Source organism: Komagataeibacter ossonobensis (genome assembly GCF_057359305.1).
In genome coordinates this window covers 1-57,671 of record NZ_JBXAYQ010000020.1, presented here as the reverse complement: position 1 = coordinate 57,671, position 57,671 = coordinate 1, and the positions used below count along the sequence as shown (strand labels likewise).

Annotated in this window: 43 protein-coding genes and 2 pseudogenes; 30 read left to right on the top strand and 15 right to left on the bottom strand. The window is 58.1% G+C overall.

The features are described 5' to 3' along the window. The first annotated feature begins 344 nt into the window (after nt 1-344). Together AC1RQ9_RS11930 and AC1RQ9_RS11925 are read left to right on the top strand one after the other, a co-directional pair. Nucleotides 345-1,670: an MFS transporter gene (locus AC1RQ9_RS11930; RefSeq protein WP_485987106.1), complete on the top strand. Its 1,326-nt coding sequence runs from the start codon at nt 345-347 to the stop codon at nt 1,668-1,670. 309 nt (nt 1,671-1,979) lie between these two features. Continuing rightward, nucleotides 1,980-2,522 (top strand): annotated as a pseudogene (locus tag AC1RQ9_RS11925) (transposase); the annotation flags it as partial. A 175-nt stretch (nt 2,523-2,697) separates the two neighbouring features. On the opposite strand, the gene AC1RQ9_RS11920 reads toward AC1RQ9_RS11925, so the two are convergent. The 3 genes and pseudogenes from AC1RQ9_RS11920 to AC1RQ9_RS11910 all read right to left on the bottom strand — a co-directional run bounded on the left by AC1RQ9_RS11920 (nt 2,698) and on the right by AC1RQ9_RS11910 (nt 4,616). Further along, nucleotides 2,698-3,624, bottom strand: a complete 927-nt coding sequence (locus tag AC1RQ9_RS11920; RefSeq protein WP_485987105.1) for a DMT family transporter — start codon at nt 3,622-3,624, stop codon at nt 2,698-2,700. Between the two features lie 230 nt (nt 3,625-3,854). Next, nucleotides 3,855-4,367 (bottom strand): annotated as a pseudogene (locus tag AC1RQ9_RS11915) (alpha/beta fold hydrolase); the annotation flags it as partial. Between the two features lie 15 nt (nt 4,368-4,382). Further along, nucleotides 4,383-4,616 (bottom strand): hypothetical protein, encoded by a 234-nt coding sequence (locus AC1RQ9_RS11910; protein WP_485987104.1) that lies wholly within the window; start codon nt 4,614-4,616, stop codon nt 4,383-4,385. Between the two features lie 845 nt (nt 4,617-5,461). Between AC1RQ9_RS11910 and AC1RQ9_RS11905 the strand changes: the two genes are divergently transcribed. Beyond that, the gene (locus AC1RQ9_RS11905; RefSeq protein ID WP_485987103.1) at nt 5,462-7,435 is read left to right on the top strand and encodes a putative bifunctional diguanylate cyclase/phosphodiesterase; all 1,974 of its coding nucleotides are present in this window, start codon (nt 5,462-5,464) and stop codon (nt 7,433-7,435) included. A 75-nt stretch (nt 7,436-7,510) separates the two neighbouring features. Beyond that, the gene (locus tag AC1RQ9_RS11900; protein WP_227672794.1) at nt 7,511-9,760 is read left to right on the top strand and encodes an EAL domain-containing protein; all 2,250 of its coding nucleotides are present in this window, start codon (nt 7,511-7,513) and stop codon (nt 9,758-9,760) included. Nucleotides 9,761-9,900: 140 nt separating this feature from the next. On the opposite strand, the gene AC1RQ9_RS11895 is transcribed toward AC1RQ9_RS11900, so the two are convergent. Together AC1RQ9_RS11895 and AC1RQ9_RS11890 are read right to left on the bottom strand one after the other, a co-directional pair. Then, nucleotides 9,901-11,697, bottom strand: coding sequence for a Hint domain-containing protein (locus AC1RQ9_RS11895; RefSeq protein ID WP_485987102.1), 1,797 nt, complete (start codon nt 11,695-11,697; stop codon nt 9,901-9,903). A 267-nt stretch (nt 11,698-11,964) separates the two neighbouring features. Further along, nucleotides 11,965-12,930 (bottom strand): helix-turn-helix domain-containing protein, encoded by a 966-nt coding sequence (locus AC1RQ9_RS11890; protein ID WP_485987101.1) that lies wholly within the window; start codon nt 12,928-12,930, stop codon nt 11,965-11,967. Nucleotides 12,931-13,147: 217 nt separating this feature from the next. Here AC1RQ9_RS11890 and AC1RQ9_RS11885 point away from each other — a divergent pair, with 217 nt between their 5' ends. The 6 genes from AC1RQ9_RS11885 to AC1RQ9_RS11860 all read left to right on the top strand — a co-directional run bounded on the left by AC1RQ9_RS11885 (nt 13,148) and on the right by AC1RQ9_RS11860 (nt 20,968). After that, entirely contained in the window at nt 13,148-14,113 is a 966-nt protein-coding gene (locus tag AC1RQ9_RS11885) for a thiamine pyrophosphate-dependent dehydrogenase E1 component subunit alpha (RefSeq protein WP_193733823.1), read from the top strand. A gap of 173 nt (nt 14,114-14,286) precedes the next feature. Beyond that, on the top strand, nt 14,287-15,315 hold the full coding sequence (locus tag AC1RQ9_RS11880) for an alpha-ketoacid dehydrogenase subunit beta (protein ID WP_485987099.1): 1,029 nt from the start codon (nt 14,287-14,289) through the stop codon (nt 15,313-15,315). A gap of 1 nt (nt 15,316) precedes the next feature. Beyond that, complete coding sequence (locus AC1RQ9_RS11875; RefSeq protein WP_485987098.1) at nt 15,317-16,459, top strand: acetoin dehydrogenase dihydrolipoyllysine-residue acetyltransferase subunit; 1,143 nt, start codon at nt 15,317-15,319, stop codon at nt 16,457-16,459. A 401-nt stretch (nt 16,460-16,860) separates the two neighbouring features. Next, a complete protein-coding gene (xylB, locus tag AC1RQ9_RS11870) occupies nt 16,861-18,330 on the top strand; it encodes a xylulokinase (protein ID WP_485987097.1) in 1,470 nt (489 codons plus the stop codon). 109 nt (nt 18,331-18,439) lie between these two features. Beyond that, nucleotides 18,440-19,567, top strand: a complete 1,128-nt coding sequence (locus AC1RQ9_RS11865; RefSeq protein ID WP_485987096.1) for an L-dopachrome tautomerase-related protein — start codon at nt 18,440-18,442, stop codon at nt 19,565-19,567. A 33-nt stretch (nt 19,568-19,600) separates the two neighbouring features. Beyond that, entirely contained in the window at nt 19,601-20,968 is a 1,368-nt protein-coding gene (locus tag AC1RQ9_RS11860) for a sugar porter family MFS transporter (protein ID WP_485987095.1), read from the top strand. Between the two features lie 212 nt (nt 20,969-21,180). Here the strand turns inward: AC1RQ9_RS11860 and AC1RQ9_RS11855 are convergent, their stop codons facing one another. Then, on the bottom strand, nt 21,181-22,569 hold the full coding sequence (locus AC1RQ9_RS11855; protein WP_485987094.1) for an aminotransferase DegT: 1,389 nt from the start codon (nt 22,567-22,569) through the stop codon (nt 21,181-21,183). 43 nt (nt 22,570-22,612) lie between these two features. After that, nucleotides 22,613-23,686 (bottom strand): DegT/DnrJ/EryC1/StrS family aminotransferase, encoded by a 1,074-nt coding sequence (locus AC1RQ9_RS11850; protein WP_485987092.1) that lies wholly within the window; start codon nt 23,684-23,686, stop codon nt 22,613-22,615. Between the two features lie 582 nt (nt 23,687-24,268). Here AC1RQ9_RS11850 and AC1RQ9_RS11845 point away from each other — a divergent pair. Continuing rightward, nucleotides 24,269-24,994 carry a hypothetical protein gene (locus AC1RQ9_RS11845; protein ID WP_485987091.1) on the top strand — a complete coding sequence of 242 codons (726 nt, stop codon included), beginning with the start codon at nt 24,269-24,271 and terminating at the stop codon, nt 24,992-24,994. Nucleotides 24,995-25,002: 8 nt separating this feature from the next. On the opposite strand, the gene rfbD is transcribed toward AC1RQ9_RS11845, so the two are convergent. The 5 genes from rfbD to AC1RQ9_RS11820 all read right to left on the bottom strand — a co-directional run bounded on the left by rfbD (nt 25,003) and on the right by AC1RQ9_RS11820 (nt 30,154). Further along, nucleotides 25,003-25,887, bottom strand: coding sequence for a dTDP-4-dehydrorhamnose reductase (gene rfbD / locus AC1RQ9_RS11840; RefSeq protein WP_485987111.1), 885 nt, complete (start codon nt 25,885-25,887; stop codon nt 25,003-25,005). Nucleotides 25,888-26,006: 119 nt separating this feature from the next. Continuing rightward, complete coding sequence (gene rfbC, locus AC1RQ9_RS11835; protein ID WP_193733832.1) at nt 26,007-26,564, bottom strand: dTDP-4-dehydrorhamnose 3,5-epimerase; 558 nt, start codon at nt 26,562-26,564, stop codon at nt 26,007-26,009. 44 nt (nt 26,565-26,608) lie between these two features. Then, nucleotides 26,609-27,634 (bottom strand): glycoside hydrolase family 5 protein, encoded by a 1,026-nt coding sequence (locus AC1RQ9_RS11830; protein ID WP_485987090.1) that lies wholly within the window; start codon nt 27,632-27,634, stop codon nt 26,609-26,611. Beyond that, a complete protein-coding gene (locus AC1RQ9_RS11825) occupies nt 27,631-28,962 on the bottom strand; it encodes a polysaccharide polymerase (protein WP_485987088.1) in 1,332 nt (443 codons plus the stop codon). Before AC1RQ9_RS11825 ends, AC1RQ9_RS11830 begins: the two co-directional genes overlap by 4 nt. A gap of 13 nt (nt 28,963-28,975) precedes the next feature. Further along, nucleotides 28,976-30,154, bottom strand: a complete 1,179-nt coding sequence (locus tag AC1RQ9_RS11820; protein WP_485987087.1) for an acyltransferase family protein — start codon at nt 30,152-30,154, stop codon at nt 28,976-28,978. Between the two features lie 317 nt (nt 30,155-30,471). On the opposite strand from AC1RQ9_RS11820, the gene AC1RQ9_RS11815 reads away from it, so the two are divergent. From AC1RQ9_RS11815 to AC1RQ9_RS11800, 4 genes are read left to right on the top strand one after another with little or no spacing between them, the layout of a single operon-like run. Continuing rightward, nucleotides 30,472-31,581, top strand: a complete 1,110-nt coding sequence (locus AC1RQ9_RS11815) for a GumK N-terminal domain-containing glycosyltransferase (protein WP_485987086.1) — start codon at nt 30,472-30,474, stop codon at nt 31,579-31,581. 45 nt (nt 31,582-31,626) lie between these two features. After that, entirely contained in the window at nt 31,627-32,787 is a 1,161-nt protein-coding gene (locus AC1RQ9_RS11810; RefSeq protein ID WP_485987085.1) for a glycosyltransferase, read from the top strand. Further along, on the top strand, nt 32,784-33,983 hold the full coding sequence (locus AC1RQ9_RS11805; protein WP_485987084.1) for a glycosyltransferase: 1,200 nt from the start codon (nt 32,784-32,786) through the stop codon (nt 33,981-33,983). The genes AC1RQ9_RS11810 and AC1RQ9_RS11805 overlap by 4 nt, the downstream gene beginning before the upstream one ends. Then, entirely contained in the window at nt 33,980-34,945 is a 966-nt protein-coding gene (locus tag AC1RQ9_RS11800; protein ID WP_485987083.1) for a glycosyltransferase family 2 protein, read from the top strand. Before AC1RQ9_RS11805 ends, AC1RQ9_RS11800 begins: the two co-directional genes overlap by 4 nt. 161 nt (nt 34,946-35,106) lie before the next feature. Here AC1RQ9_RS11800 and AC1RQ9_RS11795 read toward each other — a convergent pair whose 3' ends face one another. Continuing rightward, complete coding sequence (locus AC1RQ9_RS11795; RefSeq protein WP_485987110.1) at nt 35,107-36,438, bottom strand: UDP-glucose dehydrogenase family protein; 1,332 nt, start codon at nt 36,436-36,438, stop codon at nt 35,107-35,109. A 316-nt stretch (nt 36,439-36,754) separates the two neighbouring features. Between AC1RQ9_RS11795 and AC1RQ9_RS11790 the strand changes: the two genes are divergently transcribed. The 12 genes from AC1RQ9_RS11790 (at nt 36,755) to AC1RQ9_RS11735 (ending at nt 52,289) form a co-directional block, all read left to right on the top strand. Then, complete coding sequence (locus AC1RQ9_RS11790; protein ID WP_485987082.1) at nt 36,755-38,233, top strand: mannose-1-phosphate guanylyltransferase/mannose-6-phosphate isomerase; 1,479 nt, start codon at nt 36,755-36,757, stop codon at nt 38,231-38,233. A 364-nt stretch (nt 38,234-38,597) separates the two neighbouring features. Beyond that, nucleotides 38,598-40,100, top strand: coding sequence for an exopolysaccharide biosynthesis polyprenyl glycosylphosphotransferase (locus AC1RQ9_RS11785; RefSeq protein ID WP_227672796.1), 1,503 nt, complete (start codon nt 38,598-38,600; stop codon nt 40,098-40,100). A 36-nt stretch (nt 40,101-40,136) separates the two neighbouring features. Continuing rightward, nucleotides 40,137-40,952: a WecB/TagA/CpsF family glycosyltransferase gene (locus tag AC1RQ9_RS11780; protein ID WP_193733845.1), complete on the top strand. Its 816-nt coding sequence runs from the start codon at nt 40,137-40,139 to the stop codon at nt 40,950-40,952. Between the two features lie 5 nt (nt 40,953-40,957). Continuing rightward, the gene (locus AC1RQ9_RS11775; protein WP_485987080.1) at nt 40,958-43,168 is read left to right on the top strand and encodes a GumC family protein; all 2,211 of its coding nucleotides are present in this window, start codon (nt 40,958-40,960) and stop codon (nt 43,166-43,168) included. A 17-nt stretch (nt 43,169-43,185) separates the two neighbouring features. Continuing rightward, nucleotides 43,186-44,337 (top strand): glycosyltransferase family 4 protein, encoded by a 1,152-nt coding sequence (locus tag AC1RQ9_RS11770; RefSeq protein WP_485987078.1) that lies wholly within the window; start codon nt 43,186-43,188, stop codon nt 44,335-44,337. Further along, nucleotides 44,337-45,815 (top strand): flippase, encoded by a 1,479-nt coding sequence (locus AC1RQ9_RS11765; RefSeq protein WP_485987077.1) that lies wholly within the window; start codon nt 44,337-44,339, stop codon nt 45,813-45,815. The genes AC1RQ9_RS11770 and AC1RQ9_RS11765 overlap by 1 nt, the downstream gene beginning before the upstream one ends. A gap of 74 nt (nt 45,816-45,889) precedes the next feature. After that, nucleotides 45,890-47,200 carry an outer membrane beta-barrel protein gene (locus tag AC1RQ9_RS11760; RefSeq protein ID WP_485987109.1) on the top strand — a complete coding sequence of 437 codons (1,311 nt, stop codon included), beginning with the start codon at nt 45,890-45,892 and terminating at the stop codon, nt 47,198-47,200. Between the two features lie 95 nt (nt 47,201-47,295). Then, on the top strand, nt 47,296-47,853 hold the full coding sequence (locus AC1RQ9_RS11755; RefSeq protein WP_193733848.1) for a polysaccharide biosynthesis/export family protein: 558 nt from the start codon (nt 47,296-47,298) through the stop codon (nt 47,851-47,853). A gap of 33 nt (nt 47,854-47,886) precedes the next feature. Further along, on the top strand, nt 47,887-49,038 hold the full coding sequence (locus AC1RQ9_RS11750; protein WP_485987076.1) for an acyltransferase family protein: 1,152 nt from the start codon (nt 47,887-47,889) through the stop codon (nt 49,036-49,038). 236 nt (nt 49,039-49,274) lie between these two features. Continuing rightward, nucleotides 49,275-50,351, top strand: coding sequence for a dTDP-glucose 4,6-dehydratase (gene rfbB / locus AC1RQ9_RS11745; RefSeq protein ID WP_485987074.1), 1,077 nt, complete (start codon nt 49,275-49,277; stop codon nt 50,349-50,351). Beyond that, on the top strand, nt 50,348-51,268 hold the full coding sequence (gene rfbA / locus AC1RQ9_RS11740; protein WP_193733851.1) for a glucose-1-phosphate thymidylyltransferase RfbA: 921 nt from the start codon (nt 50,348-50,350) through the stop codon (nt 51,266-51,268). The genes rfbB and rfbA overlap by 4 nt, the downstream gene beginning before the upstream one ends. 250 nt (nt 51,269-51,518) lie before the next feature. Beyond that, entirely contained in the window at nt 51,519-52,289 is a 771-nt protein-coding gene (locus AC1RQ9_RS11735) for an SDR family oxidoreductase (protein WP_485987072.1), read from the top strand. Nucleotides 52,290-52,360: 71 nt separating this feature from the next. On the opposite strand, the gene AC1RQ9_RS11730 is transcribed toward AC1RQ9_RS11735, so the two are convergent. Further along, on the bottom strand, nt 52,361-53,338 hold the full coding sequence (locus AC1RQ9_RS11730; RefSeq protein ID WP_485987071.1) for a hypothetical protein: 978 nt from the start codon (nt 53,336-53,338) through the stop codon (nt 52,361-52,363). A gap of 527 nt (nt 53,339-53,865) precedes the next feature. Between AC1RQ9_RS11730 and AC1RQ9_RS11725 the strand changes: the two genes are divergently transcribed. Then, a complete protein-coding gene (locus tag AC1RQ9_RS11725; RefSeq protein WP_485987069.1) occupies nt 53,866-54,438 on the top strand; it encodes a phosphatase PAP2 family protein in 573 nt (190 codons plus the stop codon). 226 nt (nt 54,439-54,664) lie between these two features. On the opposite strand, the gene AC1RQ9_RS11720 is transcribed toward AC1RQ9_RS11725, so the two are convergent. Next, a complete protein-coding gene (locus AC1RQ9_RS11720; RefSeq protein ID WP_485987068.1) occupies nt 54,665-54,889 on the bottom strand; it encodes a hypothetical protein in 225 nt (74 codons plus the stop codon). Nucleotides 54,890-55,224: 335 nt separating this feature from the next. Between AC1RQ9_RS11720 and AC1RQ9_RS11715 the strand changes: the two genes are divergently transcribed. Both AC1RQ9_RS11715 and AC1RQ9_RS11710 read left to right on the top strand, forming a co-directional pair. Next, nucleotides 55,225-56,319 (top strand): AraC family transcriptional regulator, encoded by a 1,095-nt coding sequence (locus AC1RQ9_RS11715; RefSeq protein WP_485987067.1) that lies wholly within the window; start codon nt 55,225-55,227, stop codon nt 56,317-56,319. Between the two features lie 379 nt (nt 56,320-56,698). Further along, nucleotides 56,699-57,640, top strand: a complete 942-nt coding sequence (locus AC1RQ9_RS11710) for a 2-hydroxyacid dehydrogenase (protein ID WP_485987066.1) — start codon at nt 56,699-56,701, stop codon at nt 57,638-57,640. Nucleotides 57,641-57,671: the final 31 nt, after the last annotated feature.

The following is a 57,671-nucleotide window of genomic DNA, read 5'->3' as shown; positions in this document are numbered from 1 at the left end:
GATCTGCTGTATGGGGCGTTCTCCTGTCGTGTGCTGATTTCCCATACGCGCCGATTACGGATACATGGATCCAGCAGATTGTGGATCAGATGGTCCTGTAAATGGTGTCGTATTTTCGCACGTAGGCCTTTTCCATTGTTGATACTGGCGGATAGGTAAGTCTGTCGACGGACGGGATCATCAGGTGGTCCCCCTTATCCGGGGCGCATCAAGCCATGCTGGCTTTTTCCGGAACGTAAACATCATGACTGGATAGGGAATGAACCGCATATGGCGTGGCTTGTCGTTCTGGCAGCGCATGCTAGCGTCTGTCTGAACCGGATATTTCAGGGACAAACGGAATAATGGAAAGCAGTCATACTTTGCTCCTGAAGGAAAAGATGGCCTATGGCTGTGGTGATGCTGCCTCCAACATGATGTGGGGCATGACGTCATCCTATCTGATGTATTACTACACGGATATCTATGACCTGCCGCTTGTGGCCGTATCGTGGATTCTGCTGGTAGCCCGTGTTGTTGATGCCTTCTGTGATCCAGCCATCGGCTACATTGTTGACCGCATGGGCGGCCTGACTGTGCCGCGCCTGATCCGAACGCTTGCCATACCCTTCGGAATAACGGGGTTCCTGTGCTTTCTGGCCCTGCCGCTTTCGCCCACCGGGAAAGTCCTGTGGGCGGGGCTGACCTATATCGTATTCGGTGCGATCTATTCCTGTATCAACACACCCTATGGTGCACTGGCGGTTATGATAAGCCGATCCGCTACAGAGCGTGTTGGACTGAATGCGTTCCGTATGATGGGCTGCCAGGCCGGATCTCTGCTCGTGGCATTGCTGACCATTCCCGCCATTACCTGGTTGGGTGGGGGCGAAAGTGCGGCGCAGCACCGGTATGGCATGGCGGTGTATGTGCTGGGACTGTCGGTTCTTGGTTGTTTTTTATGGCTCTGCGTGGCGCGTGGCTGCACCGTGCGGCATCCACCAGTTCCCGTCCGGCAGGGGCTGATAGTCACGTTGCGTCATCTTTCTGGAAACCGACAATGGGTAATTAGTAACCTTCTTGCATTCTTTTATTTCGTGGGACAGGCGGCACTGTTCGGATTTGCGCTGTATTACGCCCGCATCGTCCTTGGCGGAACGGAGCAACTGGGTGCCAATATCATTACCTTCATCACCGTCCTGCTGTTTGCGGGTGTGCCGGCGTGCCTTCCGCTTACCCGATATGTGGGGACTGTTCGCAGCGGTATTCTGTGCCTGATTGTACAAGGCATGGCCTATCTGGCGATGGCCGTGGCGGGTGCGTCCATGACCGGTTTTTTCCTTTCAGTCGGTCTTTTGGCTCTGGCGCAGGGAGTAATGTCCCCGCTGTATTACACTCTGCTGGCACACGCCGTGGATGATGGTGATCCACTGACGTCGACCGGATCAGCGGGATTGGCGTATTCGATCAATACATGGGTCACGAAACTGGCGATGGGCCTGACCGGCTTCGTTCTGGCGCAGTTCCTGTCACAGGGACATTATGTTGAGGCGGGAACTACGCAACCACCGGAACTGTCTGCATGGATTACGGCCGGATTTGTCTGGTTGCCGCTGGGGGCGGTCTGTATGCAGGCGCTATGCCTTCTGGCATGGCCGCGACAGGGGCCAGGTATTCTGGGGACAAGGTAATCAGCTACGCAAAGGCTGCGCCGGATTCCAGAACCTTCCTGCATAATTCACGGTCGCGCGGATGATTGGCTGCAAGGAGCTAAACGCCGGGGCCAATCTGTGTGCCATCACTGATCCTGACTGAAGGCACGTCCAAACAGCTTCGGCGCCGATCTGAGCGACAGGGGCGCGTAATACGTTGCTGTCATAGGCTTTACAGCCGCCCTTTTCTGCCCCGTGAGCAGAGCCTGTGCCTGTAAGGGTCCGTTTGGAAATTTGATGTGATAGGTTTTCAAGAAGGTTGGTGCGTGATTCAAACGCAGGCTGTAGATGCCAGCACAACAAGCCCGTATGGCCAACATTACGCGCAAGACGAAACGCTATCCCTTTGATCTGACCGATGAGGAATGCAAGCGCATAGCGCCCCGATGCCGCTTGCGAACCGGCGTGGACGGAAGCGGGCAACTGATTGTCGTGAGACCATCAATGCGCTGCGCTATCCTGTCTGCTCAGGATGCGGCTGGGAAACGCCGTCAGTTCATTTTGGTCCATGGCAGACCACCGTTTCACAGGCTGATGCGCCGTTTCCTGTTCCAGACCATCCATGGTGTCTGTCTGATGCTCGATCATGAAATCGCAGGCTGCGAGACCAGTCCTTACGGTGGTGGCATCGACAGTCGGGACATCAAGGCGCCCCATGCAAAGGAACGCGTTTATGATGTCGGCTGAGATTTCGGATAATACGGAAGGACAGATGATCCTGGATACCATCCGCAAACGCTGGCGTGGGGTAGCGCCTGTTCGCAGATGGGGCCTAAGGCCGCCTTTCTCGAATTCACGGTCGAGACCATCCGGTGCTTCGATACGGCAAAATGATTTGAAATCCTGCCGCGTCAATAAATCCACTGTGGCAGTTACTGATAAACCGCACGCATCAAAATATGTTCCCCGGACTGTCGCAGAGTGAGTAAATTGGACAGGTGAAAAAGCTGAGTGGCGATCAGGAAGTGATGATGCCACTCCTGCTTCGAATGCCGCACCACACAGGTCACGCCAGTGGATATGGGCCGCATGGTGGGGCAAGCCTCTGCTGCCTTATGGCAGCCAGTCTGGTAACCGCACGCGGATAACCCCATTTGAACAGGCCGGACGCGATGATCACAGCAATGCCCACAAAGGTCCAGTTGTCCAGCAATTCGTGGAATACATAAGAGCTGAACGCCACGGCCCACAGCATCTGGCTGTATTGCGGCAGGGCGATCGCGCTGGCGGTCGCACGCGTGGCGGCCATCATCATGAACAGTTGCCCAAGTGCTGCCAGGAAGCCATAGCCGAACAGGAACATCCAGATTGTGGCACCCTGCGGCCAGCTTGCATGGGCCACCATCAGCGCGCCGTTGCCCAGCAGGGGACCGCACAGGCTGGAACTGAATATGGACAGGCGGGGCGTATTTTTTCCTGCCAGCCTGTAGGCAATGACACCCACGGCATTTGCCATGGCCGCGATCAGCGCGCATAGATGCCCGAACTGTAACGCGCGCAGGCCGGGCCGTAGCACGATCAGCACCCCGACAAAGCCCACGATGACAGACAGCCAGTCCAGTGTGGAAACTTTTTCACGCAGCAGCACAACAGAAAGGATGGTCACGAAAAATGGCATCAGGAAAATAAGCGAAAAGGCCTCCGGCATGGGCAGCAGCATGAAGGCTTCGACACTTGCCGCTGTGGCGACAAAGGTGGCAGCCGCCCGTAGCCCCCACATGACCGGCTGCCGGATCACGAACAGATCACGATAGGATTCGTTTTTTCCGCGTATGAAGGGGATCAGCAGCAGGCCAAAGATACCACCGGAAAACGCCACTTCAAACGGGTCAATCAGCCCTGCCAGCAGCTTGGAATAGGCGTCACTGATCGAAAATGCGGCATATGCCGCAAACGCCAGCATCATGCCCGCCGAAAGACCGGTATTCTTCATCCTGACTGCTCACGAAAAAATTGTTCAGGCGCAGATATGGATCCAGGCGAGGAAAGACCAGCGCTTGTCGGTAAATCCAGTCATGCATTTTTTGCGTCGGATTTTATATGACGCGCCTATCTTTTTCATGTAGCAGATTTGCCCCTGAAATCAGGGTACGCCCATGCTACGCCGTCAGCCATAAGAACGTTTTGGGGCTGACCTTATCAACGCTCTGCTGACATGGGTCGTCAGGCATGGGCATCCAGCCATTGGCTGATCGCATCAATGACCTGATCTTCAATACCAAAGTAGCCATGTGGGGACAGGGAGCTACAATCCTTTTTCGATCGGGTGTTTCCCCCTGCAACCATCAGCACATGCACGTCCCTGGAGGCCGTTATGGAGGCTGCGATCCGTTGGGCGGCCTGTGGTGGTGCGACGTCGCATCGGTCAGCGCGATTGGCAACGACAAGAACAGGTATGCGTATCCTTTGCGGGGCGGCAGTGAAAATCGTCTCCCTGCTGCCGCCCATTACTGAAACGGATTCCGTCAGTATGACACCGGCGATACTGTTGGCTGCGGCGTGCGCCGCGGCATTCACGGCCGCGATGCTGCCCTGGCTTGTGCCCAGCAGGAAAACGGGTTCTGGTCCCTGCCGGTGCGCGAAGGTGACGATGTCTTCGACAACGCGCGCATAGGTCGGAGAATTGCGGTGGCCCCTGAGATTGGCATGGTCAATCGTGTCGGGAATAAGAACGGCGTATCCGTGGCTGTTCTACAGGCCGCGCGTGCGCACCACAAAATTGTCTCCGTGGTGGATGCGCCCGGTCTGTTCAAGGCCGATATCCCCTGTCCCGCCGGGCAACATGATGATGATTCCCCGGCGGTTGGCCGGAGTGGAAAAAAGTAACCTTAACTGTTCACCGTCATTCAGGGGCAGGTTGAAGATCCGTTCGTTCTCACCCCGGTCTGGGGGGATGGCTGGATGGGGACGGTCATGTGCGAACATTCCGGACGGCAGGCATATGAGCAAAGAGAGCGTTACGAGCAGGTTCCATGGGTATTTCCACATCGTATGGCCATGCTGCTCCGGTCGAGATGACGGATGGTCATTGTGGAAAGTCGCTGCAAGCTAATCAATATGGATGCCCCCGCTGGCCCTTGCACACCAATATGATGGCCTGGCGCAATGAACTACCCTGATTTTGCCGTAGCAGGACGCTGTGTCCATCACGTCGCTTGGTTGGTTTACATGAATGGTGGTGGGTATTGATCCGGTTTCTTCTGTCTGTTCCGCTATGCAGGGCATGCAGAAGATATTTTATTCATATAAACAGTTACAGATATTTTTTAAATATTATCGAGAGAGTAACAGATCTGAAATATTTAGTGATGGGAACTTTCCATCTCCGCATGATCGCCATGCACAGTTGTGCGGGTGATATGGGCGGATATGACCTGATGTGGTGAAAAATAAGGGAAAAATCATTTCTTTTCTTTCTTTTATAAATATAGACCGGAAAGAAAAATATAATCAGAAGGGTGTGATAAATAATTATACTAAACTGAATAAATAACATATCACATTTTATTTATTTGTATTCATATTGCCCTATCTGCGATCGAAAGAGGTAGATATCTGACATAAAAAGTAATCATTTTAGGATTTGTAAAAATTCGCATAATAAATAGATGTGAAAATATTTATCCATGCGCAGTTATATAAAATACCTATAAAAATAATAATGCATGAATTAAAAATAAATAATTAAAATAGTAATAAATACTACATCGTATGCTTCATCATGGAATAATGCCGTGCTTCAATTGCTTGAAACGATAGTGGACTCCAACATGCCCCTTCTGATTTCTGCCCTGATCGTCTGCATTGCAGGGTCATGGATCACGATGCGCATCATGGCGCGTATTGCTGCGACACCAGGGCGGCAAAACCATTCATGGTATCTGCAATGTGCGGCGGCTGGTGCGACCACCATATGGTGCACCCACTTTCTGGCTTTGCTGGCCTATATGCCCGGCGTGGCCGGGTTGCTGAACATTCCATTCACGCTGTTTTCGTTTGCGATTGCGGCCGGGGGTGTGCTGGCGGCAACCGTTATCGCGACCACCAGCAAAAGCCGGATGGGACCGGCCATGGGGGGCATCGTACTGGGGCTGGCTATTGCTGGTATGCATTATTCAGGCATGTATGCAGTGGATTTTGGCGAACATATGGCATGGAGCGCGCCAACAATCGGGCTGTCCCTGCTGCTGGGCATGGCTTTTGGCACGCTGTCGCTTCAGTGCCTGTTGCGTAGCGGGAACCGGCATCGTGAACTTCTGGCGACGGTCCTGTTTGTCGCGGCCATTGCCGGCCTGCATTTTGTCGGTGTATCCGCCATGCGCACGACCATGCTGTCTGCTGACCTGACGGCAGGTGGCAATACCCCGGTTGTCCTTGGGGTTGCGCTGGCCATTACGACCCTTCTGCTTGTCGCCACGGGCGGGAACAGCTTTTCGATTGATGATGCGACGCGGGCGGAATCTTATGAACGCATGCGCCAGATGGCCCTGCACGACGCCCTGACGTCGCTGCCCAACCGTGTCAGCTTCAACGATCATCTGGACCAGGTGATCGAGGATGCCAAAAAGGACGCGACGCAGTTCGCGCTGATTGGCATTGACCTTAATAAATTCAAGGAAATCAATGATGTAAGGGGGCATGCCGCAGGGGACGCCGTTCTGGTCACCATTGCCAACCGATTTACCGAGATGCTGGGGAAAGGCGAATTCGTGGCCCGGCTGGGTGGTGATGAATTCGCGGCAGTCCATCTGACCAGCGATCCTGACGAACTGAATGCTTTTGTTGCCCGGATCGAGGAAGCCATCAACCTGCCCATCCCGATTGATGATTACGAAGTCACAACCGGCGGCAGCGTGGGGCTGGCGCTGTTCCCGAAGGATGCGACCGACAAGGAAACACTTGTGACACGCGCGGACCTTGCGATGTATCGCGCCAAGGCGGATCCGGTGCGGACGGTCGCGTATTACGAACCCTCCATGGATGAAACGGTCCGTGAAGCGCGCGCGCTGGCGGCGGATCTCCGGACTGCAATGGAAAAGGGCGAACTGTCCCTGCATTATCAGGTACAGACGGCCATAGCGACGGGTGAGATCTTTGGCTACGAAGCCCTGCTGCGCTGGAACCACCCCGAACGTGGCGAGGTGCCCCCTGCGCAGTTCATTCCCGTGGCGGAAGAAAATGGCCTGATCATTCCCCTGGGGGAATGGGTGTTGCAGACCGCATGCGCACAGGCGGCCCACTGGGACCCTTCGTATAAGCTGGCGGTCAACCTGTCACCGGTGCAGTTCTTTCATCCTGACCTGTCACGGCTGGTTCAGGAAACACTGGAAAATACAGGTCTGCCCCCCGCGCGGCTGGAACTGGAATTAACGGAAACTTCAATTATTGATGACAAGCAACGTGCATTGGAAATCGTACGCAGGATCAAGGAACTGGGTGTTTCGATTGCACTGGATGATTTCGGGACGGGTTATTCATCCATCGATACGCTGCGGTCTTTCCCGTTCGACCGGATCAAGCTGGATGGCAGTTTCATGAAGGGGATCGAAACCAATTCGGATGCGGCCGCCATCGTCCGTTCCGTCCTGGCCCTTGGCCGCACCATGAATATTTCCGTGCTAGCGGAAGGGATCGAAACACCACGGCAGCTTGAAGTCCTGCGGGGCGAAGGCTGCGTGGCGGGGCAGGGTTTCCTGCTGGGACGTCCGGCGCGTGCCGAAGCACTGGGACTGCAACCTGCCTGATCCACGATCCCGTTCTGCCGTCTTCTATGCAGACCAACGCACCGTGCCTGCCCAATTGTGAACTGGCCTATCATCATGAATGAACTTCTTATTGCCCCACCGTCCCGCAAACCATCCCTGTCGGGGGTTGCGGCGCTGCGCCTGCTCCATGACGCGACCGAGGCCATTGTTGTCATCGATGAAAAAAATGATGTCATTTTTTTCAATACCGGCGCGGAAAAGCTGTGGAGTTATACGCAGGACGAGGTTCTTGGGCATAATGTCGGGATGCTGGTGCCGGATTTCGCCCGGCAGGGGCATGATGGCTACATCGCCCGTAACCGTGAGACGGATATCAACGCAATTGTCGGCACGTCGCGGGAAATCATATTCGAGAACAGGCATGGCGATTACATCACAGGTGAACTGACGCTGTCAGCAAGCCCGATCGGTCCGAAGGGTGAGAAATACTATCTGGCGTCCATCAAGGCCGTAACGGAAGAAAATCACCGCAAGAAGCTGCTGGATCTGCAGAATACGGTCTTTCAGTCCCTTTCGACCGAAATGCAGATTCAGGATGTGGCTGATCTTGTCTGTCGCGAGGTTGAAAATTTCGTTCCCAATACGGTCGCCATTCTGGTCCTGATTGATGAAGAACATCGCCTGCGCGTTCTGTCCGGCCCCGGCCTGCCCCGACGTTATGCTGCGGCGCTGGAAAACGTGACCCTGTCCGATGCGGACATCATGGCCCTGTCCAATGATCTGGACGAGGCCGCGACAGTTGTGTGGGACAGCTATAAATCCCTCGGGGTTTCGCTGGGCCTTCATCATTGCTGGGCGTCCGCCATCAAGGCAGGCAACGGGAAGATATCGGGAATATTTGCCCTGTTTTCACGCAACCTGAATAAAACCAGCGACTGGCCCCGGAAAGTCGTGGCAGGCTGCGTGCCGTTCTGCAGTGTGCTGATCGAACAGTACGATGCCCGGCACCATATCTCCCAACTGGCAAATTATGATCCCCTGACGGGTTTCCTCAACCGGACCGCCATTCACAAGGTCCTGAAAACCCAGGTTGGCAAGCCGGGCGATAACCATTTCGCGGTGCTGATGCTCAACCTGGACCGTTTCCGTGATATTAACGATGCGCTGGGGCATGCCAACGGGGACGATTTCCTGAAAGCCGTGGCCATACGGATCAAAAGCCTGTGCCGTAGCCATTATATCCTCAGCCGGGCAGGCGGGGATGAGTTCGTCATCATCCTGCCTGATACCAAGGCCGCCAGTGCAACGGCATTCGCCGAAACGTTGATCCATGGCATGGAAGCACCCATCGAAATCGGGGGGAATTTTCTTGCGGCTTCGGTCAGTGTAGGGATCAGCATGTTTCCCGAAAATGGCCCGGACAGTGAGTCCCTGATCGGCCATGCCGAAGCTGCGATGCGTCTTGCCAAGAAGGAAGCTCGGGGCACATTCCGCGTCGCGACACCGGAGGACCATACCGCGGCACAGGATCGTCTTGTCCTTGGGTCCGCCCTGCGTGAATCCCTGGCCAAGGGATTGCTGAACCTGCATTACCAGCCGCAGATTGAAGCGAAAACAGGGAGCCTGTATGGGGTGGAAGCCCTGTCGCGATGGCATCATCCGCATCTGGGTAATATTTTCCCCTCACGCTTCATTGCGGTGGCGGAAGATACCGGGCAGATCGAGGCGATCGGTGCGTGGTGCCTGGAAGAAGCCTGCCGCCAGATTGTTGCATGGGATCATGATGGCGTCGTGATCCCGGCTGTATCGGTCAATCTGTCCGCAGGGCATTTCCGCAAGCGGCAGTTGCCTGAAATGATTTCCAACCTGCTGACCCGGTTCGGTATCGCACCGACGCGACTGACGGTAGAAATAACCGAAAGCGTCATGATGGATGAAAACAAGGATACGATGGATGTGCTGCATGCCATCCGTAACCTGAATGTTGGCCTGTCCATGGATGATTTCGGAACAGGTTATTCATCCCTGTCGCGCCTGACCCGTCTGCCGCTGACTGAAATCAAGATTGATCGCAGCTTCATCATGAATCTGGAACATGATGCAAATGCGCAGGCCGTGACCACCGCCGTTATTGGCATCGGCAACCGTCTGGGCATGACCGTTGTTACGGAAGGGGTTGAAACCGAAGCGCAGTATGAACTTCTGGAAAGCCTGCATTGTGATGTCATGCAGGGCTACCTGTTTGCAAAACCCATGGCGCCCAGGGATCTTGAAACGTGGTTCAGGCAACCACGCAAAATCATGCCAGCGATGCGCAAGATATCGGGTAAGAAACAGAATTCAGGTCAGGCCAAATCAAAATAATAAACGTTTTCGGGCACCGACTTTTTTAAAAAAGCTTCACCAAAAATTTTTACGACAGGGCAGGTTTTAGGGGGCAACTGATGCAGATAGGGGAGCAGATATTTCATCTGCTCCCCTGATCGGCCTAAATCCATGCCTGTTCAGGCTGTAAGGCGTGGACTATCCGTTTCGACCGTGTCGTTTTTGACAACGGCATAGGGGCCACCTGCCAGAATTTCGATGCAGAGCAGACGCATGGCAGCGGTGGCGTAATGCGTACCCAGATGCAGGGATGACTGCCCATCCGTCCATCGGCACGGAACGTTGCGTGGCGCGTACCAGCCATCGTACCATCCCGCTGGTGCATTTTCCGCAAGATGGGTTGTGATGGTACGCGTGGCATTGCCCTCAAACAGTTTGATGTCCTTGACCAGTACACCCAGTTGGCGACGATCATCCACATACGGACCGATTGTATCCGATGGGCGGGCAGTACGGGACATGATGCGCACGTCCTGCACGCCAGGGGGGATCATGAAAAAGACAAACCCGTTGGCTGCGCGTATCTGGTGGATGACGGCATTCGTTTCCGTCAGCAGGTAAAGTGCGGGATCGTCATTCAGGGCAGGAGTTTCGGATACATTGTCCCGGCCCGCCGCAATTGCCCGTGCCTCGATCTGGCGGAAAAGGGGTTCAACAAAATCCTGACTGACGCCAAGGGGGGCTGCGGCATCCCGTGCCCAGTCACGGACCTTTCCGCCAATGCGGATGACATTTCCATCCTGCTGGAAGGCACGACGGTTGCCGGTATCAAGATAGCTTTCCGTCAGCATGCCATCGGCCATGATGACAGAATGTTCTTCTGTTTCTATGTGATGGTAATCATAGGAACGGATCGCGTGGTCGTAGAAGATCGACCGCCCGTTGACCAGCATGCGGGCGGGGATGAACCGGCCGTCAAAAAACAGGCAATGTTCAGCCGTTATCAGCATGTCCTTGCAGGGCACGCCATCGGCAATGGCGTTCTGCATGATCCGCACGGGGTATCCCGCTTCATCATCGGGCATGCCTGCACGGACATGTGCCCGTGCCCTGCCAGCCCATGTCACCCTGCGTGGGATCATCCGGCCGTCCACCAGCGCCAGGACTTCGTCATTTTCCCGGATGTCTTCCACCGCAACCGCGCCGGATGGGGTGGAGATCATCGAACCCGGCAGGAAACAGACCAGAACGCCCGTATCGCCCGTGCTGTTGACGGGGGTAGTGCTGATATACAGGTTCCCGTCGCTGGTTGACTGGAACAGGTTGTGCTGGGTCGCGTAATCGTAAAAATCACCCTGGACCTGAATGGTCTGGCCGGTGGTCGTGACGATATTGGTGCTGTCGCCGGACTGCGATACGGAAGCAATGGCGGTCGCATTCGGAATTTCTATGGTTGCGCCCGGCTGGTCAAACCCGGTGATGCTGGGGAATTCCAGAATGGATACATTGGACCCCGGTGTAATGACCAGTGTTCCACCACCCGTGCCGAAATTGACCGTTGACCCCCCCAGTGCGGCGATGGCATCGGCCCCCTGCACCTGGTTGATCATCAGGGTGCCACCATTCTCGATATTATAGGTGGTGCCGGACAGGGCTGAAATGGCATCTTCGCCCGCCAGGGTGACGGTTCCCCCGTTTGCGGTAATCGTGGTGCCGGTCACGGCGGATATAAGGGATCCGTCGGTGCCGGTCAGTGTTACATGCGCCCCGTCCTCGGATGTTACGGAATAGGGGTTTAGCGCGCCGACCAGGGTCGGGGCAAAGGAGAGGGTCGCATTGACATCGCTTCCTTCGAATGTGGCAGTTGCGCCGCCTATACCTACGATTCCAATTATCCATCCTGCTGGGGCAAGAATATAATCGCCGCTCTGATTGACGGTATTTTCATATCCATAAATAATATTTGTGTCTGACATTTTAATTTATCCCTTTTTTATTTATATATTTGTTTTTAAATTGCGATAACGGATTTTTATTTTAATAAGAAGCATGGCAGGCACCTTTTTTCTGGAATGGTTCAGGCAGGGAAGTTCATAAAATCCGAATTCGCAGTCTATTTTATAAAAATGATCAATCCGTAAACGGACGACGTGGCATCGTGATGACGGAAACAGGCCGCCTGTCCGTGAAAACAGGGGAAGACCCTGCGTTGATATGTGCCGGTGGCGCCGGGTCCATGGCGTTCAGGCGCGTGCGTCGGCCTGCGCCTGCTCCTGTTCCGCAATGGTACGGATCCTGCGGTGTAGGGTGGACCGGCTTATGCCCAGCATGCGGGCGGCGACCGCAACCTTGCCGCGTGCGCTGGCCAGTGCGGTATGGATGGCCATGGTCTGGGCTTCGCGCAATGGCGCGGTCGGGGCGGGGATGGCCGTATCATCCAGCAGGCACACATTTACATCCTGCGTGGGGGGAAGACCCATCTGCGCACGCGCGGCATGGGTCGCCCCCACTACGTGCCGGTCGCGGTCCAGTGCGACCAGCGGAACGGACGCCCCTGCCGCATTGCCCAGCAGCATGATGGCATGGCCACGATACCGGTCCATGAAACAGGCCTGTTCAATCTGCTGCGCCGCCTGCAGCAGGTTGGATGCAATCAGCACGCCCAGGCTGCCATCGGGCGTGGGATGGAACGAACTGGCATTGAGCGCGCCCGCCATCCGGCCCGATGCGTCATAAACCGGCGTTGCAATCCCTGCCAGCCCATGCAGGCCACTGCGCCAGTGCTGGTTGCGGTGGACGCTTATGCTGCGTTGTTCAGCCAGGCACGTGCCGATGCCGTTTGTCCCGGCATGACGTTCGTCCCATACCGCGCCGGGCCAGAAATGCCACCGGCGGCAACCACGTCGGAGGGTGCTGGCCGCCTGATGCGTCAGTACGATGCCATCCATGTCCGACAGCATGACGGTATAACCAACCGGGGCAAGCGCCGTGTGCAGCCGTTCCATTTCCGGCCCCGCAAAATACAGCAGCCGCCCCATGCGCAAACATGCCTGCCGCAGTTCCGCGCCCGACAGTACGTCGGGCAGGGTGGCCGCTGCGGGGTCAAGGCCGTACTCGTGCCGGCAACGCTGCCATGAGGCTTCAAGCCCCGTCTGGAGCGTATCCATGGCCGGAACGGCAGGACGCAGGAAGCTGGAACCACGCAGCATGCTGTTTCCTTGCGTTCAGTATTGCGGGGGGTGGCGGATAAACACCTGCCTGAGTGTCGCGGTTTCGCGACACTTTGTACACATCGCGTCACATGGGCGTGAACGGGCCGTGGTGTGTCCTTGCCCGCAATGGCGCAATGCGTGTGTGCTGCACACAGCCCGGCAGCATGCACAGGCGCAGTGCTGCGGGACCAGAAAAAAAACAGGGAAAATAACCATGCAAATAGCGCGTGAAACGCTGCTGCGCTCCTACCGGGCCATGCGGACCATCCGCATGTTCGAAGAGCGCCTGCATGTTGAATTCGCCACGGGGGAAATTCCCGGTTTCGTTCATCTGTACTGTGGCGAGGAAGCATCCGCCGTAGGCGTGTGCGCCAACCTGACGGATAACGATACCATAGCCAGCACCCATCGCGGCCATGGCCACTGCATTGCCAAGGGTGTGGGTGTGGCAGGCATGATGGCCGAAATCTATGGCCGCAGCACTGGCGTATGCCGTGGCAAGGGCGGGTCGATGCATATTGCCGATCTTGCCTGTGGCATGCTGGGGGCGAACGGGATCGTGGGCGGCGGCCCGCCGCTGATCTGCGGGGCGGCGCTGTCGCACAAGACCCTGCGTGACGGTGGGGTGGCCGTGGCGTTCTATGGCGATGGGGCGTCGAACGAGGGATCGACACTGGAAAGTCTCAACCTGGCTTCCGTATGGAACCTGCCCGCTGTGTTCGTGGTGGAAGATAATGGCTATGGCGAAGCCACTGCCGCGTCCTATGCCTGCGCCGGCACGCAGCAGGCACGGGCGGCGGGTTTTGGCATGCCCTATATCGAATGTGACGGGTCGGACTACTTTGCCGTCCATCAGGCCGCGGGTGAGGCGATTGCCCATGCGCGCGAAGGCAAGGGACCGGTCATGCTGCATGTCCACCTGGCGCGCTGGTACGGACATTTTGAAGGGGACGCCATGACCTACCGCGCGGCGGATGAAGTGGCGATTGCCAAACGTGACCATGACTGTCTCAAGCTGTTCCGCACGCGCGTGACACAGGCTGGTCTGTTTGAGGGTAGCGAACTCGATGAGGTCGATGCCGCCGTCGCGGACGAAATCGAGGCCGCCGTGGTGCAGGCCAAGGACGACCCGCTGCCGCAATCCGCCGACCTGCTGGCGGATGTGTATGTCCGTTACTGACCCGTATCCCCGGGAGGCTGCCTGAAAAATCAGATCAGGAAACACCCTGCAACCATAAGAAAGTTTTTGGCGAAGATTTTTCCAGAACGCTTGGAAAGACGCCGCCCGGAAACTTTTATTTTTTATCATCAGGTTGTTTCCAAACAGCCTCCAATGCATGGAAGAAATGAACCATGAGCAAGAAAAGCTTTCGGCAGGCGATCAATGAAGCCCTGAGGCAGGAAATGCGCCGCGATCCCACCGTTATCCTGATGGGTGAAGATGTCGCGGGCGGCCGTGGCGGATCGGCTGGCGTAAAGGACGCATGGGGCGGCGTGCTGGGCGTGACCAAGGGATTGCTGGAGGAATTTGGCGACACCCGCGTGCTGGATACCCCCATTACCGAGGCATCGTATATCGGGGCCGCCGCAGGTGCCGCCGTGACCGGACTGCGGCCGGTGGCGGAACTGATGTTTGTCGATTTCGTCGGCTGCTGTCTGGACCAGATCATGAACCAGGCGGCCAAGTTCCGTTACATGTTCGGCGGCAAGGCCCGCACCCCGCTGGTGATCCGTGCCATGTTCGGCGCGGGCTTCAATGCCGCCGCCCAGCACAGTCAGGCGCTGTACCCGCTGTTTACGCATATTCCCGGCCTGAAGGTGGTCATCCCGTCCTCACCCTACGAAGCCAAGGGCCTGCTGATTTCAGCCATCCGCGATGATGATCCCGTCATCTTCCTTGAAAACAAGGTGATGTATGATGAGGAGGAAGACGTGCCAGACGAACCCTATGCCATCCCGTTTGGCGAAGCCAACCTGACGCGGGAGGGACGCGATGTCACCATCGTCGCCTTTGGCCGCATGGTCGGATTGGCCAACCAGGCGGCCGACCGGCTGGAAAAGAAGGGAATCAGTTGCACGGTCATTGACCCGCGCACGACGTCCCCACTTGATCGCGACACCATCCTGGAATGCGTGGCCGATACCGGGCGGCTGGTGATCGTTGATGAATCCAGCCCACGGTGCAACATGGCCACCGATATCGCGGCCATTGTGGCGGAAGAGGCATTCGATATCCTGCGCGCACCCATCCGCCGCGTGGTGCCGCCGCATACGCCGGTTCCCTTCGCCACCGTTCTGGAAACGCTGTACCTGCCCAGCGTGGACAGGATCGAGGCCGCCGTGACCGCCACCATGGCCCATCGCGTAGTGGAGAAAGTCTGACATGACCCATGACATAACCCCCATCACCATGCCTAAATTCGGGCTGGCCATGACCGAAGGCAAGATTGCCGGGTGGATGGTCGAACCGGACACGGCCATCAAAACCGGTGACGAACTGGTTGATATCGAAACCAGCAAGATCACCAATGCCTTTGAAAGTCCCGTAACCGGCACGCTGCGGCGACAGGTCGCGGGCAACGGGGAAATGCTGCCCGTGGGCGCGCTGATTGGCGTTGTGGCCGACCCGGCGGTGCCGGATACGGATATTGACGCCTTCATTACCCGCTTCCAGACTGAATTTGCGGCATCAGCCGATGCGCAGTCGGACAGTGCGCCGGCTGATGAACCGGTCATGATGACGGTGGGCAATCATACCCTGCGCGTGCATGAACGGGGGGAAGGCGATGGCACGCCCCTGCTGCTGATCCATGGGTTTGGCGGTGACCTGAAAAACTGGATGCTCAATCACGCAGCCCTTGCGCATGGGCGACGTGTCATTGCCTTTGACCTGCCGGGACATGGCGGATCATCAAAGGATGTCGGGCCGGGCACGCTGGCGTTCTTCGCCGATGTTACGGCGCAGCTTCTGGCGCAGCTTAAAATTGAACAGGCGCATGTCATGGGGCATTCGCTGGGTGGTGGTATTGCGCTGACACTGGCGCATACTGTTCCGCAGAGCGTGGCCTCGCTGGTGCTGGTGGCGCCTGCCGGGCTTGGGCCGCAGATCAACATGACCTTCATCAACGGCTTTATCGAAGCCGATCGCGTGCGCGCGGTGCAGGACGTGCTGAAATACCTTGTGCATGACAAATCGCTGATCGGGCGGCGCATGTCAGATGACGTGCTGCGCTATAAACGGCTGGATGGAGTGCAGGCCGCACTGCGCACGGTGGCGGATGCCTGTTTCCCGGGTGGGCATCAGGGCGATGACCTGCGTCCCGCGCTGGCGGCGGTGGATATTCCGGTAACCGTGATCTGGGGCCGGGAAGATGAAATCCTGCCCGCGACACAGGCCGATGGCCTGTCCACGGCCGTTGAACGGCACATCCTGCCGGATATCGGGCATATGCCCCAGCTTGAAAGCGCAGCCAGGGTTAATGAAATGGTAGAGGAATTCATGAAATCGAAAGTCGTCGCTACATAAAGGGAAAAACCTGAATACAGGCTGTATTCGTAGAATTTCCCCACTGATAAATAAAAGTTTCCGGGTGCCGCCTTTTTTCAAAAAGGCGGCATTCCCGTGTTTTACCTTAAGCAACCATGCCGAAAGCATTCTTATGGAATGCTGGATATTCCGTTGGCAGGATCCACGAATGGTTCTTTATGCACGGAACTGTTTCGAATTAATAACGATATCGAATACTGTTCCCCTTTCGCCTGTAATGTTTCGTATTGCGAAAAATTTTCTGTGACTGCAGGTCACCAGAAGGTGTGCCCCACGGACTTGCCATGCCACCCCCGATGTGTATTCACTTGGAGCATAACAAAGCGGCAAAGCAAGAACAGTCGGACTGGAAAACCAGTTACGGCACGGGAATAATAATAATGTTTGTCGGAATTGATCTGGGCACGTCCGCCCTCAAGGCCGTTCTGGTTGACGGCAACCAGCATGTCATAGGCAGTCATTCATATCCGTTGCGTGTCAGTTCGCCCCATCCGGGGTGGAACGAACAGGCACCACAGGACTGGTGGACGGCGCTGCTGGGTGCGATGGACGCACTGGCCGCCGCCCATCCGGCCGAAATGGCGCAGGTTACGGGCATGGGCCTGTCCGGTCAGCAGCATGGCGCGGTCCTGATGGGGCGGGATGGTGATGTGCTGCGCCCGTGCATCCTGTGGAATGACGTGCGCGCGGTGGCGCAATGCGCGGAATTTGAACGCAGGTTTCCCCAGAGTCGTGAAATATGCGGCAACATCGCCATGCCGGGCTTTACCGCGCCCAAGCTGCTGTGGGTGGCAGAACATGAACCGGGGGTCTTTGCCGCCACCCGCCATGTCCTGCTGCCCAAGGCATGGCTGCGTTACCGCATGACCGGCGACATGATCGAGGACATGTCGGATGCGGCGGGTTCGCTATGGCTGGATGTGGGGCGTCGCTGCTGGTCCGATGATGCGCTGGCGGCGACCGGCCTGCAGCGTGACAACATGCCTGCACTGGTGGAAGGCACGGCGCCCGCAGGTATTCTGGATTCAGCACTGGCCCGGCGCTGGGGCATGAATGCGCGCCCGGTCATGGCGGGCGGTGCCGGTGATAACGCGGCGGGTGCCGTGGGGCTGGGCGCGGTCAGGGCAGGGTCGTCTTTCCTGTCGCTGGGGACATCGGGCGTGCTGTGGGTGACAACCGACCGGTTCCGGCCGCATCCACAGGGTGGGATCCATGCTTTCTGCCATGCCGTGCCCGATATGTGGCACCAGATGGGGGTGACACTGTCGGCTGCGTCTTCGCTGGCATGGTGGGCGCGTACGACCGGCATGGCGGAGCGCGACCTGCTGGCGGAACTGCCTGCGCATGTGACGCGGCCATCGCCTGTTGTTTTCCTGCCGTATCTGTCGGGTGAACGGACACCCTATAATGACGGGCGTATCCGCGGCATGTTTGCCGGCCTGTCCCATAACACCACGCGCGCGGACATGACGCAGGCCGTGCTGGAAGGTGTCGCCTTTTCCTTCCGCGATGTGGTGGATGCGCTGGCGAATGCCGGTTCCATCGTGACACAGGCGGACGTGATCGGTGGCGGGTCCAACAGCCGCACATGGGTTTCCATCCTGTCCAGCGTCACGGGTCTGTCGCTGCACCGGCTGGCGCATGGGGAACAGGGGGGCGCATTTGGCGCCGCCCGCCTGGCCCGCATTGCCGTGACGGGGGAGGCGGTGGAGGCCGTCTGCCTGCCACAGCAGCGCGAGGAAACACTGGATCCCGATCCCGAACTGGTCAGCGCCTATGCCGCGCCGCTGGCGTTTTACCGCAGGCTCTATCCTGCCCTTCGTTCCGCAATGGATGCGCAGCCCGCCTGAACGGACGCTGCGTCATGCTTGTGGCATGTCCCGACCGGGTAAAAGGCTGTTATAGCCTATAACGACCATGTCGCCCATATCGGGCATGAACAGGGGAACGGAGAGCGTTATGAAAACAGGCCTATTTAACAGGACATTATATAGCGTATGTGCGGCCGCCGTGCTGGGGCTTCTGCCCCCCGTAGGGGCGGTTGCCCGCGATAGTGTGGATCATGGGGCGGCCCCGTCGGGCAATATCAGCGTAGTTGCGCGCTTCTACGACATGCAGCCCTCGGGCATCGCAACCCTGCCTGACGGGCGCATTGTACTGGCCTTCCCGCGCAGTGCCGCCGACCATAAGGGACCACGCCTGGGCGTGCTGCACAAAGGCAAGGCCACCCCCTTTCCCGATGAGGCAACGCAGGCGCGTTTTGTCTCCCCCCTTGGCATGACGGTGGATGCAACCGGTCGGCTGTGGATCGTGGATGAAGGGATCGTCGCCGGACAGACAACACCAGCCGCCCCGTCGCTGATCGGGCTGGATGGGCATACAGGGCAGATCGTGGCGACCATACCGCTGGGCGCTGGTGCCACGCGGTCCGACAGCCATGTCAATGACGTGCGTGTGGACATGACACATGGTGCGCAGGGCACGGCCTATATCAGTGATACCTCGCTTATGGATCATCCGGCGATCATCGTTGTCGATATTGCAACCGGGCATGCGCGGCGTGTGCTGGAAAATGCCCCTTCGACCCGGGCGGAACCGGGCTTCGCCATGGAACTGGACGGGCAGATGCTGCGTTATGACATGGCGCACCCGGCCATGGGACAGGGGGGCATCGATGGTGTGACGCTGAGCACGGATTCAAGCCGCCTGTACTGGCAGCCCCTGTCCAGCCGCAGGCTTTACAGCGTGCCTACGGCGCTGCTGGCCGACCCTGCCGTCAAGCCTGCGCAGCTGGAACGCGCTGTGCGTGACGAAGGGGAAGATTCCGTGGTTGATGGTATGGCCACCGGCCCGGACAATACCCTGTACCTGACGGACATCGAACGCCATGCGGTGCTGCGCCGCACGGCGGACGGACATCTGTCCGTTGTCGCGCATGACCCGCGCCTGATCGCCCCCGATGGACTGACCCTGAATGACGGCGCCCTGTGGCTGACGGTCGGCCAGTGGGGACGACTGCCCGTGTTCCATGACGGTCACGACATGGAAGAGCGGCCATGGCTGGTGGTGCGCATTCCCCTGAAATAAGCCTGAAGGGCAAGCTGGAAAGAACGCATAATAATGGCGCATGACAGGCAGACCGCCCCTGGATCCGGCATCGTGAACCTGATTGCGGGGGTCGCCGCCACGGGCGGCCTCCTGTTTGGGTATGATACCGGCATCATTTCCGCAGCCCTGCTGCAGATCACCACAGATTTTACCCTGGGCACACTGGGGCAGCAGATCGTGACATCCGCCATCGTTGCCGGGGCGCTGGGGGGCTGTCTTGTGGCGGCCCCGCTGTCGGACCGGCTGGGGCGGCGTTACATGATCATGTTTGCCGCCCTTGTATTCATTGTCGGCACGCTGGTTGCCTCCCTGTCGCCCGGGGTGGTGGTGCTGGTCTGCGCGCGGTTCATACTCGGGCTGGCGGTGGGCATGTGTTCGCAGATCGTGCCGGTCTATATCGCGGAAATTGCCCCGCGTGAAAAACGCGGGCAGATGGTGGTCCTGTTCCAGCTTGCGGTTGTGTCGGGTATCCTTGTGTCCTTCATCGCGGGGTATCTGTGCCGCAATCAGTCATGGCGGCTGATGTTCGGGCTGGGCATCGTGCCGGCCGTCATCCTGTTTGTCGGCATGTCGGTCCTGCCACGCAGTCCACGCTGGCTGGCCATGAAGGGCAACCTGGAAGGTGCGTTCGAAGTGTTGCAGCGCCTGCGCAGCGACCCGCAGGCCGCGCGGACGGAACTGGATTCCATTGTCGCCATGCATGATGAACAGGCTCCATGGTCCGCGCTGTTGCAGCCATGGGTGCGCCCGGCAGTGATTGCATCGGTCGGGGTGGCGTTATTCTGCCAGATTACGGGCATCAATGCGGTGCTGTATTATGCCCCAACCATTTTCGCCGGCGTTGGTTTTGGACAGGCGTCCGCCCTGCTGACCTCGATTGCCATTGGGGTTGCCATGGTGCTGTCCACCGCGTTTGGCAGCTGGGCGGTGGATGCATGGGGGCGGCGCAGGCTGCTGCTGCGGCTTATTCCCGGTGCTGTTGTCTCCCTTATGGTGCTGGCAACAATGTTTGCCATCGGATCAACCCATGGCGTCAATACATGGATAACGGCAGCCGCGGTGGTCTGTTACGCCATATTCAATGTTGGCAGCCTGTCTGTCGCCATATGGCTGGTGGGGGCGGAGGTCTATCCCCTGTCATGCCGTAGCAAAGGTATGAGCCTGGTGGCGGCGACGCACTGGACGGCGGACCTGCTGATTTCCCTGACCACGCTGTCACTGGTACAGGCGCTGGGGGCGGCGGGTACGTTCTGGATGTATGCTGCAATCAACCTGGCCGCATTTGCATTTGTATGGCGTTATGTGCCTGAAACGCGCGGGCGGTCACTGGAAGAAATTGAAACGGCGCTTAAGGCGGGTACGTTTAATTCCCTGACCTGACCAGATAAATAAAAGTAAAAGTTTCTGGGTGCCGCCTTTTTTCAAAAAGGTGGTGTCCTGTCGAAGCTTTTTGAAAAAATCTTCACCAAAAACTTCTTTATGATTTTTTCAGATGTCCCAGGGGACAGGCTGTTTCAAACAGTCTCTGATAACACGGGTATGGCGGGACAGTGAAATGTCCGCCATGCTCTGGTTATACAGGAAATGGATATTCAGGGATGGAGATGTCCGCGCGCTGGTTCCAGCATGGGCGCGCGCCGACGTGGCGTGGGGGCAAGCAGTGGCGTTTCGGGCGGCAGAAGGTGATGAAGGATCTTTTCCCCAATGGCGGTCTGCCATAGCCACAGACTGTTGACCTGCCCGCGGAAACTGGTTTCGCCCCCCATCGCCCCGGTAGGGCGGAAACCCGATGCCAGACCCAGGCCAAACAGACCCGGAATTTCCTGTCCCGCCGCATTCAGGATACCGCATTCCGGGCCGGTCAGGCAGCCATCGGGGGTATCCGTGGACAGGGCGATCGGGCGGTCATGCGCATCGATCATGATGACGCGGCGGGGACGGTAGCCAAAACAGGCGATAATGGCATCGGCATTATCTATAATGGCCTGTACTTCCGCATGGTTGTCGTCCTTTATCTGCACATCGCGCAGGCGGGGTTCAGGCGGGGCGCCTGCAATGCCCATCAACTGCATGGCCAGGTCGCGCGAATCATAACGCAGGCCACCAAAACGGTACACAAACTGGCTGACCGGGCAGATATCATCTTCATGGAATTCCGTATATCCGTCCGCCACGGCTTCTTCCGCCGTACGGTAAAACAGCTTCAGGCGGGATTTGTGCAGCAGTGTCAGTTTGCCCGGTATGATGCGGTCCGCCATGTCACGCATTATGACGCGTGCGACTGACAATGCGCTGCTGGCGCCGCCGATGACGGCAATCCTGGGATTGTCCTGTCCGGCCGTCATGGCGCGTAATCTGGCGATGCCATCGGGGGAAAGCAGTTCGTCGGATTGCATGACCCTGCCTGCATGGCGGGGCAACAGGGGGCCTTCAGCCACCATTTCATCATGAAGCCGCTGTTCGGGTTGGTGCGCGCCCATCGCCAGTACCACCTTGTTGGCAATGATGTGTTGCGTATGCGCCCCATCACTGGAGATGAGATAGCCCCGCCATCTGCCATCCACGTTCTGGTGCAGGCTTTTAAGCTGCCATCCGGTCAGGATCCGTGACGCGGGATGGGCGGTGATGAGGGTTGTCAGCACCTGTCCCACGATATCCAGAAAATCCGCCACGACACGTAGCGGTAATGGAAGCCGCCCATGGTTGCGTATCATTTCCACCATGGGGTGATGAGTCAGGCGTGCAAGTTCGGGCACCGGGTTGTCGGTTATCGCATCGACGAATGTTTCGGCCGCGCTGTCGGAATTGATGACATATCGCCCCAGCATGCCCGAACCGATATGCGGCCCCTGTTCAACCAGGACAAGACCTTCATCCAGCAGGCGTGGCAGTTCGCCTATGCGCGATGCGGCAAGCAGGACGGCAATGGCGGCCGGGCCGCCACCGGCAATAAGGACGGGTGTTGCTGTATCTGTGGACATGGCTGCATGTATCCGTTTTCCATAGGTGATAAGGAACGGGGGCTTACATATCTGTGGCGTGGCAGGCGTTCAGCAGTTCCTGGCACACGTAACGTACCATTTCCGGCGTCATTTCATGCCATAACGGCAGGGACACAATGGAAGAGGCAAGCGCGTCGGTTGCCTGCAGGTCGCCTGCCTTGCAATGGGCAACAAAATAACTCTGTTCATACAGATGGGGGGAAAAATAGGTCGATGTGCCGATCCGCTTTTCTTTCATACGGGCAAGTATCGCATTGCGGTGTGACGCATATCGTGGTGGCAGGCGCACCGGCAGGAACTGATAGGACATGCGTGCGCCACGCTGCCGCTGGAAGCCGAAACCGGGCAGAAGATCGTAATACATCTGTTCTATGCGGCACTTCTTTTCAACCACACTTTCCAGATGGTCCAGTCCCGACAGGGCAAGTAACGCCCCGATTTCAGGCAGCTTGGAATTGAGTCCGGGCATTGTGGCGTGGCGGATCTTGCCAAAGCCGAAATTGCCCATTGCACGCAGGGCTTCGATCATGTCGGGGTTGTTGGCGTAAATGAAACCGCCTTCCCCAATTCCCATTGTTTTTGTTGCGTGCAGGGAACATATGATGGCATGCGGTGAACCAGTGCCGAATCCCTGCCCCTGTGCGTTATGGGCCCCAAGGGATGCTGCCGCATCTATGACAACGGGAATGCCTGTCTGTTTTTCCAGTTTTGTATAATGATTGATATCGGTTGCATTCCCGAACGTGGCATAGGGAAATATTGCTGCAATCTGTTCACCATATTCATGCAGTAATTCATTTTCCGCCGCATGGGACGCCATCCAGTCCGCGGGATCAATGTCACAGAACAGTGGCGTGAAGCCCGCCCACAACACGGCATGCGCCGCCGCTGCGAAAGTAAAGGACGGCATCAGAACATAACGCGCGACACGGGTATCCTTGTGGCGTGTCGCGTATTTCAGTGCCATCATCAAGCCGATTGTGGCATTGCATACCGTGACGCACTGGCCCACGCCATTGAACATCTGTTCAACCAGGCGTTTTTCGAATTGCTGATTTATTGGACCGTAATTGGTGTAGATGCCGGAATTTTCCATTGCGATAATGCCATCGGCCAACTGGCTTATTTTCGGAATATTTGAACGAATGAATGATATTTCCGTATGGGACATTTCTGTATTCCGGTTTTATGAAACAGATGGCCTGATCATGATGTCTGGCGAGTAAAGGAAAATGGCGCATCGCATCAACCGTATAAGTTAAAAGCAGATAATTCGTGTACATTCAATTCAAATATAAATATATTATTTACCACACGTTTATGTGATTACTGTGTGTGGATGAAACATACGATATTTTAAAATAACGTTGAAAATTCATGCAATTTCATGATTGATGAATCGTTCCCATCTACACGACATATTCATGGAATAAGTAAAACGATCTAATGTTATTTTGGTTTTGATGTAACCCAGTGACACGGGATGAGTGGCGTGATTGCGAAAAAAAAATGTGCGATTGTATTGAAGACCTATGCATGGGACAGCTTCGTACAACTGCAGTTGCAACGGTTGCAGGTAACGTTTCCTGAAAACGATATTTTTGTCTCTATTGATGAAACAAATGGCTTTACGGGAACCATTCCATATGAACGTGTACTGCGCACATGTAATGCGGACATGCTGGCGTTAGGGTTTGCCAACCGGTTTGAAAAAGGCAGCCTGTTATGGTGGAACGCCGATTACACCCATTATCAGGTGCAGTCCCGGATTCCGGATTATGATTACTACCTGTTCGCGGAATATGATGCCTGCATTGCCGGCAATGGTACCCGCCTGCTGGCTGACATGATCGCGGATGAGGCGGATTTCATATCCCATCCCATTGATGCAGGACCGGCATGGTACTGGCACCGCTTCCATACGGGTATTTACCCCGCAGGGCAGTTGCGGGCATCACTGAACTGCATTTCATTTTTTTCCCGTCGTGCCCTGACCCATCTGGCGCAACGGCGACGGGCAATGTCAGCCAATATGGATGAAACGGGTTTCTGGCCATTGGGGGAGGCCTTTGTCGCATCCGAAGTGGCGGCGGCGGACCTGACCTTCATTCCCCTGGCGCGGTATGGCGATGTTTCACGCTATTCCTGGTTTCCGCCAATACTGTCAACGGATCTTGTGCTGCCACAAAGCGGGCATACTTTCCTTCATCCCGTGCTGGACCAGAAAAGGTATATTGCAAGCCTGCTGCGGCAGACGCATTTCGTGCGTCATTACTTTATGCGTGGCAGTGAGCTACGGCGCGAACTTGGCCGCTTTCCGGGTGCCGTATCACGGTGGCAGCTGTACCGTGGCGCCATGCTGCGTGCGACCGAACGGTTGCGGCAGATATGTGGCGCTCCGTAAGGGTGGGTTCATGCCGGTTGTGACAGAAGTTTTTCCACAACGCGCTCGACTTCAGGTTCCCACGGGCCGGGCGCACAACCAAACACCTGCCGCAGACGTGTGCAGTCAAGTCGCGCATCCGGCGGCCGCCGTGCGGGTGTGGGCCAGTCGGCGGTGGTAATGGCTTCCATGACGGGCTGCGGATTGCCCTGCCTGGCTGCGGCATTGACCGCCGTACACGCCAGATCGTACCAGCTTGCCTGACCCTGTCCGGTTGCATGGTAGATCCCGGCATAGTCCGGTTTCCATCCGGTATCACGGATCTGCCTTATGATATGCATGATGACATCCGCCAGTGCATCCGCACTGGTCGGGTTGCCAATCTGGTCACTGACAACCCGCAGGGTCGGCCGTTTGGTTGCCGCATCGACCATGGTGCGGACAAAGTTGCGGTTATAGGGGGAATAGACCCATGCCGTGCGCAGGATGATGCTGTCAGGTTGCGCCTGCAGCACCGCCTGTTCGCCATCCGCCTTGGTCCGTCCGTAGACCGATCGGGGATCAACCGGATCGGTTTCCATGTAGGGACTGCCTTTATCTCCACTGAAAACATAATCGGTGGAAATATGGATCAGCGGAATATCCAGTTCGCGACATATCGTGGCAATGCGTGCGGGACCGGCATGATTGGCACGCTGTGCCCCCTCTACATCTGTTTCCGCGGCATCCACTGCGGTCCAGGCGGCGGCATTAACGACCACGGACGGGTTATGCGCCCTGATGACGGCATCAATCGTATCGGGTCGGTCAAAGTCGAAATCCGGTCGCCCGACCCGTACCACACCGTCACGGGTGGATAACGCCGTGGCAAGCTGGCCATGTCCCCCGGTTACCAGGATCGATTGCGTATGCATCACGTGCAGCTTCTTCTTTCATCTGAAACGGGAAGATCGGGCAGTTCCACGCCACTTCCGGAGATTGTTTGAAAATAAATCACTGATAAGAAATGATAAAATTTTTCAGGAGCTGTCTTTTATATATGAAACCAATCATCAACATTGGAGAAGGGAGAGGCTGCGGCATCCTTTTCCGACAGGATCGCGTCCTTTTCCGCAACAGGCCAGTCGATCGCCAGCAGCGGGTCATTCCAACGCACGGACCGTTCGCACTCACGATCCCAGAAATCGGTGCATTTGTACTGCACCTCGGCATTTTCACTTAATGTGCAGAAGCCGTGCAGGAAGCCGGTCGGGATCCATAACTGCGATCCGTTTTCCGCGGACAGGGTCGCGCCCACCCACTGACCAAAGGTGGGTGATCCCGCGCGGATATCCACGCCTACATCCCATATACTGCCACGGGTGCAGCGGACCAGCTTGCCCTGCGCATGGGGGGCAAGCTGGCAATGCAGCCCGCGCACCACGCCGCGCTGGCATGACAGGCTGTGATTATCCTGCACGAAGGGGCCGGGAATGCCGATTTCCTTCATGCGGGCCGCGTTGAACGTTTCTGAAAAATAGCCGCGTTCATCACCAAAGCGCGGCGGGGTGAGCAGAATCATGCCCGCAATGTTAAATGTCTGTATGTCCATGGGATTTCCTGTTCTTCTGTCCGGGCGGTGCGGTCCTGTCCGCGTTATGGCTTGGCGTGGTTTAGGAAAGGCTTAATGGCCGTCATCTGCGGGCGGTCCTGGCCATGGTCGGGTTCAAGCGTAAACATGTAATTGCCCCATAGCGGCCCCGCCGCCCAATAGGTCCATCCGTCCCATACATCCGCATTATCCCGCAGGTAGGACAGGATGGGGTCGAGCAGGGCGACGCATTCCGGCTGGCGGCTGACCCCGAATTCCCCCAGGAAGCCGTGTGCCTTGTGGGCATGTAGCCAGTCGGTGAAGGGCTTGAGGCGTGCAAGGGCCTGGTCTTGTGAAATACATGCCGGCTTGGTACCCGACGCATCGGGATCAAAATATTCATGCACTTCATAAACCAGACGGTTGGCAGGGTCGTGCAACTGTCCCAGCGCGTCACCATTCAGTTTCGGGAAACCCTGCGCACTGTCCCAGCCAATGCCGGGCACAAGGATGGTATTATGGCTGCCTGCCTTGCGGATGGCGTCAATTGCGGCCTGCACCGAATTTTTCCATGCCTCGGCCGAATGCTGCTGCGGTTCGTTCATCAGGCCGAACAGGACATGCGGGTTATTGCCCAGTGCTTGTGCCAGCCGGGACCATAAATCGGCAAAGGCTGAATCCGGCACGCCAGCGGACCCGACTTCCTGCCCACGGTAGCGCCCGTAATCATGGATATCCAGCACGGTTGTGGCACCCTTGCCTTGTGCATAGGCAATGAACTGCTGCACGCGCTGCAGTTCCCTTTCATCCAGCGGGCCATTCAGGGTCGGCTGAAGACGTTCCCATAATACCGACAGGCGGAATGTGTTCATGCCCTGCGCCGTAAAATAATCCACCTCCGCAGGTTTGGGATAAAGGTAGTCATACCCGTAACGGCCCGGCAGCTTGGAGGAGGAATAGGCAGCCCCCGCAAGGTTTACGCCACGATATGTCTGCGCATCAGCATGCAGGGCAGGGGAAAGTGTCAGGGTCGCTGCGATCAGGCCGCCGTACAGACAGCGGCATAAGCGGGAAGAGGGAAATGATTTCATGCGATATGCTCCGCTGTGGGCATAAGCCGGTTGAAACGGAATGATTTCGGACGTTCAGGCGCCTTTTCCCTGATTGCGGGTTCCGATGGCGCAACGACGCTGTTGGTCGTGCCATACAGGAACCACAGCAACGCCGCCGTCTTGATGGTAAAGACCGATGCGCCGATGCACAGGGATGTGGAAAAATAAAGCGAGATCATCGCCTTCATCGATATGGCGGCTTCGGTCCGCGCCGGATGCAGGGTGAACAGCGCCAGCAGGAACAGCGTCAGCGGCAGGCCAAGGTTGTTGATGATATAGGCATAACCCGTATCGGCCGTGTACACCTGCGATGGCGCCATGGCGAACCATTGCGACAGGTTCCAGTAATCCAGCAGCCGACCGGAAAACAGCAGTCGGCCGGAAAAGTTGTCCCCGATGATGGAAGGCAGGATTCCGGGCATTTCGTGGTTGGCGCCCTGCAGCATCAGGCCCATCATCACCGTGACCGGCATGGCGAACACCACGAAGCGTGAACGGTAAAGCGGCGTCACACGCAACAGGATCATGCCCAGCGCGCAGCCCGAGGCAAAGCGCGAATCCGCCAGCACGAAACACAGCGCGGACAGGAAGAACAGGAACGCATGCCGCAGCCGGGAGCCAAGGTTTGTACTGAGACACCATGCAAACCCGATGGCCGAGAAGTTACCCAGTGAATCCGGTTCCAGGAACAGCGACGACACACGGTGTGATCCGAATATGGACTGGAAAAACGTACGGGATGCGGCAGCCCCGCGGTTTCCGCTGATAAACAGGTTCGTATTGCTGTAATTGACCGTGCTGCTGCTGATGACGCCCTTGTTCACGTAATAGGTCCAGACATCGAATATGGTGCCGAACAGGTTGGTGAACAGCAGTTCGAAAAAGCCGACGAACATGATCATGGCCATCATCACCCACATGGTGCGCTCACCCGATCGCAGGGTGGATCGGGTGCCCAGCTGGTAAAAGACATAGGCAATGGCCAGGTCATGCAGGATCTTCATGTCCAGCCGGGGATTGATCAGCTTGGCCCCGATCTCGAAACAGATCATCACACCCGTAATGCGCACCACGGCAGGGGAAATCGTGTTGCGCACTTCGATAAACGCCAGAAAGATTATGGCCAGTTCGCACAGCACGATTTCCGAACTGCGGATCGTAATGACATGACGCGTGTTGATGAAACACAGGACAAGGTTGAAGATTGCCCCGGCCACCACCAGCCATGATACACTATCCGCCCGTGACAGGACGGGTGCGCTGGCCATGGACCGGTGGGGAAGGTGGGCATGCGCTGTGGCAGACATGACTATTCCCGTATCAGACGCGTGACGCATGGGTATCCGCACCCTGCCGTGGGGAAACCGGACGGACAGGGGACGGCTGGACAAGCAGCGCATTACCCAGCCGTCGGCCAAGGTTATGCAGGGGCAGTTCCAGTACATTATAGGTTATGGCCGCCAGCGCCGTGGTCAGTACGACGGTCACGATCCCCAGTCCCGCCTGGCTAAGGGAGGGATGTGACAGCATGGCGGAGGTCCCCACGACATGGCCCATCATGCTGAACACCATCAGCATGATGGGCAGGTGCAGCAGGTAAATGCCATAGGACAGTTCCCCAATGGCGATGACTGGCCTGCTGAGCAACACGCGGTACTGCCGTCCCGATGCATACAGGTCACGGATCAGTATGAAGGCTGCGACAGTTTCAATCATGTCGGGGATACGTTCGGGCAGGCCGGACCCGGCAAGGGCATAACGGTCATACAGCAGCACGACCAGCGCCAGCAGCGCATAAAGTCCGTGACGGGGGGAAAGTGTCGTCGGCAGCAGCGGAATCAGCGCGCCGGCACCAAAGGACAGGGCAAAGACCGTACCCACCTCATGCGGCAGGGGCAGCAGGGCAATGGCCGCAAGGCCTACCAGGGTTACCACCCGCAGCCGTGGCGCGCGCACCAGCCAGAACAGGAACGGAAAGGCCACGGAATACATGAGTTCCACCCGCAGCGACCACATCGGCCCATTATAACGGGTGAAAACGCCCGCGACCGACATGACTGTGTTGCGGATGGATACGGGTGTCCGCAGATTACGCGACAGCCACCCGACAAAAACCCCGTCACCAACCCATCCGCGCGCAACAATCATGCTGGCAATGGCCAGCCCGATGGAAAACCACAGCAGCGGATAGATCCTGAACACGCGCTTGATATAGAAACTAGCAACAATCCGGCCCGTCAGGCGCGTGTATTTGCGTAATGACAGCGACAGGACGCATCCGCTGAGTACAAAGAACAGCACCACCGCCGCTTCCGCATTGAATGCGTAGGTCACGATGTCATGCACGGCCGCCTGTACCCCCGTGCGTTGCGGGTTCTGGTACCGAAAAACCTGTATGGCATGCCCGAACAGCACCACAAGGCATGCAACGCCACGCAGGGATGTCAGCTGGTGCAGATAATTTCGTTCCGTTCCCGAAGTTTCTGTCACAGACGACATCGTCGGTTCCCCCGGTGCATGAATGGCATGGCGTGATGAAGGCAATACAGTGATTCTGTTATGGCGTAATCAGCGTATCAGAATATAAATGTAGAAAACATGCAAAATGTGCCTACACAATTCTTTGTGCCGCCGCCTTTATCACGGCACGATCATGTCATGATCCTGCCGCAATCACACTGTGGATTTGGCGCAACGCAAATGGGGTCGCGCGCTGGCCCGGCCATAATTGCAAGATCGATATGAACCCCAGGGGCCGCACGCCATGCGCATGCGGCCTGCCGCCACTGTGGCGCACGGCAGGAGACTATAGTTCCATGACGCGCTCCCTGTTTATTTCCGTCCATGATTTCAGGAGTTTGCGCAAGGCGAGTGTCCATTTCATCGCAGCGGAGATGGCCCGCCGTGGCCCGACAGCCTTCCTGTCCATCGGGTTAAGTGCGCTGTCGCTGCGACGCGGTGATACGCGCGCCAGCCTTGCGGACCGCGCCAACCGGGTGGAAACGGTGGATGGCGTGGAATGCTATCTGTGGCGCATGAAATGGCATCCGTTCAACATGCGCCGTGCGGCGCTGGCCCCGGTGGAGCGGGGGCTGTTCTGGCTGTATCGCCAGATGCTGCCCGCCATTGCGCGAAAATGGATACGGCGTGCCGATACTGTCTTTATTGAATCCGGCATGGCGCCGATATTTATTGCCGATGTCAGGAAACTTAATCCGTCAGCCCGCATTATTTACCTGATGTCCGACGATCTGGAAGTTGTAGGCTGTGCGGATACCATCAAGAATGATTTTGTGCGAAATTTCGACATGATCGACACGGTGCGCATGCCTTCGCGCTATCTGCTTGACCGTCTGCCCCATGCGCGTTCGGCCGTTTTCGCACCGCATGGCATTGATCGTGGCATTGCCGAAAAAACCTATCCCAATTCCTATACACCCGGTCGAACCAGTTGCGTCTCGATCGGGTCAATGCTGTTTGACCGCAGCTTTTTCCAGATCGCGGCATCACTGCGGCCGGACATTGATTTCCATATTATCGGTGCGGGCCGTGCGGCGGATGGGCTGGTGGCGGACAATATCATCATCCATCCCGAAATGGCGTTTGAACGTACGCTGTCCTATCTCCAGCACGCCAGTTTTGGCGTCGCACCCTATCGTGACGCCAATACGCCGCGTTATCTGCTAGATACGTCACTCAAGCTGCGGCAGTTCGCGCTGTTTGGCATTCCCGCTGTCTGCCCCGATTTTGCACTGAACAATACGGCCGGGCGGTATGGGTACCGGCCGGGGGACGCACAATCCATCGGACATGCGATTGATGCGGCGCTGCACGCATCGGACGTGATTGAGCTTGACGCCCATAGCTGGCCCGAAATCGTGCAGCGTATCCTGACCCCCGAAGCCTATCCCGACACGCATGTCTGAATACAGGCCTGTCCCTGCGTAACGTATTAGGAAAGAGCGAATAACATGACTGAGGCAGGTGAGAACGGACCACGCATTTCGGTTGTCATGGCAACCTATAACGGGGCCACCCATATCCGCGAACAGCTGGACAGCCTGGCGGCACAGACGTGCCTGCCGGCCGAACTGGTCGTGACGGATGATGGTTCGACCGATGCCACACTGGACATCGTGGCCGATTTTGCCCGCACCGCGCCCTTTCCGGTGCAGATTCACCGCAATGCGAAACGCTTTGGCTACAAGGGCAATTTCATGCATGCGGTCAGCCTGAGTTCAGGCGACCTGATTTCCTTCTGCGATCAGGATGATTTCTGGAAAAGCGATAATCTGGAACGTGTGCGCCAGGCGTTCATGAACGACCCGGACGTGCTGATGGTCTTTCATAACGCGCATCTGGTGAATGAAGGGCGCGCGCCCATATCACCCTTTTATGCAACCCCGCCCGTTCCCCCCGTTTCGCGTCCGCTGACGTTGCAGCCATGGTGCTTTTCCTATGGCTTCATGCAGACATTCCGCGCGGACCTGAAACCCGCCGGCGCCCTGTGGGCCCGCATGGGCGATCATTACAACCCGGGCAAGGAAATGGGGCATGACCTGTTCTTCTTCCTTGTCGCATCCGGTGTCGGGACCATTGTCTATCTGGATGAAGAATTGACGGAATACCGGCTGCATGGTGGCAATACGGTGGGGTCGGGCAAGCGTACCAAACCGACATTCGTGGATCGCTGGCGTTACCGGCTGGAAGACCGGGCCGATACCTATCGCTACCTTGCCCGCATGACAGCACAGGACAGCAGGATGTTTGCCGATCTGGCCCAGACGCCATCATGGTCGGAAACCATGCGTAACCGTGCCCGCATCGCCGCCGAGGCATGGCGCGGGCTGGAACCGCTTTATCTCCTGCGCGCCGAAGTCTGTTCGGGCACCCTGCCACGCCGTATCGCGGCCTTTGTGCAACTGGTGCGGGAAGGGGGATATAGCGAACGTTCGTTCTGGACCTTCGGCAATCGCGCCATGTACAAGGATTTCGCGCTGGGCGTTGTGCTTGCGCCCCTGGTGCGTCGGTTCGGCCGGGAATCATCGCGCACCGATCGCGCCTGCCACCGCGGGAGTGCCCATGACGTGCCCGTATCGCAGGTCGCCCCCGTGCAGGCCGTCGCGGCATGAAAATGCTGCCACAGGCAGGGACAGCCGTTCCCGGTGCATCCAGGCCCTGTGTTGCCATCTACCGAACGCAGATCCTGCCATGGTCGGAAACATTCGTGCGCGATCAGGCCCGTGCCCTGACGCGCTGGCGGCCGGTCCTGATCGGGGAACGTACGGTGGGCCAACTGCCGCTGGATGGCATGGCCGTCCGGGCGTTGCATGACGGGCCGCCCACGTTGTTCCAGCGTCTGATTGGCATGGGATCGCGTTATCTGGAACGGCCCGTGCCGGGCATGATGAAACTGGCGCGTGCCGTAAACCCCGCACTGGTGCATGCCCATTTCGGTTTTGACGGGGTGGAGGCATGGCCCGTGGCGCGCGCGCTGCATGTGCCGTTACTGGTTACCCTGCACGGGTCGGACATCACCACGCATATGCACTGGTTTGCATCAGGTGGGGGGGGACGGCGATGGCGTGCCTATCCTCGCAGGCTGAAACTGCTGGCCGCCCGGCCGCAGGTCAGTTTCGTGGCCGTATCCCATAGCATACGCGAGGCGGCATTGCGTGTGGGCCTGCCCGAACAGCGTATCCATGTCTGTCCCATCGGGATTGATGTCCATCGCTTCCACCCGACCGGCCAGCCGGTTGCCCGGCGGGCGCCGGTTATCCTGTTTGCGGGCAGGCTGGTGGAAAAAAAGGGCTGCCGCTACCTGATCGAGGCCTTTCGCACCGTGCAGGCGCAATTGCCTGATGCGCGACTGGTCATTGCCGGTGATGGCCCTGAACGCCCGATGTTGACCAGCCTTGCCGCGGGCATGGATGGCGTATCGTTTCACGGTCGGTATTCAGCTGCCGAAATGCAGCCGTTGCTGGCACAGGCGCGTGTTTTCTGCCTGCCCAGTGTCACCGCCGCCAATGGCGATGCGGAAGGCATGGGCCTGGTCGTGCTGGAAGCCCAGGCCTGTGGCGTCCCGGTCGTGACATCGGCGCGGGGCGGGGCAACAGAAGGCATTATCGACGGCAAGACAGGCTTTGCGTTTGCCGAAGGGGATGTCACGACGCTGGCGGCCCGTCTGCTAGATGTGCTGCGTGATGATGATCTGGCTGCACACATGTCCGCCGCTGGCCCCGTTTTTGTGGCGCAGAAGCATGACGTTACCCGCTGGGCGACAACACTGGAAAACATTTACGACAGTATGACAGGACGCATCCCATGAACGTCTCCATGTCCGTCAGCCTGGTCATTACCACCTATAATGCACAGGCTTTCATCATGCGCGCCGTCAGTTCCGCGCTGGAACAGACACATGCGCCGCTGGAAATCATCATAGTGGACGACTGTTCAACGGATGGTACGCCCGACCTGCTGAACAGGCTGGCGCGCGCGCATGGCAGTATCCGCGTCATGTCCACGCCGTATAATGGGGGGCCTTCGGTTGCGCGCAATGTCGGGCTGGGGGCGGCACGGGGGAACTGGATCGCGTTTCTTGACGCGGATGACGCCTTTGCCCCTGATCGGCTGGAAGCGCTGATGGCGCGCGCCGCCGTCGGGGATTGTGACGCTGTGGCGGATGATCTGGCCTATTATGACGCCATGGCGGGGCAGGTAACGGGCCGTGCGATGGGGGCGGGGCAGGTGCCGCGTACGCCCATTGGCCTGCGCGATTACATTGCCCATAACCGTTCGGGTGGGGAAGGGTTTGACTGGGGGTTGCTCAAGCCTGTTTTCCGACGGGAATTCATGCTTGCCCATGGCATACGGTATGATCCCGTGGTGCGGCATGGGGAGGATTTCCTGCTCATGATCGCCTTCCTCATGGCTGGCGGCCGGTTTTTCCTGATCGATCAAGCCACGTATCTTTATACGCAGCGTCAGGGCAGCGTCAGTGGACGGGCATCGGGCATGTCACGCACGACCATTGCATATCGCGACATGCATGATGGCGCGCTGGCACTGGCGCGAGAGCCGCGTATCCGCGACAACCCCGAACTTGTGCGCTTATTGCACCAGCGTGCGGCCGGATTGCAGCGGCTGGATGATTCCTATTTTGTGTCCGTGGCGTTGCGTTCGGGGGCGGTGGGGGCAATTTGCCGCCGTATCATGCGGCGGCCTGCGTTCCTGCCTGCCATGATCCGGCAGGTGGCGGCCGCGCTCAGGCGCAGGCTGTGCCATTCCTGATGCCAGGAAAGCGCAGCAGGGAATGAAAATAAAAGCTTCCGGGTGCCGCCTTTTTTAAAAAGGCGGCCTTTTTTCCGAAGGTTTCTGAAAACAGGCCCGGAGGGCATGTCGCCATGACCTGTCCGGGCCATGTATACATGGCCCGGATTTTTCTGGTGCGATCAGTGGGACTGTACCGCGTCCGGTCGCCCGAGCGAGATATATTCGAACCCCGCATCTTTTATGGTCGTGGGATCCCATATATTGCGCAGGTCCACAATCTTGCGCCCCTTCATCTCCCGCGCCAGTTTTTCCGGCGCAAGTGAGCGGAATTCATTCCACTCCGTCAGCACGACAAGGATATCGGCACCTTTCGCCGCGTCCAGCGCATCCGTGCAGTAGGTAACGGATTGCGGCAGCACGGGACGTGCGGTTGTCATGCCGGCGGGATCAAACGCGCGGATATGTGCGCCCGCCTTGTCCAGCATGTCGAGAACGGGAATCGAAGCCGCCTCGCGCATGTCATCGGTTTCAGGCTTGAAGGTCAGGCCCAGCACCCCGATCGTCAGCCCCTGTACATCCCCATTGGCAAAGGCGATGATACGTTCGCCCATGTCCAGCATGCGCTGATCATTGACCGCGACCGTGGTTTCGATCAGGCGCACGGGTGATCCCGCATCGCGCCCGATTGCTGTCAGTGCACGTGTATCCTTTGGAAAACACGAACCACCAAAGCCCGGGCTGGGATGCAGGAACTTCTTGCCGATACGCCCATCCAGCCCGATCGAGCGCGCCACGTCATTGACGTTGGCCCCGACCTTTTCACACAGGTCCGAGATTTCATTGATGAAGGTAATTTTCATCGCGAGGAACGAATTGGCGGAATATTTGATCAGTTCCGCTGTCTCAAGCCCCGTAAAGACAATGGGCGTTTCCAGAAGGTAGAGTGGCCGGTACAGCTTGCGCAGGATCGTCTGCGCACGTTCCGTACCTTCCGGTTTATATTGGTCTGTGCCAATAACGACACGGTCAGGCCGCATGAAATCCTGAATGGCGTTGCCTTCGCGCAGGAATTCCGGATTCGACGCAACATCGAACTCCAGGTCCGGGCGCGTCTCACGCACGATGCGTGCAATCTCGCGCCCCGTGCCAACCGGCACGGTCGATTTGGTGACGATGATGGTATAGCCGTCGGCCGCGCGTGCGATCTGTTCTACTGCTGCGTAAACATAACTTGTATCCGCCTGCCCGTCTCCCCGGCGCGACGGTGTGCCGACGGCCACGAACACGGCGTCCGCCCCTTTGACCGCGGCGGCCATGTCGTCACCAAAGGTCAGGCGCCCGGCTTCCACGTTTTCCGCAACCAGGCGGTCCAGACCGGGCTCGTAAATCGGGATACGCCCTTCCCGCAGGGCGGTCAGGCGGTCAGGGTTGGTTTCGACAATGGCAACATCGGTGCCAAATTCCGCAAAACATGTACCGGAGACCAACCCAACGTAGCCTCCACCAATCATAGCAATTCGCACCGGGACCTCCCTGATTCCGTATTGCGGCCTGTTGTCCGGAGCAGGCCGCGATCTAGAGCTTTCAAAAGCGGGTTGAATAAAACCAAAAGTAATAAGGGGTGCATGTTCCGTAACCCGGAAGATGTCATGCAGATGCAACACAAGGGCATGATCACGACGAAAATATGTTTAAGCACCACATTCTTGACAAAAAAATTTCCGCTAAGTGCATCCCGCAACATCGATGTCCGACATGACCGGTTCCGTTTCCTTCGGGAAGCGGCGGATACGTGCAGCATGAAACACGCAGGACGGAGTCACGATCATGACGTTTATGACAGCAACGGATGTAACCGTATCCGTGCCGGAATCCCGTAACCGCACCATCACGCCTGTTATCCTGTCCGGTGGTACGGGAACACGGCTATGGCCCGTTTCGCGTGCCTGCCATCCCAAGCAGTTCTGGGCGCTGGCATCGAACCGCACAATGATCGGCGAGACATTGCAACGCGCCACGGGCACGACATTCGCGCCGCCCATTGTTGTCTGTAATGACGCGCACCGTTTTCTTGTTGCTGAACAACTGCGCGAGAACGGGTGCGAGAACGGGCGTATCATCCTTGAACCCGCCGTGCGCAACACGGCCGCAGCGATTGCGGCCGCCGCCCTGCTGGCGGCGCAGGATGATCCCGAAACCCTTCTGTGGATTATGGCCGCCGATGCCGTTTTCCGTTATCCCGAGCGCCTGCCAGCGGTTCTGGAAAAGGCATCGGCCGTGGCGCGGGAAGGGTACATCGTCACATTCGGCATGAAACCTGACATGCCTGAGACGGGATATGGCTACATACGCCTTGGCGCGCCCCTGCATCCCGATCACCCTGATGACAGCGTGTACCGTGTCGCCCGCTTTATTGAAAAGCCTGACCACCTGCGTGCGACCGAAATGCTGAATGAAGGGGGATATCTGTGGAATTCGGGCATGTTCCTTGCCTCCGCGTCCGTCATGCTGGCGGAACTGAAACGGCATGAACCCGATGTGCTGGAAAACGTGCGGCATGCACTGCTTGACAGTAAAAACGACCTGACCTTTCGCAGGCTGGAAGCCACCGCCTTCCTGCGTTCCCCCAATGTCAGTATTGATTATGCGGTCATGGAGCGCACGGACCGCGCCGTGGTCATCCCTGCCGATCTGGGCTGGTCGGATGTCGGGAACTGGAATGCATTATGGGAACTGGGCGACAAGGACGCCTGTGGCAATGTGGCCGTGGGTGATGTCGTGCTGGAACAGTCCCATAATTGTTACGTGCGCAGCGAAGGCATGCTGACTGCCGTTGCTGGGCTGACAGATATCGTGCTGGTGGTCACGTCTGACGCCGTACTCGCGATTCATCGTGATTATGCGCAGGATGTTTCGGCACTGGTGGCACAGTTGAAGATGGCCAACAGGCCGGAAGCCGAAATTCACAATCGCTGTTACCGGCCATGGGGTTTTTACGAAGGGCTGATTCAGGGCGAACGGTTCCAGGTCAAGCGGATCGTGGTGTATCCGGGCCAGAAGCTGTCGCTGCAGAAGCATTTTCACCGGGCCGAACACTGGGTTGTGGTTAGTGGTACCGCGATCGTGACGCGGAATGAAGAAAAACTTATGTTGCAGGAAAACGAAAGTGTCTATCTGCCGTTAGGGTGTATGCACCGGCTGGAAAATCCGGGACGTATCCCCCTGACCCTGATTGAAGTCCAGTCAGGTCCGTATCTGGGGGAGGACGATATCGTCCGCTTTGAAGATACTTACGGCCGACAGTAAGAAAAGTGTCGGCACATGCGTGTTGCCCGTGCGGGTTTCACGCATGTCACATTGGTTCCCTTGAACCGCCATGTATCTGGATATGCGTTCATATCGTTACGTTATAATAACGTAATTGCAAAATATTCTCGTTTTCATGAATAATATGTGAATAGGAAATTTATTCCATGTATTGATGCCATGACATATTTTTGCCCAAAAATACTCGCAATATTTCTGGACTTGGAAGCTGGGTTCCAGCGTAATGTAAAAAACCAACAGCAGGTGAGGATCATTTCGCACTCGATTGTGCAGTGCGGAAAATGGCAGGCGAAGCCTTATCCGGCGTCAGGTTGCATCCCGCGCCGACAGGAGATGTTTCAAAATGAGCGAGGCACTCAGACACTTGAAAAATGATGAAACAGACCTGTCGCCGCTATCCGTCGGGATCGACAGCATCCCGCGGGGTATCAATACGGCACGTAGTGGGGATGACGGCTTTGCCTACCGTCATCCTGTCCTGACACAGGTTGTTGTCGTATCGGACGCCATGTCCGTATGCCTTGCCATCATGGCCTGTATTACGTGGCAGCGTATTTATGATACGCCTGATGAACTGTCCGGCGCCCTTCTGCTGGCCAATATCATGGCCGCGGGGGCGTTTTTTCTGTTTCCCAGGAATGTGCCGCTTCTGGATATTCCCGATCTGACGCGGGTTTCATGCCAGGTCCGCTACCTGCTGCCGCCCGTGGTGTTTGGCGGGGTAATCTTCTGCACCATTTTGTTCATGCTGTCATGGCCGCCTGTTGTCACGTTGCGCATGGGGGCGGAATGGCTGGTCTTTGTGGTGATCGCGCTGCTGATCGAACGGTGTGTGGGTACATACATCGTGCAGACGCGTGCGGTGACCCGTCGCCTGGCACGTAAGGTGGCGATCATCGGTTCGGGCGCGGAAGCAACGCAGATGGCGTCGCGCATCAACGCACGCATGCAGCGCATGTTCCGCCTTGTCGGGACCTTTGATGACCGGGGCGGCAATGTTGACGGCACGATAGAAGAACTGGTGCTGCATGCGCGTGAAAATGACATTGATGCCATCATCATATGCTTTCCCCCGTCCGAAGGCGGGCAGCAACATGTGATGGACATATTGTGGCGCCTGCGCGGCGTGCTGGCGGATGTCTATGTCGTGCCATCGCTCATGACGGAAGACTGTCACGGCTGGCCGGTTGAACGCTTCGGTCCGTTTTCCCTGACCGTGTTGCAGCGGCGTCCGTTAAGCGAATGGGACATGCTGGAAAAGCGTGCGTTCGATCTTACCGCCAGCATGTTGCTGCTTGTGGCGCTGGCCCCCGTGCTGGGACTGGTGGCGCTGGCGATCAAGCTGGATTCCCGTGGTCCCGTGCTGTTCTGCCAGCCCCGGCAGGGGTTCAATAACCGTTATTTCAATGTCTTCAAGTTCCGTTCCATGTATGCGGACATGTCGGATATGGATGCCGCGCGCCAGACCTCGCGCACCGATCCGCGTGTCACCCGTGTTGGCAAATGGATACGACGGCTGAGCATTGATGAACTGCCGCAGCTTTTCAATGTGCTGCGTGGTGAGATGTCACTGGTTGGCCCACGCCCCCATGCACCGCAGACACGCGCGGGCGGGCAGCTGCTGCATGAGGCGATGGAGGAATATGTGGCCCGCCACCGTGTGCAGCCCGGCATTACCGGCTGGGCGCAGATCAACGGATCAAGGGGGGAACTGGTCACGCGTGATGACCTGCGCCGGCGCGTGGTGCTGGACCTGGAATACATACGCGCATGGTCGATCTGGCTGGATATCAAGATTATTTTCCTGACCATAAAGCGCGAGATCTTCAGTCGGAATGCGTTCTGAATTTCTTAATTTCCTGACGATGAACGGTGTATTCAAATGAACGCAAATACGGAAATCGCAGTAGATGATACGATTGTCGATGTCATGGGCCTGCCCCTGCACGACATATCGCGCACGGACATTGTCCAGCGCGTGGTGGATGCCGTGCGGGTGGGGCGGAAAATGACCGTTGTCAACGCCAATGCCCATATGGCGGTGGTTTCGCAAAAACAGCCATGGCTGCGCACGCTGTTCCGGCGTGCCGATATTGCGTTCTGTGACGGTGCGGGCGTCCAACTTGCGGGTATCGTGCTGACGGGGCGGCATCTGCCGCGCACCACGCCGCCGGAATGGATCGGGCCGGTCCTGTCGAAACTGGGGCAGGATGCATCTGTATTCTGGATCGGGGGCAAGCCCGATGTGGTGGATAAGGCTGCGGCTGCCTTTTCTGACAAATATGGCGTGCGCACGGTGGGCACGCAGCACGGTTTCTTTGACCCGACACCCGGATCACGTGAATCCACGCTGCTGCTTGAACGCCTGCGGGCGACGCAGCCTGACATCATCCTGCTGACCATGGGCATGCCCCGGCAGGAACGCTGGCTGTATGACAACATGGATCATCTTCCCACGGGTGTCCTCATTACGGCGGGCGCGCTGGTTGACCATGCGGCCGGACGTGTGCACCGCCCGCCGCGATGGGTCGCGAACATGGGGCTGGAATGGCTTGTGCGTCTGGTGCGTGAACCGCGCAGGCTGTGGCGGCGTTATCTGCTGGGACTGCCTGTATTCGGGTTTCATGTCCTCGTTTATTTGCGGCGCAGGCTGATGCATCGGTCCACGTCGTCCATTTCGCGGAAACTTGCCGGATAAACAGCATGAATTACGTTTCCATACAGGGGCGGGCCACTTCAATGTCATGGACAGCGCACGATGTGGGCCTTGTCATTCGCCAGACAATGCGGGCATTCCTGCGGCACAGGATGCTGTTCGCACTGACCGTACTGGGCGTACTGGTTGCGGGTGGCGCAGTCATGCTGACGCTCAAGCCGCGCTATACCGCGACCACGACCGTCGTGGTGTCGGGACGTGCGCAGCAGGATCCGCTGGCTCCCAACGGGCAGCAGCAGAACCTGGCCCCGCCGGATGATGAACTGGTTTCAACCGAAGCCGCGATGATCCATTCGCGTGACGTCGCGGCCGCCGTCCTGGCGCAACTGCCGCCGCCGCCTGCCGCCCCTCATGTGGGCATGCGCGACCGGCTGTGCCACATGGGGCTGGGGTTCCTGTGCCATGCCAGCACGCCGGTTGACCCGGAGGTGCAGCGTGAGCATGAGGAAGACGCCTTCCTCAACAACCTGACCATAACGCCAGAACCGCGCACGCAGATCCTTGATATCAACGTGGTGGATGGCGATCCCCAGCGTGCCGCGGTCCTGGCCAATGCAGTGGTCACGAATTACCAGCGCATTGCGCTGGCGCGGCAGACGGCGGATATCAATCATGTGGCCACGTGGCTGGACAACCGCACCGCCGCCCTGCGGCAGCGGTGGCTGGATGCCGTGCAAAAGGCCAATGCCTTTGACAACGCCAATGGCCTGACCAACACCACCGAGGGCAGCACCAGCACGCCGCTGATCGAACGCCAGATTGCCGATACCTCTGCCAATCTGAGCCAGGCCGAAGGGCGACTGGCTGCGGCGCAGGCCCGCGCCGACGCGCTGCGTGACGCCGCCGCACGGGGGGATGCGCGCGCGGCGGTCGCCCTGTCACAGGAACCCATTCTGGTGGCCACCGCCAATGCTCTCATGCAGTTGCAGAGTACGCGGCAGGAGGAAGCCGCGACCTATGGCCCGCAGCACCCGCGCCTGCGCGCGCTGGACCAGCAGATCGCAACCACCCGCGCCAGTCTTGAAGCCGAGACACAGGCCGCGCTGAGCACCATTCGCGAAGACCAGATTTCCGCCCGTGCGGAAGTGCAGCGCCTGAACGAAAACCTTGACCTTCTGCGTCAGAAGGCAGGTGGGCAGAGCGCGCCGCAGGCGGAATACCGCACGCTGGACCAGGAAGCGCAGAGTGCGCGCGCCGTGTATGAAACCTTTCTGGAACACGCCAAGGAAGTCGTGGACCGCGCAGCCCTGCTGCAGCCGCCCATCGCCGTCGTTTCCCACGCCGCCGCGCCCGACGTGCCCAGCTTTCCCAACCGCAAGAAGATCGGCCTGGGGCTGATGGCCGTGGCACTGGCTGCCGGGGCAGGGGCTGTGCTGCTGCGTGATTACTTCGCGGCCGGCTTTACCGAAATCGAGCGCCTGCGCGCGGCTGTCCCGCTGCCCCTGCTGGCGGTCGTGCCCAAGGTGGGGGGACGTTCGGAACAGACCGTACGCCGGCATGTGATCGACCACCCCTATTCCCGTGCGACCGAAGCGGTGCGCAGCCTTGTCATGCAGCTGTCCATGCGGGTGCATGAGGGGGGGCAGCCGCTATGCCTCGCCATTACCTCCGCCGGGCCGGAGGAGGGCAAGAGCACGCTGGCGCTGTGGATGGCGACCGTGGCCCGCCGGGGCGGGCAGAAGGTGCTGGTGATTGATGCCGATCACCGCCGGGGCATGCTGGACCAGTACCTGACCGATGGCACGTCGGGGCGGCCTTCGCTGGGCATGAGCGACCTTGTGACCACGGGCGTGCCGGTGGCGGATGTCATCCGCACGGATCCTGACACCGGGTTTGACTACATTCCTGCCGGGCGCACGATGCAGCATGCCTTCAGCCCTGTCGAGATCCGGCGCCTGCGCGCCATATTGGCTGAACTGAAACGGTCATATGAACTGGTCATCATCGACTGCCCCCCGCTGCTGGGACTGAGTGACGCGCTGGTACATGCCAACATGGCCGATCAGGTCATCTTTGTCTGCCGCTGGAAAAGCACGGCACAGCGCGCCGTCATGGCCTGTCTGGAGCGGCTGGAAGCCTGTGGCGCGCCGCTGGCGGGCGTGGTGGCCACCATGGTGGAAGACAACGCCATGGACGTGATGGGCTACAGCTACGGTAACCGGGACATCAAGATCCTGAGCCGTTTCGATGACAAATAGGAACGGGGGATGAAATATTGAAAGTTCTGCATATCTGCCGCCAGTTCAGCCCCTCTGTCGGTGGGCTGGAGGATTCACTGCTCAACCTTGCCCGCAGCCAGAGACAGGACATGGGCATTGATGCGCAGGTCCTGACACTCGACAGCGTGTTCGGGCGTCCGGGCCGGCTGCCCCATCGTGACATGGTCGATGGCATCCCGGTCATCCGTATCCCATGGCGTGGTTCGACCCGTTATCCGCTGGCGCCACAGGTGCTGCGGCATATCGGGACGTTCGACCTGCTGCATGTCCATGCAATCGACTTCTTTTTCGATTTCCTGGCATGGACATGGCCGTTCCATCGCAAGACCATGATCGCCTCCACCCATGGTGGCTTCTTTCACACCGGTGCGCTGCGACGGATCAAGGAAATATGGTTCCGTACCATCACGCCGGTTTCCGTGCGGGCATACAGACGCATTGTCGCGTGCAGCTACAGTGATGCCGACCTGTTCCGCACCGTGGCGGCGGGACGGTTGCAGACAATCGAAAACGGCATCAACCAGACGCGCTTCCGTGACGCCGCATCCCGCACGCCGGGGCGCACCATCCTGGCCTTCGGACGCTTTGCCGTGCACAAGCGGCTCAGGCTGCTGTTCCAGCTTGTCGCAATGCTGCGGCAAGAAGACCCGCAATGGAAGCTGATCGTGGCAGGTCAGGATTCCAACCTGACGGTGGCCGACCTGCGGCAGCAGGCGCAGGCATGTGGCATTACCGATGCCCTGCGTATCGTATCCGGGCCATCGGATGCCGCCCTGCGTGACCTGATGGGGGAGGCAAGTTTCTTTGGCTGCCTGTCCGCGCATGAGGGCTTTGGCCTTGCGGCGGTGGAGGCGATGTCCGCCGGCCTGATCCCCATACTGAGCAACATCACCCCCTTTGCCCGGCTTATGCAGCAGGGGGCGGCAGGCGTCATGATCGATCCCGACAACCTTGCCCCCGGCGTGCGGGAAGTGGTGGCACTGGCCGCGTCCCTGCCAGATACGGCGGATGCATTGCGTGCGCGGAATATGGAAGTGGCCAGTCATTACGACTGGGACAGCGTCGCGCAGGAATATGTGCGCCTCTATCAGCAGGTTCTGGGTCAGGCGGGGCCACGATCCGTCATGGCGACAGTAGGGGCCGAATAATGGCGCAGAGCAAATTTTCCACCAATTTCCTGTTCAACGTATTCGGTTCCATTTTCCCGATCATCGTCTCGCTGGGCACCGTGCCCTTCTACCTGCACCTGATTGGCACGGACAGGTATGGTATTGTCGCGATTTCATGGATCCTGCTGGGATATCTGGGGTTTCTGGATTTCGGGCTGTCACGTGCATCGGCCAACGCGCTGGCGCAGCTGGGCCATGCCACGGCACGTGAGCGTTCACCCGTGCTGATGACGGCGTTTTACAGCAACCTGGGTCTGGGGGCGCTGGGGGGGCTGATCCTGTATCCGATCGGGGATATGGTGCTGCTGCATTTCGTGCGGATTCCGCCCGACCTGCTGGCTGAAACGCGCCATGCCTATCCGTGGATGGCGGTCATGCTGCCGCTGGGCATGATCAATGGCGTGGCGACGGGGGCGCTGGAATCGCGTGAACGTTTCCTGCTGTCCAACATGCTCAATTCCAGCACCACCATGGCGGGGCAGATCATTCCGCTGATCTGCATTCATTTCTTCGGGCCGCAACTTACGGTTGTCCTGCCGTCCATCGTGCTGTCGCGGCTGGCCATGATCGCGCTGGCCTATTGCGTGGTCATGGTGCTGGAATGGCCGATCCGCCCGATGGATTTTGACGTGAAATGGCTCAAGCGCCTGCTGGGTTACGGGTCATGGGTTAGTATTTCCAGCCTGATCAACCCGCTGCTGGATACGTCAAACCAGCTTATCATCGGCGCGACGCTGGGGGTTACGTCGGTCGGGCAGTACACCGTGCCGATGAACCTTGCCATGCGCTCGCAGGTCGTGGCGACGGCGCTGGCGCGCACGCTGTTTCCGCGCCTGTCGCGTGCTGATCGGGGGGAGGCGGTTGACCTGACCCGGCGGGCCACCGCGTCGCTGACCTACGGGTTTGGCATGATCTGCGCGCCGGGCATCCTGTTTTCGGGGGCATTCCTGCATATGTGGGTGGGCGGCAGCTTTGCCGATGTCTCACGCCCCGTGGCCGAAATCCTGATGTTCGGGGCATGGACCAACGGCATTGCCTTCCTGCCCTATGGATTGCTGCAGGGGCAGGGGCGGCCCCATATCACGGCCAAGGTCTCGATGGTGGAGATCCTGCCCTTCTTCTGCGTATTGTGGATGCTGATAAAATGGTGGGGTCTGCCAGGGGCCGCGGCGGCGTGGACGTTGCGGGTCACAATTAATTTAGTTGCTCTTTATCTGTTGTCGGATTGCCTGTCACAACAGACTTGGCGACTTGTGCCAGGAATATTGATAATGACAGGGGCGCTGATTGTGAGTCTGTTGATTCCGATGAATCTGGTAGCTTCCGCATGCGCTGCCGCCATGGCGGGGCTGGCGATGGCTGTCGCCGCATACCGGCTGGATCCGGGACTGCGTGACATGGCTCACCGATTTATCCAGCGTGCGGGGGGCAATCCCCGTCTTACGATTACAGGTTAGGGTAAGGTATGAAGGTAGGGCGGTTGCAGGATGGTGCCAGGGTATGGCGCTGCCTGTCGCGGGGACCGGTCGGGATGGTGGTGCTGGGGATCGGTCTGCATGCACATAATGCGCATGCACAGCTGATCCAGCAGCTTTTCCCTTCTGATATTCCCGGATATTCGACGGATATGACCGGTTCGGTCGTAACACGGCAGATGATGGGTCAGCAGACGGATGGCATTGGTCTGGGCAGTTGGCTGCTGCGGCCCAGCGCATCGGAAAATGTGGGCTATAACTCCAACACGCTGGGTATTCCGGGATCGGGCAGCCCCGTGGTGCAGACCTCGGCCAATGTCAGTGTCAATTCGCGGTGGCGGCGTCATGCGCTGGGGGCATCGGTGGGTATGGACGATCACCGTTACCCCACGCAGTCGATCGCCAGTTACACCAATTGGCATGGAAATATCGGCGGGACGCTCAATCTGGGTCACGATACGCTCAGCATGGCCTATTCCCATTATCAGTATCACCTGTCCGCGACCAACCTGGGCGTGTATGGCGTGGTCTATCCCGTGCCGTACCAGGTCAATGACGGGCGGCTGACCTATACCAAGATGTTTGGCCGGTTCAGTCTGATCCCGGCGTTCGATTATCAGGATTTCTCCTTCGGGACGGCGCCGGGGCCGATTTCGATTGATTACGGCACCATCAGTCACAAGGTGGAAACCGGGTCACTGACCTCGCGCTATGAATTCTCACGCGGGAATGCGGCTGTCGTCGTTTTTCGCGGGTCCGCCGCGCAATATGATTCAGCGCCCGAGGCATCGGTCAACAATTATGCCGACGGGGCCGGTTTTGGTGGCGTGGATTTCCGCAGCGGGCAGGTGTGGCAGTACCGCCTGCTGGTTGGTGGGGAAACGCGCAGTTTCAGCAGCGGTCGCAGCCCTTCGGTCACGACGCCGACATTCGAGGTCAATGTGTCATGGATGCCGCGCCGCATCGATACCGTCAACCTGACGGCGGCACGCCACCTGAGCGACCCGGAAACCCCGTTTGCCCGAAATCAGGTGGTGACGGACGTGCGCCTGCAGTGGGACCATGAACTGCGGCATAATGTGTTCCTGCGCGCTTATGCCGAATATGGGGAAAGTGCGTCACAGTCCAGCATGACGGTGCCCACAGGTTCCGCAATCTCCAGCCTGGAGGGCAACCGCCTGCAGAAACAGATCCATTTTGGCGGGTCGGTTTTCTGGAACATCGACCGTCACGTCAGGGCTTCCCTGACCTATAACTATGTCAATAACGCCACATCGGGCGGGAACGTAAATTATCTGAACATCCCGGGGCGTCTTTCCACGTTTACGAGCAATACGATACTGTTGGGCTTTTCCTTCTCTGGCTGATGTTGGTCTGCCGCATAGGCGGCAGGCGAAGGAAAACCACATTGAATGATTTGGGAGTGACCATGTTTGCAATGATACGGAACACGTGTCGGCCCATGATGATGCAGGCAGCCGGCGTCACGGCCCTGCTTGCACTAAGCTGCTGCGCCTCGGCGCATGAACAGTCCTTTGACGCGGTCGATACCCGGGCCTACCACCTTGGTCCGGGTGATCAGGTGCGTGTCATTACCTATAATGACCCGCAACTGAGCAACACGTTTACCGTAAGTGACAACGGGAATATCGATTTCCCGTTACTGGGAACGGTGCCCGCGGCTGGTGTCGAGCCACGCGACCTGGCCCAGCGTATTTCCGCCAGTCTGGAGCAGAAGGGGATCCTGACCCAGCCCAGTGTATCCGTGGAAGTCGCGCAGTACCGGCCGATCTTTATTCTGGGTGAGGTCAACCATCCAGGCCAGTATCCCTATCAGCCGGGCATGACCATGCTGACCGCTGTTGCACTGGCGGGGGGCTTTACCTACCGCGCCGTGACCAACCGTGCGACCGATGTGCGGCACGAAGACCTCAATACCCCCGCGCATGAAGGCCGCATATCACGTGCGACCGTCCTGCTGCCCGGTGATGTGGTGACGATTGACGAGCGGTTTTTCTGAAACCTGAACGATACAGGAAGTTAGGGGGATAACATGCCCAAGGCCCGTTCCATCCCCAGCCTGACCGGCGTACGTGGTGTTGCGGCGCTATGGGTTTTCATGACCCATTTCTATGGTCTGGCTGCCGATATCCTGCACCAGCCATGGATGCTGCATTCACTGTTCCTGTTCAACGGTTTCCGGGGCGTGGATCTGTTTTTCGTGCTGTCGGGCTTTATCCTCATGCATGTGCATGAAGGGCAGTTCGCTGTCCTGCGGTGGCATGTGATCCGGGACTTTTTCATTGTCCGTTTCTTCCGGGTCTATCCGCTCAATACATTCGTGCTGCTGGCCATGGTACCGCTAGTATTGCTTGCGCCGGGTTATGTGGCCATGCAGCGTTATTATACCGACCCGTCCTTCGCCTATCGCGTACACAACCTGTCCCTGCCGGGGTTCGTGCAGACCCTGCTGCTGGTCCAGAGCTGGACCGTGCTGAAGCTGGGGGAATGGAATATCGTGTCATGGACCCTGAGTGCGGAAGTGCTGGGCTATCTCCTGTTCCCGCTGCTGGCCATGGGGGCGATGCGCATTGCATCGCCACGCCATGCACTGGCACTATGTGCCGCCAGCCTGGCATTGCTGGTCATGGTGCTGTTTGCCTGCCACCATGCCAATAACAACCCGACGGGTACATTTGGCGCCATTCGCATGTTCTTCTGCTTCTGCGCGGGAATACTGCTGTACCGCGCCTATCACCTGCTGCCCGACAGTATGGAACGGCATGCATCGTCCATTACGTTGGGGGCGGTTGCGTTTATTGCGGCAACACTGTTTTTCCCGGTTGTGCCGGTGCTGGATGTGTTCGGATTTACGGCGCTTATTTTCGGGCTGGCCTATCAGCGCGGTGGGGTGGATGCGCTGCTGCGCTCCGGTCCGGTCATATGGCTGGGACGCATATCGTTTTCGTTTTACCTGACGCATTACCTGATCATTGGCATCATATCATGGGGTATGGGTGAAAGGTTGCGCCATCTGGGTTTCGTGCCGGGGCTGGCGGTTACTTTTGCAATATTCGGGTTCTGCCTGCTTGTGGGCATGGTCTGTTACCATCTGGTTGAACGCCCTTCGCAGCGTTTGGGCCGCAGGGTCATGCAGCGGGTCGAAGCCCGTGACGCCATGGTTGCGGTACGCGGTGCGGCCTGATCGGCTGTATTCAGAAAAGCGTGTTGTTCTGGATGAATACTGTTTTTTTTGTCGCATTAAGGCAGCGTGCTCCATATTTATGCCACAGACAGCTCATTACACTGTCATGATCTGATTGGGTTATACATGAGCGTTACAGTATTCCCGTCCGGTTTCAATATGGGGAATGATCGGATTTTTTCCGCTGTGAAAAGCCACGGGGGTAAGGTCATGTTATGGGGGGAAGGAAGTAGGAAATGCGCATACTGATAACGGGAGGCTGCGGGTTTATCGGTTCCGCGGTTGTGCGGCATCTGATGGCCCAGACCGCGCATGATGTCCTTAATGTCGATGCCCTGACATATGCGGCAAGTATAAAGGCAACGGAAGATGCGGCGGCAACCGGGCGTTACAGGCTGGAAGTGGCGGATATTACCGATGCCGCCGCAATGGCGAGGATATTTGACGATTTCGCCCCCGATGCCGTCATGCACCTGGCGGCGGAAAGCCACGTTGACCGTTCCATTGATGGACCCGGTACATTTGTCAGTACAAATATAGTTGGCACCTATACATTGCTTGAGGCCGCGCGCGCATGGTGGATGCGACAGGACGCGGCACGGCGGAAGGCATTCCGTTTCCACCATATCTCGACCGATGAGGTCTTCGGCGCCTTACGCCCCGGTGATCCACCCTTTACCGAACAGACCCCCTATGATCCGCGCAGTCCGTATTCGGCCAGCAAGGCCTCATCCGATCACCTGGTCCGCGCGTGGTACCATACCTATGGCCTGCCAACATTCGTCACCAACACCACCAACAATTACGGACCGTGGCATTTTCCTGAAAAACTGATCCCGCTGGTAACGATCAACGCGATCGAGGGGCGTGAACTGCCGGTTTACGGCACGGGACAGAACGTGCGCGACTGGCTGTTTGTCGAGGACCATGCCGAAGCGCTGGTCCGCGCGGTGGAACAGGGGCAGCCCGGTGAAACCTACGCCATCGGCGCGCAACAGCCGCGCACCAACATGCAGGTGGTGGAAGCGATCTGCACGATACTGGATGAACTGCGCCCCGACCCGACAGGCCCGCATGCGCGCCTGATCCGGCACGTGACCGACCGTCCGGGACATGACTTCCGTTATGAAATCGACCCGACCCATGCGGAACAGGCGCTGGGCTGGCGCGCCCGCCATGATTTTGAACATGGCATCCGGCGCACGGTGCAGTGGTATCTGGATAACCGGGAATGGTGGGAAAACATTCGGGCAGCCCGTTATGGCGGGGAACGCCTTGGCCACACGGGTGACAAGATGGGAACAGCAGCATGAGCGAGAATACCGCGACAAAACCGACCAAGGGCATTCTTCTGGCTGGTGGTTCGGGCACGCGCCTGCACCCCATGACGCAGGCGGTCAGCAAGCAGTTGCTGCCGGTTTACGACAAGCCGATGATTTTCTATCCCCTGTCCACGCTCATGCTGGCGGGGATACGCGATATCATGATCATATCGACACCTGGGGACCTGCCACTGTTCCGGCGGCTGCTGGGGGATGGGTCGGATCTGGGTGTGACCTTCACATATCGTGAGCAGCCTTCGCCCGATGGCATCGCGCAGGCTTTTATCATTGCCGACGACTGGCTGGATGATTCGCCGTGTGGCCTGATACTGGGTGATAACCTGATTTTTGCCGACCATCTGGGCAAGCAGATGCGTGCGGCGGCAACACGGCCCACCGGGGCTACTGTCTTTGCCTATGAAGTACGTGATCCCGAACGCTATGGCGTGGTCAGTTTCGCCCCCGACGGGCATGCGCTGGATATTGTTGAAAAACCGACGCACCCGCTGTCGAACTGGGCTGTAACGGGTCTGTATTTCTATGATGGGCGCGTGCGTGAATATGCCCGCAGCCTGAAGCCCTCACCACGCGGGGAACTGGAAATTACCGATCTGAACCGGATTTACCTGCAGAACGGTGACCTGCATGTCCAGCGCCTGGGGCGTGGCTGCGCATGGCTTGATGCCGGCATGCCCGACAGCCTGATGCAGGCAGGGCAGTTCGTGCAGACCATCCAGTCCCGTCAGGGGTTGCTGGTTGGCTCCCCGCATGAAGTGGCCTTCCGTCGTGGCTTTATTGATGCGGCGGCGCTGCAATCCTATGCACGGCGCATGATCAAGACCGAACTTGGGCGCGCACTTATGGAAATTGCCAGTGCTGCTCCTGAAGAGGATGCCGAAGCGGCTTAAGGATTATTTCAAAAAATTCTGCTGATGGTAATAAAAGTTCCTGGGCGCCGCCTTTTTTTCGGAAAGGCGGCGTCTTTCGAGGATTGTTTTAAAAAGCTTCATGATTGCAGGCATGTTTCATGACTTTGGTTCAGGGTGGCGACATCACAAAAACGTGTCATGGAATTATGAATGTGTTGTGCCCCGTCAATGTGCTGAATGAGAGTTTTCTTATATTTTAAGGGAAGTTACTTATTCAGGAGCAAAAGACATGGGACGTGTATCGGGAAAGGTGGCGCTTGTCACAGGCGCATCGCGCGGGATCGGCAAGGCAACGGCCCTGCTGCTGGCGCGCGAAGGGGCGAAGGTGGTCGTGGCCGACCTGAAGGCGGATGAAGGTGAGGCCGTCGTCGCGGAAATAAAAAAAGCTGGCGGGGAAGCGCTTTTCGTCTCGCTTAACGTCACGGCGGAAGAAGACTGGAAGCAGGCGATGGCCGCTATTGCCACGCAGTTCGGTCGGCTGGACATAGCGGTCAATAATGCGGGCATTCTCTATTCCGGCTCTGTCGAGACAACCAGCCTTGAGGACTGGCGACGGGTGCAGTCGGTCAACCTTGATGGGGTGTTCCTGGGCACGCGTTACGCCGTGGAAGCCATGAAGCCACATGGCGGGGGATCGATCATCAACCTGTCCTCCATCGAGGGACTGGTCGGTGACCCCACGCTTGCCGCCTATAATGCCAGCAAGGGGGGTGTCAGGCTGTTCACCAAATCAGCGGCACTGCACTGCGCAAAACAGGGTTATAAAATCAGGGTCAATTCCATCCACCCCGGTTATATCTGGACCCCGATGGTGCAGGGTTTTACCAAGGAAACCCCGGATCAGGCCGCGGCCCGGCAGAAGCTGATTGACCTGCACCCGCTGGGCCATCTGGGGGAGCCTGATGACATTGCCTATGGCATCGTATTCCTTGCATCCGACGAATCAAAGTTCATGACCGGCAGCGAACTGGTCATTGATGGTGGTTATACCGCACAGTAATTCCATCTTTTTTACTGTAATTGGAACAGGTGCCGCCACGCCGTAGTCTATGCCGCGGCGTGGGTACCTGTTCAGGGACAGCGGCGCGGGACATAGGATACGACCCGGTCCAGCAGCGTATCCATTTCGGGCCGGGCCATCGGGTCGATGCAGGTCGCCACATATGCGCGTGCACGCTGCTTGATGGTGTTGGCCGAGCGGAGGCTGATCGAAAGCGCATCGCTTTCCTCAATCAGGTCTGCAACCGTCATATGCCGCTGGAACGCGGTGCGGGCAATGTCAAATGCCATATGCTCCACGACCGTTTTCATTTCCGCGCGTCCAAAGGTGGACTGGCAGTTCATCAACTGGGCGTCGGCCTGCGCATATCGCCGGATAACCGGCAGTTTGCCGCTACGGTGAAAATGCCGGTGGTGCCATGACCTTACCCACATGTGTTCGCGGTGGGCGGTTTCGTATTCATGTATATCCGCATTGTCATCCTGGATCAGGGCATGCACGGCACGCGCGGCAAGCCATGCGGATGCAAAATCAGGATAGGCCTGTCCATTCCATAACGGTTCGACCCCACGGGAACCGGTGGCAAAGCGGAAGTTACGCTGTCCATCCACCCCATACAGGATGGAAACGGATGGAGCCGTTAACGGATCATGCCCCACGACAAGGATATGCCCCCCATCGCCCGCATGCATGTGGCGCTGCAGGGTAAACAGGTCGAACAGGGCGTCATCTTCAGCCGATCGTTCGGCATGCGCCTTTACATAGGTCAGGAAAAGCGGATTGCGCACGCCGGCCACGCCACGGGGACAGAAATCAAAACGCCACCACCGTGACATCTTGACCATATGGAACGCCAGCGCATTGCGCAGCCGGGTCAGGGCGGGGGAAACGGCACCGTCATTGCAAAGGGCCTGTACGTCGCGGAACCGGGTTGTCAGCGTATTGATCTGCCGCGCGAAAGGACGTCGGGGATCAAGATAGTGCAGAATCTGGTCCGGGGAAGAATGTTCAAGGTGCCAGTCGGCCGTGCATCCTGTAGTTTCACTCATGATTTACATGGTCCCTGTAAGAATAAAGGGAATGCGGCATGGCATATGTGCGATGCCACGGGTGTATTCACGGCGTTGTCCTGGGAAATTGACGGTTGGGAAAACTGCCTGATCGTGCCGTGGGTGTTTCGTTTATATTGAAAACGAATATCATTCGCAATAAGAAAAATTCAGGCTGCTGACAGAACGCCTCCATGTCTCCCTTTCCTGCGTCGATCAGGCAGGGATGGGCTGGCGTGATTGGCATGACGTTTTCGGGTGTGATCCATCGCTAGCATTCCCTGTCTTGCGCAGATCAATGGCAGCGGCGATCCGCTGGCTATTGTGGAAACGGCAGGGTGGAATACGATCTGGTTTACATGGCGCACGGGCGGGTCGTTGTGGCTGGATATCCGAATTATTTGCAAAACGATGCAGATCGTCTTCTTCCGTCAGGAAATGCGTTCTGGGCAGGCTTCACGATTCTGGTCGCACTGTCCGGTCCATGATATGTGGTGCAGGAACAAGACAGGGCGGTCCTTTTCATTATGACCGATTTCATCACCGATTTTGCAGATCAGGCCGTTATTCTGCCGGTGGTGCTGACTGTTGCCTGTATCATGGGCCTGCGGGGATGGTGGCAGGGCATGTATGTATGGAGTGTCGTGGTCGTCCTGACGCTGGGGATCATGCTGCTTCTCAAGATCGCGGGCCTGTACTATGCCTGGTTGACACAGGCCATGGTCATAAGCCCCAGTGGGCATGTCGCATCGGCATGTGTGACGTATGGTGGGCTGCTGGTCCTGCTATGGCGACGCCAGCTGGTGCGTTATCCCGTTGCCATGCTGGTGCCCCTGCTCGCGGTGGCGCTGGTCATGGGGTATACCCGGTTGCAGTTGCAGACCCATACCGTGGGCGAGGTTATTGTGGGCGCCCTTGTCGGGTGTATCGGGGGGATGGTACTGGGCATGAAATGCGGGCCGGTGCCTCCTTCGCTATGGGGTTATCTGTTGCCGTGCGTGGTCTGCGTCGCCATGGTGTTCCACGGTTTCCACCTGGGAGCGGAAGTGACGATACGGCACGTCTTTTCCCCCGAAGCACTGTTTCCCACACATCTGTAATGCATATGGGGCTGATTTCTTGACCGGATGTCCCGGTATTGTTGCGCGCAGGCAGAAGATGTAATTTTTCTTTACTTCAGCAGGTGCAGTGTAATTTCTCTTTACCTTCAATGGTCCTGTAATAATCTGATATCTATTTTTCGTCGGTTTGTGGCTGCCTGTCTTTGCCGATTGCTGGCAGGTTGTGTGCAGCATATCCCCACCCATCCGCAGCAGGCAGCGGGGTTCACGCCCTGCCGCGATAGGCCGCCAGCACATCCGTTGGAAACAGGGCGCAACCTGACGCTGCGTTACAGGCTTCCCCCGAATTCAACAGCAATGACCCGCCAATCGGGCCGCATGGGCATATCAGCCTGCCGCAGCCTGGTCGGATCATGGCGGCGGGACAGTCGAGAAATTCGATGCCCGCATTCTGCGTGATCCGCTGGCTGACGTGCGGGTCAATATCCATGCTTCGGCACGGGGCGTCCGTTGCGCAACAGGCATGGTCGATAAGGCGGATGAAATCCTGGCTGCATCGTCTGTCTGCTTTCGCGGATGGGCAGGACAGCCGGATCAGAAGGCAGGTTCCGGGCAGCATGCTGCCTGCTTTGCAGTGGAAATGTCCCACTGCCGCATGGTGTCACGCGTGAGGAGATAGGCAGGAGGGGCGGGTTGATGTTATTCATGCCCCATGAAGTGTAGGGACAGGAGAGATACGGGTAAGGGCATGGGGCGCTGGTGCAGGTATGCGCGGCCTCGGGCCGCATGGGCATTCCGTCAGCAATGGGACGGCAGGGCAGGCGGATGATGTCATTCGATCCTGATGCGGCTTCCCCATTGGTGACTGCCCCGCCTGCGGGCAGTCCGGAACTGGGACAGTTCGCGTTGCAGATACCGGGCATGCACCTGAACAAGCTGTTGCAGGTGCTGGAATCGCGCGGGGTGTCCGTCGCCCACATCCTGGCCCGTTTCGGGCTTGACCGCTCCGGCCTGCGGCAGGGGGGATCGCATATCCTGTATGGGGATTATGTGCGCCTGCTGGACTGTATCCTGACGGAGGTCACGGTGCCGGGGCTGGGTTTCCTGGCCGGGCGGCATATCAACGCAGCCGATTTCGGGGTGGTGGGCTATGCCTGCATCAGCGCCCCGACCTGGCGGGAAGCCATAAGCCGCTTCATCCGTTACCAGGCGCTGCTGGGCTATGGCATCCGCATCCGCCAGCACCTGGTGGAAAATGCCAGCCATGCCGTGATCGGCGCGTGTGTCCTGCCCGAACTACCTGCGCGTACCCTGCTGTATCTGGTCGAGGAATGGCTGGGTAACTGGAGTGCCTGGCTGGAATCCAGCGGGTTGGAACTGGCGGAAATCCGCCTGGTTGTGCCGCGGCCGGATCATGCCGCGCTGTATATGCGGTATTTTTCCTGTCCGGTGCATTTTTCATGCGCGGAAAATGAAATCCGCGTCTGCCGCAGCCATCTGGGCAGCATGCCCGAAATGGCGAATGATATCGCGGCCAACATGATGGCGGATTACTGCGAAAACATGCTGGCGCGAATCAACCAAAGCCTGAGCATTGTCGAACGTGTCCGACAGAGCATCAGCGCACAGTTCCGCGCCTCGCCGCACGCGACACGCCCAACGGTGGAGGTCGTTGCCGCCGATCTGGGCATGGGGGCGCGGACACTGCGTCGCATGCTGGCGCTGGAGGGGGTGCGTTTTCAGGATCTGGTCAACGACCATATGGCCCGCCTGGCGCAGGCCATGCTGCGTGATAGTGACCGTTCCATCAAGGAAATCGGCTTTTCGCTTGGCTATACCGAAGTCTCGGGCTTTCATCGTGCCTTCCGGTCATGGACTGGCATGACCCCCGGTGCCTATCGTGAGGGCAGGGAGGCATAGGTATGGTTTACATACATATAAAGTAAACTACGCATTATTGATATTTTGCAGGGATATGCCCATCCACTATCGTAATATTTCTGCTGCCCTGCGCAGGCATGTCAATATCATGAATTAAAAAACATATTTCTGGTGAAGTCATGATTTTAAAATTTCTGTATTATTGAATTTGTATTTGTAATTATGGCAACGCTGCGAAACCATGACATGCCGGTCGCGCACGGATGGGCAGTTTTTCTGTCCCGGTCAGTCGGATGGAAATGGACGCGTCAGGAATAAGGCGCGTAAGTATGAAGAAAGATCACGGCGTCAGGACTGCCACACTCAGGCGGGCAGATCATGGCGCCGCGACGGCACGTTATCAAGGGAGATGAAGTGGATGGCACGGCTTATTATCAGCGCGGATGGGCCCGATAACGTGGCGGGATGGCGCACAGCCTTCCATCATGTCGCCCCGGATCTGGAAACCTGTTCATGGTATGACCCTGATCTGGAACTGCGGGCGGATGATTACGCGCTGGTCTGGACACTGTCCTCCGCTGATCTGGCCCGCATGAAGGGATTGCGGGCCATCATCTGCACCGGGGCCGGGGTCAACCACCTGCTTGATGATCCCGCTTTTCCCGCCCATGTCCCGCTGGTGCGCATGGGCGGAGACCAGACGGCGGCCCTGATGGCCGATTACGTGCTGTGGGCGGCGCTGGGACTGTTGCGGGACGCCCGGACATGGGCGCTGCAGCAGGTGGCGGAGGTCTGGCGTAACAACCGCGTGTCGCGCACCTGTGCCGAAACGCGGGTGGGGATTATGGGCATGGGGCATCTGGGCGCGTATGTGGCGCGTCACCTGCACCATGTCGGTTTTGCGGTGTCAGGCTGGCGGCGTTCGGCGCGGGACGTGCCGGGCATTCGCGTATTCGCCGGTGATGAGGCTCTGCCCGATTTCCTCCGCGACGCAGATATCCTGGTCAACCTGCTGCCCAGTACGACCCAAACGCGTGGCATGATCAATTACGACCTGTTGAAACAGTTGCCGCATGGGGCAGGGCTGATCAATGTGGGCCGGGGCAACCATGTGGTGCAGGCCGACCTTGTCCGCGCGCTGGACGAAGGCGTGCTGGGCGGGGCCGTGCTGGACGTCACCGTGCCCGAACCCCTGCCGGCGGGGGATCCGTTATGGCGGCATGAACGGATCACGGTCACACCGCATGTGGCATCCGAAGCCTCACGGGAGGCGCAGGTGCGTTATGTCGTGGACGTCATCGGCCAGATGGAACGCAACGAGCGCCCTGCACTGCTGTGTGATCCCGGACGCGGGTACTGATCTTTCAAGGATTTTTTTAAAAAAACTCATT

Coding starts and splice junctions, on each gene's coding strand:
- AC1RQ9_RS11895 (WP_485987102.1), bottom strand. CDS start 11,697: ATGTCAGACACAAATATTATTTATGGATATGAAAATACCGTCAATCAG.
- AC1RQ9_RS11855 (WP_485987094.1), bottom strand. CDS start 22,569: ATGTCCACAGATACAGCAACACCCGTCCTTATTGCCGGTGGCGGCCCG.
- AC1RQ9_RS11875 (WP_485987098.1), top strand. CDS start 15,317: ATGACCCATGACATAACCCCCATCACCATGCCTAAATTCGGGCTGGCC.
- AC1RQ9_RS11820 (WP_485987087.1), bottom strand. CDS start 30,154: ATGTCGTCTGTGACAGAAACTTCGGGAACGGAACGAAATTATCTGCAC.
- rfbC (WP_193733832.1), bottom strand. CDS start 26,564: ATGGACATACAGACATTTAACATTGCGGGCATGATTCTGCTCACCCCG.
- AC1RQ9_RS11845 (WP_485987091.1), top strand. CDS start 24,269: ATGCTGGCGTTAGGGTTTGCCAACCGGTTTGAAAAAGGCAGCCTGTTA.
- AC1RQ9_RS11780 (WP_193733845.1), top strand. CDS start 40,137: ATGAACGCAAATACGGAAATCGCAGTAGATGATACGATTGTCGATGTC.
- AC1RQ9_RS11750 (WP_485987076.1), top strand. CDS start 47,887: ATGCCCAAGGCCCGTTCCATCCCCAGCCTGACCGGCGTACGTGGTGTT.
- AC1RQ9_RS11765 (WP_485987077.1), top strand. CDS start 44,337: ATGGCGCAGAGCAAATTTTCCACCAATTTCCTGTTCAACGTATTCGGT.
- rfbD (WP_485987111.1), bottom strand. CDS start 25,887: ATGCATACGCAATCGATCCTGGTAACCGGGGGACATGGCCAGCTTGCC.
- AC1RQ9_RS11830 (WP_485987090.1), bottom strand. CDS start 27,634: ATGAAATCATTTCCCTCTTCCCGCTTATGCCGCTGTCTGTACGGCGGC.
- AC1RQ9_RS11825 (WP_485987088.1), bottom strand. CDS start 28,962: ATGTCTGCCACAGCGCATGCCCACCTTCCCCACCGGTCCATGGCCAGC.
- AC1RQ9_RS11885 (WP_193733823.1), top strand. CDS start 13,148: ATGCAAATAGCGCGTGAAACGCTGCTGCGCTCCTACCGGGCCATGCGG.
- AC1RQ9_RS11910 (WP_485987104.1), bottom strand. CDS start 4,616: ATGTTCGCACATGACCGTCCCCATCCAGCCATCCCCCCAGACCGGGGT.
- AC1RQ9_RS11850 (WP_485987092.1), bottom strand. CDS start 23,686: ATGGAAAATTCCGGCATCTACACCAATTACGGTCCAATAAATCAGCAA.
- AC1RQ9_RS11805 (WP_485987084.1), top strand. CDS start 32,784: ATGAAAATGCTGCCACAGGCAGGGACAGCCGTTCCCGGTGCATCCAGG.
- AC1RQ9_RS11865 (WP_485987096.1), top strand. CDS start 18,440: ATGAAAACAGGCCTATTTAACAGGACATTATATAGCGTATGTGCGGCC.
- rfbA (WP_193733851.1), top strand. CDS start 50,348: ATGAGCGAGAATACCGCGACAAAACCGACCAAGGGCATTCTTCTGGCT.
- AC1RQ9_RS11890 (WP_485987101.1), bottom strand. CDS start 12,930: ATGCTGCGTGGTTCCAGCTTCCTGCGTCCTGCCGTTCCGGCCATGGAT.
- AC1RQ9_RS11715 (WP_485987067.1), top strand. CDS start 55,225: ATGATGTCATTCGATCCTGATGCGGCTTCCCCATTGGTGACTGCCCCG.
- AC1RQ9_RS11730 (WP_485987071.1), bottom strand. CDS start 53,338: ATGAGTGAAACTACAGGATGCACGGCCGACTGGCACCTTGAACATTCT.
- AC1RQ9_RS11755 (WP_193733848.1), top strand. CDS start 47,296: ATGATGATGCAGGCAGCCGGCGTCACGGCCCTGCTTGCACTAAGCTGC.
- AC1RQ9_RS11735 (WP_485987072.1), top strand. CDS start 51,519: ATGGGACGTGTATCGGGAAAGGTGGCGCTTGTCACAGGCGCATCGCGC.
- AC1RQ9_RS11810 (WP_485987085.1), top strand. CDS start 31,627: ATGACTGAGGCAGGTGAGAACGGACCACGCATTTCGGTTGTCATGGCA.
- xylB (WP_485987097.1), top strand. CDS start 16,861: ATGTTTGTCGGAATTGATCTGGGCACGTCCGCCCTCAAGGCCGTTCTG.
- AC1RQ9_RS11930 (WP_485987106.1), top strand. CDS start 345: ATGGAAAGCAGTCATACTTTGCTCCTGAAGGAAAAGATGGCCTATGGC.
- AC1RQ9_RS11725 (WP_485987069.1), top strand. CDS start 53,866: ATGACCGATTTCATCACCGATTTTGCAGATCAGGCCGTTATTCTGCCG.
- AC1RQ9_RS11880 (WP_485987099.1), top strand. CDS start 14,287: ATGAGCAAGAAAAGCTTTCGGCAGGCGATCAATGAAGCCCTGAGGCAG.
- AC1RQ9_RS11800 (WP_485987083.1), top strand. CDS start 33,980: ATGAACGTCTCCATGTCCGTCAGCCTGGTCATTACCACCTATAATGCA.
- AC1RQ9_RS11760 (WP_485987109.1), top strand. CDS start 45,890: ATGGTGGTGCTGGGGATCGGTCTGCATGCACATAATGCGCATGCACAG.
- AC1RQ9_RS11795 (WP_485987110.1), bottom strand. CDS start 36,438: ATGATTGGTGGAGGCTACGTTGGGTTGGTCTCCGGTACATGTTTTGCG.
- AC1RQ9_RS11815 (WP_485987086.1), top strand. CDS start 30,472: ATGACGCGCTCCCTGTTTATTTCCGTCCATGATTTCAGGAGTTTGCGC.
- AC1RQ9_RS11710 (WP_485987066.1), top strand. CDS start 56,699: ATGGCACGGCTTATTATCAGCGCGGATGGGCCCGATAACGTGGCGGGA.
- AC1RQ9_RS11860 (WP_485987095.1), top strand. CDS start 19,601: ATGGCGCATGACAGGCAGACCGCCCCTGGATCCGGCATCGTGAACCTG.
- AC1RQ9_RS11905 (WP_485987103.1), top strand. CDS start 5,462: ATGCCCCTTCTGATTTCTGCCCTGATCGTCTGCATTGCAGGGTCATGG.
- AC1RQ9_RS11720 (WP_485987068.1), bottom strand. CDS start 54,889: ATGGATATTGACCCGCACGTCAGCCAGCGGATCACGCAGAATGCGGGC.
- AC1RQ9_RS11920 (WP_485987105.1), bottom strand. CDS start 3,624: ATGAAGAATACCGGTCTTTCGGCGGGCATGATGCTGGCGTTTGCGGCA.
- AC1RQ9_RS11790 (WP_485987082.1), top strand. CDS start 36,755: ATGACGTTTATGACAGCAACGGATGTAACCGTATCCGTGCCGGAATCC.
- AC1RQ9_RS11900 (WP_227672794.1), top strand. CDS start 7,511: ATGAATGAACTTCTTATTGCCCCACCGTCCCGCAAACCATCCCTGTCG.
- rfbB (WP_485987074.1), top strand. CDS start 49,275: ATGCGCATACTGATAACGGGAGGCTGCGGGTTTATCGGTTCCGCGGTT.
- AC1RQ9_RS11785 (WP_227672796.1), top strand. CDS start 38,598: ATGAGCGAGGCACTCAGACACTTGAAAAATGATGAAACAGACCTGTCG.
- AC1RQ9_RS11775 (WP_485987080.1), top strand. CDS start 40,958: ATGAATTACGTTTCCATACAGGGGCGGGCCACTTCAATGTCATGGACA.